Annotated in this window: 74 protein-coding genes and 1 other RNA gene (2 of these 75 running past the window's edge); 12 read left to right on the top strand and 63 right to left on the bottom strand. The window is 35.7% G+C overall.

The features are described 5' to 3' along the window. Positions 1 to 137, top strand: partial view of a hypothetical protein gene (locus ACYSNW_RS04850; RefSeq protein ID WP_461743334.1) — the 3' portion only. 1 nt of this gene lie to the left of the window's left edge; 137 of the gene's 138 nt are visible here — the last part of the coding sequence; its start codon straddles the left edge of the window (only 2 of its three bases are visible, at positions 1 to 2); the stop codon is at positions 135 to 137. Positions 138 to 163: 26 nt separating this feature from the next. Here the strand turns inward: ACYSNW_RS04850 and ACYSNW_RS04845 are convergent, their stop codons facing one another. The 28 genes from ACYSNW_RS04845 to ACYSNW_RS04710 all read right to left on the bottom strand — a co-directional run bounded on the left by ACYSNW_RS04845 (position 164) and on the right by ACYSNW_RS04710 (position 22,574). Beyond that, positions 164 to 949, bottom strand: a complete 786-nt coding sequence (locus ACYSNW_RS04845) for a peptidoglycan amidohydrolase family protein (RefSeq protein ID WP_461743333.1) — start codon at positions 947 to 949, stop codon at positions 164 to 166. Beyond that, entirely contained in the window at positions 949 to 1,215 is a 267-nt protein-coding gene (locus ACYSNW_RS04840) for a phage holin family protein (RefSeq protein WP_461743332.1), read from the bottom strand. Before ACYSNW_RS04840 ends, ACYSNW_RS04845 begins: the two co-directional genes overlap by 1 nt. A 5-nt stretch (positions 1,216 to 1,220) precedes the next feature. Further along, a complete protein-coding gene (locus ACYSNW_RS04835; RefSeq protein WP_461743331.1) occupies positions 1,221 to 1,511 on the bottom strand; it encodes a hypothetical protein in 291 nt (96 codons plus the stop codon). A gap of 111 nt (positions 1,512 to 1,622) precedes the next feature. Next, positions 1,623 to 3,935 carry a hypothetical protein gene (locus tag ACYSNW_RS04830; RefSeq protein ID WP_461743330.1) on the bottom strand — a complete coding sequence of 771 codons (2,313 nt, stop codon included), beginning with the start codon at positions 3,933 to 3,935 and terminating at the stop codon, positions 1,623 to 1,625. Positions 3,936 to 3,938: 3 nt separating this feature from the next. Continuing rightward, positions 3,939 to 4,178 carry a hypothetical protein gene (locus ACYSNW_RS04825; protein WP_461743329.1) on the bottom strand — a complete coding sequence of 80 codons (240 nt, stop codon included), beginning with the start codon at positions 4,176 to 4,178 and terminating at the stop codon, positions 3,939 to 3,941. Then, the gene (locus ACYSNW_RS04820) at positions 4,171 to 4,365 is read right to left on the bottom strand and encodes a hypothetical protein (RefSeq protein WP_461743328.1); all 195 of its coding nucleotides are present in this window, start codon (positions 4,363 to 4,365) and stop codon (positions 4,171 to 4,173) included. Before ACYSNW_RS04820 ends, ACYSNW_RS04825 begins: the two co-directional genes overlap by 8 nt. After that, positions 4,362 to 6,341 (bottom strand): phage tail spike protein, encoded by a 1,980-nt coding sequence (locus ACYSNW_RS04815; protein WP_461743327.1) that lies wholly within the window; start codon positions 6,339 to 6,341, stop codon positions 4,362 to 4,364. The genes ACYSNW_RS04820 and ACYSNW_RS04815 overlap by 4 nt, the downstream gene beginning before the upstream one ends. Before the next feature lie 10 nt (positions 6,342 to 6,351). Continuing rightward, on the bottom strand, positions 6,352 to 7,167 hold the full coding sequence (locus ACYSNW_RS04810; RefSeq protein ID WP_461743326.1) for a phage tail domain-containing protein: 816 nt from the start codon (positions 7,165 to 7,167) through the stop codon (positions 6,352 to 6,354). Beyond that, complete coding sequence (locus ACYSNW_RS04805) at positions 7,167 to 10,421, bottom strand: tape measure protein (protein ID WP_461743325.1); 3,255 nt, start codon at positions 10,419 to 10,421, stop codon at positions 7,167 to 7,169. The genes ACYSNW_RS04810 and ACYSNW_RS04805 overlap by 1 nt, the downstream gene beginning before the upstream one ends. A gap of 1 nt (position 10,422) precedes the next feature. After that, positions 10,423 to 11,070: a Gp15 family bacteriophage protein gene (locus tag ACYSNW_RS04800; protein WP_461743324.1), complete on the bottom strand. Its 648-nt coding sequence runs from the start codon at positions 11,068 to 11,070 to the stop codon at positions 10,423 to 10,425. An 8-nt stretch (positions 11,071 to 11,078) separates the two neighbouring features. Continuing rightward, a complete protein-coding gene (locus tag ACYSNW_RS04795) occupies positions 11,079 to 11,480 on the bottom strand; it encodes a hypothetical protein (RefSeq protein ID WP_461743322.1) in 402 nt (133 codons plus the stop codon). Between the two features lie 62 nt (positions 11,481 to 11,542). Then, positions 11,543 to 11,971: a phage tail tube protein gene (locus ACYSNW_RS04790; protein ID WP_461743321.1), complete on the bottom strand. Its 429-nt coding sequence runs from the start codon at positions 11,969 to 11,971 to the stop codon at positions 11,543 to 11,545. Position 11,972: 1 nt separating this feature from the next. After that, positions 11,973 to 12,377 (bottom strand): phage tail terminator protein, encoded by a 405-nt coding sequence (locus ACYSNW_RS04785; RefSeq protein ID WP_461743320.1) that lies wholly within the window; start codon positions 12,375 to 12,377, stop codon positions 11,973 to 11,975. Further along, positions 12,374 to 12,715, bottom strand: coding sequence for a minor capsid protein (locus ACYSNW_RS04780; RefSeq protein ID WP_461743319.1), 342 nt, complete (start codon positions 12,713 to 12,715; stop codon positions 12,374 to 12,376). The genes ACYSNW_RS04785 and ACYSNW_RS04780 overlap by 4 nt, the downstream gene beginning before the upstream one ends. Next, a complete protein-coding gene (locus ACYSNW_RS04775) occupies positions 12,715 to 13,050 on the bottom strand; it encodes a putative minor capsid protein (RefSeq protein WP_461743318.1) in 336 nt (111 codons plus the stop codon). Before ACYSNW_RS04775 ends, ACYSNW_RS04780 begins: the two co-directional genes overlap by 1 nt. Further along, entirely contained in the window at positions 13,050 to 13,445 is a 396-nt protein-coding gene (locus tag ACYSNW_RS04770) for a hypothetical protein (RefSeq protein WP_461743317.1), read from the bottom strand. Before ACYSNW_RS04770 ends, ACYSNW_RS04775 begins: the two co-directional genes overlap by 1 nt. A gap of 10 nt (positions 13,446 to 13,455) precedes the next feature. Next, positions 13,456 to 13,692: a hypothetical protein gene (locus ACYSNW_RS04765; RefSeq protein ID WP_461743316.1), complete on the bottom strand. Its 237-nt coding sequence runs from the start codon at positions 13,690 to 13,692 to the stop codon at positions 13,456 to 13,458. A gap of 3 nt (positions 13,693 to 13,695) precedes the next feature. Then, a complete protein-coding gene (locus tag ACYSNW_RS04760) occupies positions 13,696 to 14,571 on the bottom strand; it encodes a hypothetical protein (protein WP_461743315.1) in 876 nt (291 codons plus the stop codon). Positions 14,572 to 14,584: 13 nt separating this feature from the next. Then, positions 14,585 to 15,145: a phage scaffolding protein gene (locus ACYSNW_RS04755; protein WP_461743314.1), complete on the bottom strand. Its 561-nt coding sequence runs from the start codon at positions 15,143 to 15,145 to the stop codon at positions 14,585 to 14,587. A gap of 87 nt (positions 15,146 to 15,232) precedes the next feature. Further along, positions 15,233 to 15,445, bottom strand: a complete 213-nt coding sequence (locus tag ACYSNW_RS04750; RefSeq protein ID WP_461743313.1) for a hypothetical protein — start codon at positions 15,443 to 15,445, stop codon at positions 15,233 to 15,235. Then, positions 15,445 to 15,735, bottom strand: a complete 291-nt coding sequence (locus tag ACYSNW_RS04745; RefSeq protein WP_461743312.1) for a hypothetical protein — start codon at positions 15,733 to 15,735, stop codon at positions 15,445 to 15,447. The genes ACYSNW_RS04750 and ACYSNW_RS04745 overlap by 1 nt, the downstream gene beginning before the upstream one ends. After that, positions 15,735 to 16,877 carry a phage minor capsid protein gene (locus ACYSNW_RS04740; protein WP_461743311.1) on the bottom strand — a complete coding sequence of 381 codons (1,143 nt, stop codon included), beginning with the start codon at positions 16,875 to 16,877 and terminating at the stop codon, positions 15,735 to 15,737. Before ACYSNW_RS04740 ends, ACYSNW_RS04745 begins: the two co-directional genes overlap by 1 nt. A gap of 5 nt (positions 16,878 to 16,882) precedes the next feature. Next, positions 16,883 to 18,472: a phage portal protein gene (locus ACYSNW_RS04735; RefSeq protein WP_461743310.1), complete on the bottom strand. Its 1,590-nt coding sequence runs from the start codon at positions 18,470 to 18,472 to the stop codon at positions 16,883 to 16,885. Beyond that, on the bottom strand, positions 18,457 to 18,789 hold the full coding sequence (locus tag ACYSNW_RS04730; RefSeq protein ID WP_461743309.1) for a hypothetical protein: 333 nt from the start codon (positions 18,787 to 18,789) through the stop codon (positions 18,457 to 18,459). Before ACYSNW_RS04730 ends, ACYSNW_RS04735 begins: the two co-directional genes overlap by 16 nt. An 11-nt stretch (positions 18,790 to 18,800) precedes the next feature. Then, positions 18,801 to 20,147 carry a PBSX family phage terminase large subunit gene (locus tag ACYSNW_RS04725; RefSeq protein WP_461743308.1) on the bottom strand — a complete coding sequence of 449 codons (1,347 nt, stop codon included), beginning with the start codon at positions 20,145 to 20,147 and terminating at the stop codon, positions 18,801 to 18,803. Then, the gene (locus ACYSNW_RS04720) at positions 20,140 to 20,889 is read right to left on the bottom strand and encodes a terminase small subunit (RefSeq protein WP_461743307.1); all 750 of its coding nucleotides are present in this window, start codon (positions 20,887 to 20,889) and stop codon (positions 20,140 to 20,142) included. Before ACYSNW_RS04720 ends, ACYSNW_RS04725 begins: the two co-directional genes overlap by 8 nt. A 217-nt stretch (positions 20,890 to 21,106) precedes the next feature. Beyond that, positions 21,107 to 21,343, bottom strand: coding sequence for a hypothetical protein (locus ACYSNW_RS04715; RefSeq protein WP_461743306.1), 237 nt, complete (start codon positions 21,341 to 21,343; stop codon positions 21,107 to 21,109). 811 nt (positions 21,344 to 22,154) lie between these two features. Continuing rightward, on the bottom strand, positions 22,155 to 22,574 hold the full coding sequence (locus ACYSNW_RS04710; protein WP_461743305.1) for a transcriptional regulator: 420 nt from the start codon (positions 22,572 to 22,574) through the stop codon (positions 22,155 to 22,157). Between the two features lie 135 nt (positions 22,575 to 22,709). Here ACYSNW_RS04710 and ACYSNW_RS04705 point away from each other — a divergent pair, with 135 nt between their 5' ends. Further along, a complete protein-coding gene (locus ACYSNW_RS04705) occupies positions 22,710 to 23,207 on the top strand; it encodes a hypothetical protein (RefSeq protein WP_461743303.1) in 498 nt (165 codons plus the stop codon). Between the two features lie 81 nt (positions 23,208 to 23,288). Here the strand turns inward: ACYSNW_RS04705 and ACYSNW_RS04700 are convergent, their stop codons facing one another. Continuing rightward, positions 23,289 to 24,074: a DNA adenine methylase gene (locus ACYSNW_RS04700; protein WP_461743302.1), complete on the bottom strand. Its 786-nt coding sequence runs from the start codon at positions 24,072 to 24,074 to the stop codon at positions 23,289 to 23,291. After that, positions 24,071 to 24,718: a DNA cytosine methyltransferase gene (locus ACYSNW_RS04695; protein WP_461743301.1), complete on the bottom strand. Its 648-nt coding sequence runs from the start codon at positions 24,716 to 24,718 to the stop codon at positions 24,071 to 24,073. The genes ACYSNW_RS04700 and ACYSNW_RS04695 overlap by 4 nt, the downstream gene beginning before the upstream one ends. A gap of 109 nt (positions 24,719 to 24,827) precedes the next feature. Here ACYSNW_RS04695 and ACYSNW_RS04690 point away from each other — a divergent pair, with 109 nt between their 5' ends. Then, positions 24,828 to 25,067, top strand: a complete 240-nt coding sequence (locus tag ACYSNW_RS04690; protein WP_461743300.1) for a hypothetical protein — start codon at positions 24,828 to 24,830, stop codon at positions 25,065 to 25,067. Here the strand turns inward: ACYSNW_RS04690 and ACYSNW_RS04685 are convergent. The 17 genes from ACYSNW_RS04685 to ACYSNW_RS04605 form a co-directional block, all read right to left on the bottom strand. Continuing rightward, entirely contained in the window at positions 25,055 to 25,279 is a 225-nt protein-coding gene (locus tag ACYSNW_RS04685; protein WP_461743299.1) for a hypothetical protein, read from the bottom strand. The genes ACYSNW_RS04690 and ACYSNW_RS04685 overlap by 13 nt on opposite strands. Before the next feature lie 190 nt (positions 25,280 to 25,469). Next, on the bottom strand, positions 25,470 to 26,153 hold the full coding sequence (locus ACYSNW_RS04680; protein ID WP_461743298.1) for a DUF1642 domain-containing protein: 684 nt from the start codon (positions 26,151 to 26,153) through the stop codon (positions 25,470 to 25,472). An 11-nt stretch (positions 26,154 to 26,164) separates the two neighbouring features. Continuing rightward, the gene (locus ACYSNW_RS04675) at positions 26,165 to 26,365 is read right to left on the bottom strand and encodes a hypothetical protein (protein WP_461743297.1); all 201 of its coding nucleotides are present in this window, start codon (positions 26,363 to 26,365) and stop codon (positions 26,165 to 26,167) included. 2 nt (positions 26,366 to 26,367) lie between these two features. Next, complete coding sequence (locus ACYSNW_RS04670) at positions 26,368 to 26,556, bottom strand: SAM--benzoic acid carboxyl methyltransferase (protein WP_461743296.1); 189 nt, start codon at positions 26,554 to 26,556, stop codon at positions 26,368 to 26,370. Next, complete coding sequence (locus ACYSNW_RS04665) at positions 26,557 to 26,919, bottom strand: hypothetical protein (RefSeq protein ID WP_461743295.1); 363 nt, start codon at positions 26,917 to 26,919, stop codon at positions 26,557 to 26,559. Beyond that, the gene (locus ACYSNW_RS04660; RefSeq protein ID WP_461743294.1) at positions 26,920 to 27,348 is read right to left on the bottom strand and encodes a YopX family protein; all 429 of its coding nucleotides are present in this window, start codon (positions 27,346 to 27,348) and stop codon (positions 26,920 to 26,922) included. It lies immediately after the preceding gene. Continuing rightward, positions 27,335 to 27,649, bottom strand: coding sequence for a hypothetical protein (locus ACYSNW_RS04655; RefSeq protein WP_461743293.1), 315 nt, complete (start codon positions 27,647 to 27,649; stop codon positions 27,335 to 27,337). Before ACYSNW_RS04655 ends, ACYSNW_RS04660 begins: the two co-directional genes overlap by 14 nt. 10 nt (positions 27,650 to 27,659) lie before the next feature. Next, the gene (ssb, locus tag ACYSNW_RS04650) at positions 27,660 to 28,181 is read right to left on the bottom strand and encodes a single-stranded DNA-binding protein (protein WP_461743292.1); all 522 of its coding nucleotides are present in this window, start codon (positions 28,179 to 28,181) and stop codon (positions 27,660 to 27,662) included. Beyond that, on the bottom strand, positions 28,178 to 28,522 hold the full coding sequence (locus tag ACYSNW_RS04645; RefSeq protein WP_461743291.1) for a VRR-NUC domain-containing protein: 345 nt from the start codon (positions 28,520 to 28,522) through the stop codon (positions 28,178 to 28,180). The genes ssb and ACYSNW_RS04645 overlap by 4 nt, the downstream gene beginning before the upstream one ends. Beyond that, positions 28,519 to 29,466 carry a phage replisome organizer N-terminal domain-containing protein gene (locus ACYSNW_RS04640; RefSeq protein ID WP_461743290.1) on the bottom strand — a complete coding sequence of 316 codons (948 nt, stop codon included), beginning with the start codon at positions 29,464 to 29,466 and terminating at the stop codon, positions 28,519 to 28,521. Before ACYSNW_RS04640 ends, ACYSNW_RS04645 begins: the two co-directional genes overlap by 4 nt. A gap of 15 nt (positions 29,467 to 29,481) precedes the next feature. After that, positions 29,482 to 29,703 carry a hypothetical protein gene (locus ACYSNW_RS04635; RefSeq protein ID WP_461743289.1) on the bottom strand — a complete coding sequence of 74 codons (222 nt, stop codon included), beginning with the start codon at positions 29,701 to 29,703 and terminating at the stop codon, positions 29,482 to 29,484. 2 nt (positions 29,704 to 29,705) lie between these two features. After that, positions 29,706 to 30,377, bottom strand: a complete 672-nt coding sequence (locus tag ACYSNW_RS04630; RefSeq protein ID WP_461743288.1) for a putative HNHc nuclease — start codon at positions 30,375 to 30,377, stop codon at positions 29,706 to 29,708. Positions 30,378 to 30,382: 5 nt separating this feature from the next. Continuing rightward, positions 30,383 to 31,069, bottom strand: a complete 687-nt coding sequence (locus ACYSNW_RS04625; protein ID WP_461743287.1) for an ERF family protein — start codon at positions 31,067 to 31,069, stop codon at positions 30,383 to 30,385. Further along, complete coding sequence (locus tag ACYSNW_RS04620) at positions 31,062 to 31,376, bottom strand: hypothetical protein (RefSeq protein WP_461743286.1); 315 nt, start codon at positions 31,374 to 31,376, stop codon at positions 31,062 to 31,064. The genes ACYSNW_RS04625 and ACYSNW_RS04620 overlap by 8 nt, the downstream gene beginning before the upstream one ends. Positions 31,377 to 31,429: 53 nt before the next feature. Then, complete coding sequence (locus ACYSNW_RS04615; protein ID WP_461743285.1) at positions 31,430 to 31,816, bottom strand: hypothetical protein; 387 nt, start codon at positions 31,814 to 31,816, stop codon at positions 31,430 to 31,432. A 197-nt stretch (positions 31,817 to 32,013) separates the two neighbouring features. Further along, positions 32,014 to 32,193, bottom strand: a complete 180-nt coding sequence (locus ACYSNW_RS04610) for a hypothetical protein (RefSeq protein ID WP_461743284.1) — start codon at positions 32,191 to 32,193, stop codon at positions 32,014 to 32,016. A 1-nt stretch (position 32,194) separates the two neighbouring features. Continuing rightward, positions 32,195 to 32,356, bottom strand: coding sequence for a hypothetical protein (locus tag ACYSNW_RS04605; protein WP_461743283.1), 162 nt, complete (start codon positions 32,354 to 32,356; stop codon positions 32,195 to 32,197). Positions 32,357 to 32,466: 110 nt separating this feature from the next. Here ACYSNW_RS04605 and ACYSNW_RS04600 point away from each other — a divergent pair, with 110 nt between their 5' ends. Next, complete coding sequence (locus ACYSNW_RS04600) at positions 32,467 to 32,829, top strand: hypothetical protein (RefSeq protein ID WP_461743282.1); 363 nt, start codon at positions 32,467 to 32,469, stop codon at positions 32,827 to 32,829. 134 nt (positions 32,830 to 32,963) lie between these two features. Here ACYSNW_RS04600 and ACYSNW_RS04595 read toward each other — a convergent pair whose 3' ends face one another. The 3 genes from ACYSNW_RS04595 to ACYSNW_RS04585 are packed head-to-tail and all read right to left on the bottom strand — an operon-like array spanning position 32,964 to position 34,122. After that, a complete protein-coding gene (locus ACYSNW_RS04595) occupies positions 32,964 to 33,692 on the bottom strand; it encodes an ORF6N domain-containing protein (RefSeq protein ID WP_461743280.1) in 729 nt (242 codons plus the stop codon). Between the two features lie 11 nt (positions 33,693 to 33,703). After that, on the bottom strand, positions 33,704 to 33,922 hold the full coding sequence (locus tag ACYSNW_RS04590; protein WP_461743279.1) for a hypothetical protein: 219 nt from the start codon (positions 33,920 to 33,922) through the stop codon (positions 33,704 to 33,706). A gap of 2 nt (positions 33,923 to 33,924) precedes the next feature. Beyond that, positions 33,925 to 34,122: a helix-turn-helix domain-containing protein gene (locus tag ACYSNW_RS04585; protein WP_461743278.1), complete on the bottom strand. Its 198-nt coding sequence runs from the start codon at positions 34,120 to 34,122 to the stop codon at positions 33,925 to 33,927. Between the two features lie 234 nt (positions 34,123 to 34,356). Between ACYSNW_RS04585 and ACYSNW_RS04580 the strand changes: the two genes are divergently transcribed. The 4 genes from ACYSNW_RS04580 (at position 34,357) to ACYSNW_RS04565 (ending at position 37,213) form a co-directional block, all read left to right on the top strand. Then, positions 34,357 to 34,680, top strand: a complete 324-nt coding sequence (locus ACYSNW_RS04580; protein WP_461743277.1) for a helix-turn-helix domain-containing protein — start codon at positions 34,357 to 34,359, stop codon at positions 34,678 to 34,680. Between the two features lie 73 nt (positions 34,681 to 34,753). Continuing rightward, positions 34,754 to 35,113, top strand: a complete 360-nt coding sequence (locus ACYSNW_RS04575; RefSeq protein ID WP_461743276.1) for an ImmA/IrrE family metallo-endopeptidase — start codon at positions 34,754 to 34,756, stop codon at positions 35,111 to 35,113. 75 nt (positions 35,114 to 35,188) lie between these two features. Continuing rightward, entirely contained in the window at positions 35,189 to 35,974 is a 786-nt protein-coding gene (locus tag ACYSNW_RS04570; RefSeq protein ID WP_461743275.1) for a hypothetical protein, read from the top strand. Positions 35,975 to 36,082: 108 nt separating this feature from the next. After that, on the top strand, positions 36,083 to 37,213 hold the full coding sequence (locus ACYSNW_RS04565; RefSeq protein ID WP_461743274.1) for a tyrosine-type recombinase/integrase: 1,131 nt from the start codon (positions 36,083 to 36,085) through the stop codon (positions 37,211 to 37,213). Positions 37,214 to 37,346: 133 nt separating this feature from the next. Here ACYSNW_RS04565 and rplS read toward each other — a convergent pair whose 3' ends face one another. From rplS to ACYSNW_RS04540, 5 genes are all read right to left on the bottom strand, one after another. Then, positions 37,347 to 37,694 carry a 50S ribosomal protein L19 gene (rplS, locus tag ACYSNW_RS04560; RefSeq protein ID WP_010761540.1) on the bottom strand — a complete coding sequence of 116 codons (348 nt, stop codon included), beginning with the start codon at positions 37,692 to 37,694 and terminating at the stop codon, positions 37,347 to 37,349. Between the two features lie 134 nt (positions 37,695 to 37,828). Further along, entirely contained in the window at positions 37,829 to 38,485 is a 657-nt protein-coding gene (locus tag ACYSNW_RS04555; RefSeq protein ID WP_461743273.1) for a CatA-like O-acetyltransferase, read from the bottom strand. Between the two features lie 29 nt (positions 38,486 to 38,514). Beyond that, positions 38,515 to 39,252 carry a tRNA (guanosine(37)-N1)-methyltransferase TrmD gene (gene trmD, locus ACYSNW_RS04550; protein WP_461743272.1) on the bottom strand — a complete coding sequence of 246 codons (738 nt, stop codon included), beginning with the start codon at positions 39,250 to 39,252 and terminating at the stop codon, positions 38,515 to 38,517. Beyond that, complete coding sequence (gene rimM / locus ACYSNW_RS04545; RefSeq protein WP_461743271.1) at positions 39,242 to 39,769, bottom strand: ribosome maturation factor RimM; 528 nt, start codon at positions 39,767 to 39,769, stop codon at positions 39,242 to 39,244. The genes trmD and rimM overlap by 11 nt, the downstream gene beginning before the upstream one ends. Before the next feature lie 75 nt (positions 39,770 to 39,844). Beyond that, positions 39,845 to 41,218, bottom strand: coding sequence for an Nramp family divalent metal transporter (locus tag ACYSNW_RS04540; RefSeq protein ID WP_461743270.1), 1,374 nt, complete (start codon positions 41,216 to 41,218; stop codon positions 39,845 to 39,847). 279 nt (positions 41,219 to 41,497) lie between these two features. On the opposite strand from ACYSNW_RS04540, the gene ACYSNW_RS04535 reads away from it, so the two are divergent. After that, positions 41,498 to 42,097 carry a TVP38/TMEM64 family protein gene (locus tag ACYSNW_RS04535; protein WP_461743268.1) on the top strand — a complete coding sequence of 200 codons (600 nt, stop codon included), beginning with the start codon at positions 41,498 to 41,500 and terminating at the stop codon, positions 42,095 to 42,097. 117 nt (positions 42,098 to 42,214) lie between these two features. Beyond that, positions 42,215 to 44,017 carry a glycerophosphoryl diester phosphodiesterase membrane domain-containing protein gene (locus ACYSNW_RS04530; protein WP_461743267.1) on the top strand — a complete coding sequence of 601 codons (1,803 nt, stop codon included), beginning with the start codon at positions 42,215 to 42,217 and terminating at the stop codon, positions 44,015 to 44,017. Between the two features lie 65 nt (positions 44,018 to 44,082). On the opposite strand, the gene nth is transcribed toward ACYSNW_RS04530, so the two are convergent. From nth to ACYSNW_RS04495, 7 genes are all read right to left on the bottom strand, one after another. Then, on the bottom strand, positions 44,083 to 44,730 hold the full coding sequence (gene nth, locus ACYSNW_RS04525; protein WP_461743266.1) for an endonuclease III: 648 nt from the start codon (positions 44,728 to 44,730) through the stop codon (positions 44,083 to 44,085). Positions 44,731 to 44,742: 12 nt separating this feature from the next. Continuing rightward, a complete protein-coding gene (locus tag ACYSNW_RS04520) occupies positions 44,743 to 45,456 on the bottom strand; it encodes a DnaD domain protein (protein WP_461743265.1) in 714 nt (237 codons plus the stop codon). Positions 45,457 to 45,731: 275 nt separating this feature from the next. After that, positions 45,732 to 47,231, bottom strand: a complete 1,500-nt coding sequence (locus tag ACYSNW_RS04515; RefSeq protein ID WP_461743264.1) for a carboxypeptidase M32 — start codon at positions 47,229 to 47,231, stop codon at positions 45,732 to 45,734. Between the two features lie 15 nt (positions 47,232 to 47,246). Then, a complete protein-coding gene (locus ACYSNW_RS04510) occupies positions 47,247 to 48,410 on the bottom strand; it encodes a THUMP domain-containing class I SAM-dependent RNA methyltransferase (RefSeq protein WP_461743263.1) in 1,164 nt (387 codons plus the stop codon). Positions 48,411 to 48,507: 97 nt separating this feature from the next. Continuing rightward, an RNA gene (gene rnpB / locus ACYSNW_RS04505) (RNase P RNA component class B) lies at positions 48,508 to 48,884 on the bottom strand. A gap of 111 nt (positions 48,885 to 48,995) precedes the next feature. Next, complete coding sequence (gpsB, locus tag ACYSNW_RS04500) at positions 48,996 to 49,403, bottom strand: cell division regulator GpsB (protein WP_461743262.1); 408 nt, start codon at positions 49,401 to 49,403, stop codon at positions 48,996 to 48,998. Between the two features lie 88 nt (positions 49,404 to 49,491). After that, entirely contained in the window at positions 49,492 to 50,034 is a 543-nt protein-coding gene (locus tag ACYSNW_RS04495; RefSeq protein WP_461743261.1) for an SLOG family protein, read from the bottom strand. 63 nt (positions 50,035 to 50,097) lie between these two features. Here ACYSNW_RS04495 and recU point away from each other — a divergent pair, with 63 nt between their 5' ends. Further along, a complete protein-coding gene (gene recU, locus ACYSNW_RS04490) occupies positions 50,098 to 50,745 on the top strand; it encodes a Holliday junction resolvase RecU (protein WP_461743259.1) in 648 nt (215 codons plus the stop codon). Then, positions 50,735 to 53,035 carry a PBP1A family penicillin-binding protein gene (locus tag ACYSNW_RS04485; protein ID WP_461743258.1) on the top strand — a complete coding sequence of 767 codons (2,301 nt, stop codon included), beginning with the start codon at positions 50,735 to 50,737 and terminating at the stop codon, positions 53,033 to 53,035. The genes recU and ACYSNW_RS04485 overlap by 11 nt, the downstream gene beginning before the upstream one ends. Positions 53,036 to 53,182: 147 nt before the next feature. On the opposite strand, the gene ACYSNW_RS04480 is transcribed toward ACYSNW_RS04485, so the two are convergent. Next, a protein-coding gene (locus ACYSNW_RS04480) for a CTP synthase (RefSeq protein WP_461743257.1) crosses the window boundary here: on the bottom strand, positions 53,183 to 53,410 show its 3' end. Its footprint extends 1,374 nt past the window's final position; only the last 228 of its 1,602 coding nucleotides appear in the window; the start codon falls outside the window, past its right edge; it ends in the stop codon at positions 53,183 to 53,185.

The raw sequence follows: 53,410 nt of genomic DNA, 5'->3' as shown, positions 1-53,410 counted from the left end.
TGGATTATGTAGTTGTACTGGATGACAATATTATTTACTTAGTATGTGACCACGGATTTGCTCGCTTGGTGTTTAGCAGCACTGAGGTCGCCGAAGGATTTAGCAGATTTATTGAGGACAAAATAAAAAAGCCCTAGAAATTAATCTAAGGCTTTTTGCATTGCTATTTAAATGTACCCCACAACGGACCATTACGCTTACCGTTTGCTGTTGTACCAGTTGGCAAATAGGCATACTTGTTATTTGCTCTTGGTTGCCTAATCCATACCCAGCCATTGGTATCAAGCATATAGGCATCGTATTTTACTTTTTGACCATTCTTTATTTTGCCTAAACTATTTAAATTAATCGGACTATTTGGCGTTTTATCTGCAGTCTCGCCACGGAAGATAATCTCATCAACTGTGCAAGTAAATGTCGCTGATTCCGCAATCCATTTACCTTTAGGCGTAACTACTGTTGATTGACCATTATTTGTATTGGTTTGATTAGAGCTTGACCCATCGCCTGACAATTGCCCAGTATAACGATAAACGGTTACTGGTGGCTTGCCATTATACGCCCAAATAGTATCGTGGTCATTAACCGTAATCCCGTTATATCCATAATTACAATGGATCATTTGGTCATTCTCGTTTAGAAAAATACCCGTATGTCCAAAGCTTCCACCACTCGCTCCACGAGTACCCCAAATAAAAACATCCCCACGTTTTACTTTATATCCTCCGTTTGTTAGCGGTACTTTTGACCACCCGTTAGCTTCGAGGTCGTTAAATAAGGAGTCTGTATTCCCCATCTTGCCTGGTGGTAAAAATCCGCCAGCAATTAACGCAAAATAAACAGCACTTGAACAATCATAACTTGTTGGCCCAAGTCGGCTGCTCATGCTATAAGTTACCTTACCTTGTCTTGCTGTCATCCACTGTATCATTTTATTAATGTCTGGCATTAGTCCTCATCCTTTCTTTTGACAAAACTTGCTCCTAAGTCATAAAAGCCACCTGCTGACAATCCAGCAACAGCTCCGCCCCAAATAAAGTAAATTAAGTTAGGTTGGTCAAACGACCAACTCCAAGCCAAACCAATACCGATACCTAACGCTAAGTTAATAACCGGCAACCATTTATTATCTGCTCCAGTATAAGTTTTTATCAATTGTGTACCAGCCAATACAAAAGCAATAATTGTTGTTGCTGAGATTAAAATTTTATCCATAATATTCATCCTTTCTTGTGTGTTTCTTCCCATTTGTCGTGTTCCTCCAAGATGGTAACACGCTTATCCATTTTATTAATTCTAATATGCAAACCTTCCCTATCTTTTTTGCTCTCGTCTAATTGAGAGGAAAACTGTAAAATAGACCTCTCTAAGTTATCTATCGATTGACCTAATTTATCAACTACAGGATTAATCACAATTGCTTTTAACAAAAACATCAAGCCGCTTACAACGCTAGTGATTAGCGCTATTAAAGTAGCAACCTCTCCTATAGTTATTCCGAAAAATTTCATAACTCACCGCCCTACTAGTTAATTAAAATCCAAATCACCAATAACCAAAAAGGAGCAGCTAATAATAAGCCGTTCCTTAGTCCTTTTATATCTTTTTATTTCTACTTTTTTTTACTCAACACCTCTTTTAACATTATTGCTTTCGTTTACTTTGATAGAGCTGTTGTTAGTTTTAATAGCAAAATTATTTTTTGTTGAAAAAAATCTATTGAACTCGATATTATGAACAGAAGTTTCCGTTGAACTCTTAGTAGAGGTAATATCTATTTCTCCAAAATAGTTTCTATAACTATAATCATCTTCATTTATTGAACTGAACATAACGTCACTTTTTAAAACATCAATAAATTTTAATCTCGCTTTGATATTACTCCTTCTAACTACAGCAGTTGGGCAATTTTCGAAAAAGGCAGTTGCGATATCACAGTTATCTACTACGATATTTTCGCTTGTCAAAACTCTGATCTGACCGACATCTATATTTCCGACAATTGGCGCATCGACTTTTTTAAACGTGCCAGTCCGACTATCAATTAGAATAATAATCGCTGATTTCATTTTTCCAGAGTTTTTGATTTTGATACCATCAATGTTAAAATCATTAACTTTTGAACCATGCAAAAATACAGAAGTATTGTCGGTTGTTCCGTTATCGACTAGACAATCTTTGAAAGTTAATCCATCAATAGTCCATCCAGAGCTAGTATCAACTCTGACCCCAAATTTAAAATTAGAAAATTCACAACTATCGAATAAAACATTTCTACACATTTTGTTTGTCTGCCCTGTTGCAATTCTAACTTGTTGATTTTTAGTTCCTACAAATTGCGTTCTTAAAACTTTAACATTTTTTGTACCTTCTTCAATTGTCAGAGAGGAAAGTTCTCCTCCTCTAAAAACACAATCCTCTAACAAAACACCATCAGTATTATTGTCTAATTTTAACACTTCAGCTAAGTTCAAATCTCCATAGTTCCCTATGGAATCTAAATTGAATGTTGTTCTTTTGAAGTAAAGATTTTTATTAGGTTTTTCAAAATCACCTAATGATATTAACATCATCCCAGCACCATAAAAATCTACTCCTGTAAAATTAAAGTTTTCCGAACCAGGAGCATCCGGATTATAGGGATTATCGTAAATACCAATGCCAATGTGATTGACATTTTTAGCCCTTCCCATGATGAAATCAACATTGTTCGCAGAAAAATTTTTACATGCTCTGAAAATGGAAATTCCATAATCACTTGATTTAAAAGTCAAATTTTCAAAAATAATATCTTGGCTTTCATAAAATGACGTTGATTGTCCATCTACGTAGTACAAGACATTATTACCAAAAATATATGGATCATAAGTACATTTAACATGCTCAAACGAAATAGTTGTATGCTTTCCTAATCCATAAATTTTTATATTTTTTTTATTATTTATTTGAGGCATCTTATCAAAGATATCTAGTCGGGTTCCCTCGAAAAAAAACGTATTATTCAAATTCCCAAAACCCATCAGGGCATCTTTTAAATTGTCAGTATGATCCAAAAGAATCTCCGCTTGATTAACTGTTCTATTAGAATTTTGGGATATTTTAATAGTTTGATTGTTAACTTCTAAAACAGTAGCTGTTAACCAATTATATTTAATAACATTATCTACTACAATTGCTAGCGAAACCGATGTATCAGTAGTCGAATATATTACCTCATGACTTTCCACGCTAGTTGTCTTAAACAAGACTCGGTTTTCATCGATTAGCGAATTGTAATTTGTTATTGTTGATTTAATTTTGGAAGCTATTGTGTTTGCTGAATCTCCTAATGCAAAATTAACCAAATGATTAACATCGTTAATACGCAATGTTAATGATCCTGCTTTAGAAGCTGTTCCAGTTACAACTAATAAAAAATTCACAAAATTTTTAGGTGCACCAACTCCTTCAATTCCAATCTTATCCCCAACTTTTAAAGGGATTTGCACATTATCAAAAACTAACTCATTAGTGTTAATCGTAGACGAACAATATAATTTATCTTCCAAAATTTTGGGTTGCTTTAAGTTATATTGATATAAAACATTTTTAGCATTGGCTTTGGCTTTGAATTCAGCGTTCAATCTTTCATTAGCTACAGCGTATTCTGTACCGTCTTCGCTGAATCTCATTTGAACTACTTCTGCGTCACTTGTGCCTGATTCTAGTATGATGGTATTTAATTGTTTTTCAGTATTATTAGACTTTAGATTGGCTGCATCCGACTTTAGGTTTGCTTGGTTTGCTATTGCTTTAGATTCGTTGCCTAATTTATTAGCGTCTTCTAAAGCTTGACTTGAAGTTTCTTCAGCCTCGTACGATTTATCAATAGCTCTGTTAATTTTCACGCGTCCAGCATTAAGCGTATCCTCTCTATTTATATATTCTCTTGCCAAAAGCTACCCCTCCTCAATTACCTCGATATCCACGACGTCAGCAAAACGGACTAATTTGTTTTTCCCAATCATTCCAGAATAAACTTGGTTTCCGTCCGTATCTTTCTTTTTACCAATCACGTAAGCGTAGTAGTCGTCGAATAAATCGAATGAGCTATCAACAGGTACATTCTCTGTACTGTGATAACTCATTCCTGATTCTTTATCAATTTTCTGTTGTGTTAGTTTAACAATTTTAGCCATTAGGATTCTCCTCTAAATATGAAATTAACGAAATATCAGTTGTATCAATCCGACATCCTTCATTGATTTTATACAACCCTTTTTTCTTTTCTAGATTGTCAGCCAATTCATTAAAATATTCATTGGACTCAACAATAATATCGACTGAAGCGCCACTTTTCATTATAATTTTTGCCTTTTTTATCATAATTTTTCTCCAATTCTTGATTTAATAAACACAATCAACATCAGTTGTATTTCTAGTCTAGCTAGTTCATTCGGTTTTATTTTAAGCGTGTGATTCCCTCGTGTTATTTTTCCGGAACCATCTTTTTTCATCAAGTCTTTTAAGTCAAAGTCAGTTACATTTGTACTATTTATACTTGCTTTATTTCCGTCGATCCAAACTTCTAAAGAATTCGCTCTCTTACTGTATTCGAAAATCCCGTAGACAATATCATGAGTATGTGCCGGAATTGTAATACTTACTTGATGCGTATGGTTAGGTATATTTATACTTACACCATGCGAATGACTCGGTATGCTTATTTGGACGTTATGAGTGTGACCAGGTATGTTTACATTTACAGTGTGGTTATGACTACCACTCGAACCTTCAGTATACAATTCTGATTTTGATGCACTATAACTACTCATATTTAATGAAACAACCGCTTGATTATATGCTGAAAAGACATATTCTTTCCATTCTACCGGACCTGGATCATAACCAACAAACATTCTATGCCTATGATCCCCTCCAGCCGAACTTGTGGTACCAACTTGTGCAGAACCGCCAGCTGAGCTAGTAGAGCCTCCTGCATAGCCACCGCCACTAGCGCTCGTTGTACTCGAAACATAAGCACCACCTGCACTAGAAGTTGAGCTTTGTACTTGTTGTGGCGCTGTTGTATTTGCTTTAGAAGTCGCTCTGAACGCTGTTGTATTGATACTTAAAAAAGCATTATTAACATTTACTGCTTCTTCTGGAACTCTGAAACTAAACTCTACTGGTTTATCTGGATCAGCTTCTCTATCAAACACAAACGGTATAAACGACTGAGCGCCCATCGCTGTCATTTTTGCAATTTCTTGTTGTCTAGCGTAATCAGCTTGGTCAGCTCCTGGCTCTTCGTTCGTCATAGTTAGATTTAACTCTCCTGGATTGCCACCAACATCAGACTTACCACGTTCAGTGATTCTCAACTCAATTTTTCCGTATTTCTTCGTCTCGATTTGAACAACATCCATGTAGTTTAATTCGTTTACTTTGATTTCTCTATTTCTGTTTGCTGCTACGTTACTAGGATGTCTAAGAACCTTAGTTAAATCTGTTGCAGTTACGGTCCATGTAATTTTCGGTTGTTTCCAAGCATTTAATTTTGATAGTGCCGCGGAATAGAGATTTTCTTCTATTGTGTACCGCTCATCTTTCCATATATACCAAGCTGGTCTGTATTTAACCATTGAAGGCTTGTCTTGAATGTAGATAGACCCTTTACTATAGCGTTTAATATCAACGGTATTCACACCTTCGGCATTTCCTTTCGGAATAATGGAATTAACAATATTTTTCCCAACACGCTTGATTTCAAACCCTCTCATGTTATACCCTTGTTTAACTCTGGCATTAACTTTTGAATTAGGTCGCTTCAAACTTATAGTGAATGGATAGCTAGTGGTATTTCTAACAAACTCGTAGTCTTCTCCGAATTCATTAGGAATAGAAAATAGTGGGTTGATTAATCCGTTTTCGTTTTCCCATGAATAAGAAAAACCTCTGGAGAATTCACACGTTCCAAGCTTCCAGTCAGGAACCGCTTGTTGATTTAATACGTAATTAAGTGAACTGACAGTTGTCGGATTAACTAGTTGATGGTAATCATTCATGACACTAAAATTCAACAAATACAACGCATCGAATAAGTCGTAAGTGACTATTGCTACGCCGTTGTTAAACGTTTCTTTACTTTCAACGATGATAAACAGCTCTATCCTTTTAGGTCCATCGTAAACCTCGATAAAATCAAGTTGGTCAAGTTTATCAACCCACGCGTCATCAGCAGGCAAAGAAAAAGAAGCTGTAAACAGCTCCTTAGCTTTCATACTATAACTTGTGTTAAACGCATTTTTTATAGGCACTTTTAAGTTTTTCATGGGATTCTTAAAATATATATTTATCATTTCTAACCCCCTAAATATATTTCCATCTGTAGTGCATAGTTGCTTTTAAATCTAATCCAGTACCAGTTATATAGACTCTTTGATTAGGCACTAAATAAAACTCATCAAACCGTTCTAACATCGTTTCTGTGCCGTTAACATAAGCAATATAGTTTTCGGTATCGATCTCTAATTTTCCGTTGAAAGAACTATGCCTTATTACGCTAGCGCCACTTGTGATTGAGATAGTATCTGCTTTACCTTGTAGAATAATAAACGGTTGTACCGCATAACCATCTAGGGTTGGATAGAAACTAGTCGTACCTATCACTGGTAAATCAACCGCACCACTTCCTTCGTGTCCTAACTTGTAATTAGCTCTAAAGTCAATTACTACGCTTCCCCACTTAACGTCGTTAACTTCTTCAACTGAATATCTATTGTCATCGTTTTGCATAAACGGAATCGAAAATCCATTCATGATACTGGAACGGTCAATAGTAAAACCATTAGCAACTTGCAACCAAACGTACTTGAAAGGGTCGTAATCGAAAATAACTTTCAGAAACCTTGGTTGCTTAAATTCATCGAATAAAAATAAATTCACTCGGTCAACAATTTCGTTTATTTCATATTCCTCTTTTACCATCTTTTTAAAATTGATAACAATCTGTGGTTTCCCTTGGATTTCAGAACCAAAATATAAGTTTTGTGATTGCCCGGGTATTTTTAAAGTCAATGCTTTGTAATCAGATTGAGATGGGTTTTCATGGTCTTTGAGAGGTCGCAAGCCGAAATCTTCCCATGTTTTTTTTACTAATCCGTTATCCATGCTCATCATGCTCATTAAAACGACCTCCTTATACCAGGATCTCTATTCGGATTGAATCTATTCATTTCTTCAACAACTGCTTTAGCTAATTTCGGAATGTCTTCATCAGACCGCACATTTAAATTTGCTCCCTTAAACAACCCTTCATAAGAACTCGAATAATGATTTGTTGTGGAATTTGATGTATTTCCAGCTCCAGCAATATTCAGACTAGGCATATTTCCCATCACTTGCTCTGCTCTAATCACTGGCATTTTTACCATATCAACTGCTTTTTTCATTGCGTTTATCGGCATTTGTCCATATTTTTCTAATCCATCACTCCAACCGACCATCATGTTTTTACCGATAAAGTTTTTCATCCACCGTGAAGGAGAGTTGATATCCATAGCTTTTTGAATCGTATTTTTAACGTTGTCCGCAATCGATTGTGCTGTAGAATATACTGAACTAGCATTTGCACTCAATCCATTCGCAAAGCCTTGCATAGCATATGCGCCTATTTGATACATTTCGTTGTTCAATCCGTCGAAAGGTCTTTTCAAACTTTCTGACAAACTATTAATCGCGCTTTGAACTAAACCTAAAGATTGTGTTACACCGTTAGTTAATCCTTGTACAAGGTTTTCTCCAAACTTATGATAAATCCTTGATGGGCTGTGCGTATCGGTTTTAGAACGATATTCTTGCTCCATATCGTCAGCCATATCACCGACCGCATTAGCAGCAGCGTCGGAATTCCCTTCCACACCACCAGCGATTCCATCAGGAACAGCTTTACCGAGATTCTTAAAATCAGCAGCGTCGATTTTATTCTTTGTTGTTTCTCCAATGTTAGCAACCATTCCCATTACACTTTCATCGACACCAACTTTACCTGTGTCAAAAGCTGTTTTCAATGCGTCGGTAGCTGTTTTACCACCATTATCAAATATTTCGTTCATTCTAGCCAATTGCTCGTCAGAAGAATTCACTAAAGCAGCAACGTGTCCGGCTGATTCAGGACCTGCATCACGTAACTTATTGAGTAACCCCTCATTGATTCCTCTCTCAGATAATATCGCAATATTATTGGCCCAATCTCCTATAACACGTTGGTTCTCTTGCATATTTGCAATCATTTGCTCAGTTGACAACGTTTGTTCATCACTAAGCGTATTAAACATATCTCTAGCTGAATCGGAGTACTCTTGCCATTTGGATTTCATAGCGTCTACCGCTGCTTTTTGAGCTTCTGATAACGATTCGTATGTGACAACTCGCCTTTGAGCACTCTCTTCTTCTGCAGCCGCTACAGCTTCACTGGATTGCTTTAAAGCTTCTTGTGTAGATTGATATTCTTCTTTTAATCCAACTTGAGTTTCTTTTAATATTTTTTCTTGTTCATCTAGTTCTTTAAAAGCTGCTTTTGCTTCTCGCCCTTTAACGGAACCGTCTTCTAGCTTTTGATTCCATTCTTCTCTAAGAGCAGCGTTTTCTTTCAGTTTCGCTTCAACATCATTCTGCTCTTTCATGATTTCCACTAACTGTTCTTGAGTTTCATTTACCTTTTCTTGCCCTCCGTAAGCATCAATCTTCGCTCTGATTGCTTCAGCAGACATCGAAAGTTTCCCAGTCTCTTGATCGTACAAAAGATTTAAACCAGCATAAGCGGTGTTTAATTGTTCTACTTGATCTTTAAGTTGTTTCTTTTCCCCACGAGTTTTGTTTTCTTTGTTAGCCAACTCATCAACACTGGTAGCCATATCTTTATAGGCTTTAGTATTGCTTTCGATACTTTGTACACTTTCTTGACGGTTAGCAGTATTTGTTTTGGTAGTATCTGCTAAAGTTTTAGTTGAATCCGCTAGAGCTTCCTGTTCTTTGTTGAGCTTTTTAGACGCTTCTGTTTCTTTATTAAACCATTTCCACAAAGTTGCTCCTATAGCAACTAAGCCACCTATTGCCGCAGTAGCAATACCTATAGGGCCTGTTAAAAGCGTGACGGCTGCATTAAAAGCAATTGTCGCAGCAGTAGCAATTCCAGTTGCAACACTTAAAGCTCCCGTAGTACCAGCCAAAGCTGTAGTCATAGTAATTTGAGCCCCAATAATAGCGGTTTTCGCTACCATAGCAGCACTACTTAATTTTGATGCTGCCAACGAAGCTAAATCAGCTCTGGCTTGTGCTTGAGTTGCCAATTCCCATAATTTTATCGCTGCAGTGATAGTCTTAGTTACAATTACGGATTGCTTCATCGATTGGTTAATTGATTCTATAATCTTTAAGGTGGCATATGTCGCGACAAAACTAACTATAGCTGGTGTCAAAGGTTCTATCACTTTCATTAATGCAGAAAAAGCTTTTGCAGCTACAATTAAAATAGGTGTTGTGCCCTCAATAACTTTGCCAATTGCAGCAAAAGCACCATTTACTAATACTTTCAAAGAATCTATATTTTGAGCGATATTTTTGCCAGTTACCTTTTGAGTTAACTTATCAAGACTTGTTAAAATATTCGCAATTCCTTTAGCAGCTGCATTTCTTAAGTTACCAAACGACGTTGCTATACCTTCGCTATTTACTTTTGCCATTTCAGCTAACTGTCCTGTGCCAGTTCCTAACTCGATTAACTGGTTTTGGAAATCCTTAAATGTGATTGTCCCTTCTTTCAAAGCAGCGTATAAATCTCTTTGAGCGGTTTCTCCAACGAATCCCATAGCTTCCGCTGTCTTTTGTAAACCAATCGGCATCGTTTCTTGTAACGTTTTCCAACTCTGCAAGTCTACCGTTCCTGTAGAAAGCATTTGGACGTATTGGTCTAACCCACGACTTGCATCACTTGTTGAAGCTCCACTGGCTAACATCGCATTATTGAGGGCAATTGTGGCATCTGTTGATTTGTTTAGGTTACCAGTTATAGCAGTCATACGTTGTGATGTTGAAACAACTTCATCCAAAGTTGTAGGGAGTCCGTCAATTCCATCTGCTAACTTTTTGACACTTGCCGTTGATTCGTCTGTTGAGTATCCTAATGACTTCATAACTTTCGGATAACGATTCATCGTATCGAAACGACTGATAGCAGCATCCATTGATTGTTTGAGCAAGTCAAAACCTGCACTAGCTAATTTAACTAATCCTAATGCAGTCACCATATCTTTTACGCTTCGAGTTGCTTTTTGAGCCGAGGGATCAATGCCTTGCAGTTGTTTATCAACATTGGCCACACCTTTTATAACTTGACCATCATTTAACTCTATTTCTATAACTACTCTTCCGTCTGCCATGTTATCCCCCTTCCTCAAAGCGTTTTTTCGCATACTCTCTGCGTTCTTCTGGTGACATTAAAGCCATTTTTTTACGTTCTAATTCGATAAGCTCTAATTCTTTTTGCGTAGTCTTTAAAGCGTATATACGTTGTAATTTCTTCATATCAGCTATACGTTCTTTAGAATCCTCTTTGGATTCCGTCCAGCTTCTTATTTGCATAATTTCGACTATCCTAGTATCTTTGCTAAGACTTAGAAACAACGCTTTAAACTCATTCCAGTGCATGTTATTACGCTTCTCAATTAAATTGATTCCGTAATCTTTCATAAACGATGCAAAAATAAAATCAGCATCTTCCGAAAAGGAGTATGCTGATTTGTCATCTGTTGTATTTGACTGTTCGTTTGTGTTAGATCCTGAATTAAAAAGTTTGAGACTTATTTCAGTGTATATCGCTACTTGTTTTTCGAAACTCCAGTCAGCTAATTGTTCATCGGTTACGTTTAGATAGTTCTTTAAAGCTATTTTTATCTTTACTATTTCGCTGATATTGTCTACCTGTGAAAGCTCTAAGTTAGCTAAAACAACATTGAAATTGCAATCAATAGGATAACTCACACCATCAATTTCTATCGAATCGTTACTATCTCTATATAAAGAAAGCATTTAAACACCTACTTTTCTACAAGATAGAAAGCCGCTTCTTTTTCACTTTGTTTAATACTAAGTTCTTCCACCGCTGTTCCAATCATTTCAGACGTTTCAATAATTAAGTTACGTCTGTAAATTTGAACAGGTTGTACTTTTTTAATCTTTTCGTAGTCACCTTTTTGGAATACATTTTCAAAATATTCTTCTAAAATTGCTTCAGTAGCATCAAATTGATCTGATTCCTTTTCAGCTTCTTTAGCAATGTCTTCCAGCTTTTTATTCAAACTTTCGAACTCGTTTCTAAAGTTCTTCAACCGCTCATCATCATAATAAAATCTGAGAGCTGTTTTAGACTCATTTGTATCTTCATCTGTCAAATTAATGACAAAGTAACTTTTTTTAATCGGTATATTAAGTTCATTCATCTTCAACTATGCCCTCGCCTTCTTTTTCTGTTTCATCCCCGATATCTTCAGTATCGGGATCACTAGGGTTTAGGTGTATCTGTCGGAGTGCCTTTAAATTTAACCGAGAAATTGAACTGTTGTCGTTGACCAGCTTCGCCACCAAAAGGAACGATATTTAAAATTGTTGCTTCGCCTTCCAAAATCCGTCCATCGGGTTCTGTAATTTGTAGATATCCGTCACGATCTTCTTTTTTTACTAATAAATCACGGACAAAGTTTTGACTAGCGTCAGAATACAATCTGTGTCCTTCCACATCAATTTGATAGTTTAATGCTGTTACGTATGTTTCTTTGCCTGTTGCGTAATAGTTCACATCCTCTGTTTCTTCTTCAAACGTGGGTGTAATGTTAGTAACACCACCACCAAGATCAAACAATTTATCTTTTGTTGCTCCTAACTTAAAAATCGTTGATTCGGCTAAAAAGAAATTTAATAATGTATTTGCCATTTTATTTGCTCCTATCTATTATTATTTGTGCTCCAGTATCAAAAACAAAAATCCAGTTGCCTTTATCATCATTACTTTGATGGAACGGCTCACTGGAATTAACTATTTTCACAAACTGGAAACTATTATTTTCTGATTCTAAACTTGATAATTCTTCGACAAACTCTGATATTTTATTGAGATTATCAATTGCTTCTTTTTGGTTCTTCGTTTTCAATGCAACTTGAATATTAATTGCTTTCTCTTGCATTCCGTTGTAGTAGGTAGTAATCGTTTTTCCACCTGGTAACAAAGTAACTGCAATACTTTTTTCGTCCTTCAAACTACCTGGAATAACTTTAGTCATTAACGCTAAGGTATTGAGCTTGTCTATAAATCGATAAATAAAATCTAATTCTTTGTTCATAGATTAAGCCCCCTTAAGAAAACCTTTTGCCAATCATTCATGTAAAGTCCTTTTGCTCTTAAATCCCAATAAGGACCAGTACCAGGTGTTGTATACTTTCTAAAAACTACTTTACCGTTAGTTCCGTAATATTGAGCCTTAGCATATGGAGTAGACCAAACTAATGAACTTTTATCAGCACTAATCGTTCCTGTGGATTGCAATGTTCCTTGGTCATTTGGTACAAAAGGCTGCATATCCATTAACATTTGATTCATCATGCCGTATTTTGCTGATTGCATATTACCAGCGCTCAATTTCTTGTTTACACCACTCAAATCGACTTTAACTCTCACCATTAGATCACCTCTAATTCGTAGGACCAAATAGCATCTCTAAAAGGTTCTTTAATCGGAATAGCTTTTTTTATGATGCATTGCTTACCGTCAAACGTCACTCTTGATTGCTCCTTAAACTCCTTGAAAGGCGTTGTAGCACTGGCATAACAAAATATCACACTATCAGCGACTATTTGAGTCTGAGTCTTATCTCTACTGTAAACAGTTGAGCGATCGATTCTTACTTTTTCAATATTTACAGGTAGTTCGTAATTGTTCTCTCCCCATTCATCATCGCCACTGTATTCTTCATAGATAAAACTATCTACCAACATTTTAGAGTCAATTTTAAGCATTACCTCACGCTCCTGTTCAATAGTCCTGTGCCTTCCAATACAACGGATAAATCGGGACATTCTAGCGTGACCTCGCTACCTTCTACAGTTTGAGCTTTGCCACCTCTAGAAATTGTTGTTCGACCGATAGTGACGTTCATCGGTCTGTCATTCATTTGTGACGTAGAGGTTGCTTCGTTTTGGATAAAGTATTCAATTTGCATACCGATAGCCTTTTTAAACTTATTCACGCGCCACTCAAAATCATCCTCAAACTTAGTGAAGTTGTAAAAATGTCGTGTCTTGTTATCTAAAATAAGGCTTGCTCTCATGAGTAAATTGGCAAATTTAAAGGACTCACCAATTTCGGTGAATCCTAATTTTTCATATTCTTCTTCTGTAAGATAGTCTTGCATGATTTACCTCCTATTTAGAAGGATTTTCTCCCTGCTCACCCTTCAGACTTTTATTTTCTTTTTTCAAAGATTTATTTTCTTTTTCTAGCTTCTCAATTTTCTCATTTAATTCAGAGATTGCAGCTTCATTTTCAGTCAACTCAGGTTCTTCACCTTCTGCCACAAAACCTTTTTCTTTCAGCTCGGTGTACAATGAAGAGTCTTTAGCAGCTTGATATTCTTGGTTATCTTTAAATAGTTTAATCATTAATTAGGCCTCCTTCGTGTGAACATAAAGAGCATCTTTGCGACTTTTTAAAACAAACAAATCATGGTATAAACGGTTTTGGTATAACCATCCATCGCCTTCCGTGTGTGTGCCTGGAGCGAATAAGTAGATAGAGTTAAATTTCGCTTTAGCAATAACTGCTTGTTTAACAACTAATAAGAAATCAATGTCAAGACCATCCGCAGCTTTAACAAAGCCTTCTGTAAAGTTAAATTTAGTAGCAAAACGATCTGTATCCCAAACTTCTACTAAAATTACGCCATCTAAAGACGTGATACGTGATTCTAGTGCGGTCATGCCAACGTTTTGATTTGTAATATTACGTGTAAATTCTTTTGAACGTTCTAACAAGTCCATTGTTTCGCTAGATAGGTAGCCAACGATATTGCCAGCTCCATATTTACGTAATGGTAAGATAGCTGCTTTCAATACAGAGTAAACATTATCTACGGTCAATTTAGTATTCGCTGTTTTTCCTTCTGCAATTGCAGCTGTAGCCATTTTAGAGAAGCGATAAGCATCTACTTCTGGACCAGCGTTCTCGGTAACAAAAGTTCCTGATACTCTAGCAGCTGCCAAATCTTGGTTTGTTTCATCCTCATCGGCAATGTCAACGTAAAATTCAATGTCACGATCAAATTCTAAAGTGTAAACTTGCTTTTTATTTTCCATTTTCCCGGAGTTAAACCCTTTATCACGAGTGTGTGATTTGTAACCGGATGTTTCAATGGTTGTTGTTTCGAATGATTGTGCATTCAACCAGTTTACTTCTGGTGTTTCAATTAATGATGTCAACGTTTCTTGTGTTAATTTTTGTTCATACAATCCTGTATTCTTTTTTGCATAATTATAAGCCATGTTTTTTTCTCCTTTATTTGAGACCTAAAGCCTCTTTTATTTTGTCTTCTTCCGACAACACGCTAGACCCTTTCGGATTTCCACCAGTAACGATTTGTGGCGTTGGTGTTGCTGTTTGTTCTGGTTGCTGAAACAAGAATGACTTGCTTTCTTGCAACGCTTCTACTTGCTCTTTTAAGCCTTGTAGTCCATTGTCAGTAACTTGAATCGTATCAGTATTTAATTGACCCAATACAATATCTTCGTCCAATGGATTTACATCTTTAAGCGCTAGTCTGATTGCAAAGTCTTTCTGTTGTTGAGCTAGTTTTGTTTCAGACTCACTTTTAGTCGTGTCATACTTCGCTTGTAGCTCTTCTAATTGCTTAGATAACTCTTCATTGCCCTTTGATGCTTCTTTCAAGGTGTCAAGTTCTGTTTGATTACTAGTCAACTGTTCCTTGAATTGGTCACGTTCCCCCTCTAAAGCATTAATTTGAGTATTTAATCCAGTGACAGTTTTACCATGCAAAGCCATGACTGATCCTAATTGTTCATCTGTTAAACCTAACTCTTTTAATTCTTCTCTTTTCATTATGATTCTCCTTCGTTTTTATTCGGTGTTACGACACCGTGGATTTGATAGTTTAACGACATTCCGGTCGAGGTAAAATAAAAAAGCCTAGTGATTAGACTTTACTTCTAAATCTTCTATTTCTAATTCGGAAACACGATAGTTGATTGTTAATTTCGGTAATTCATTAGCTGTCATCACCAATTCAAAACCGAGAATACCTTTACCCTTTACTTCCTCACCGTCAATAAATATATCGTAATTATTAGAAGTCATTGCGTTACCTGTTGCGTTATTCTTCTTTCTAATTGATAACTTCATCACTTTTCACCTTTTTCAAACTTATTTTTCAGCAATTCCATTTCGCTATTGATTTTCTCTGTTAACAATTGCTTTTTAGAGATATCAGTTTCCTTTTGTTGCTTAGTTAATAGTTTTCTTAACTTCTTATTGGTATAGTAGACTGTCTTTTGATAATCGCAATTCTGACACTCAGCATAGATTCGTTCAAATTCTCCAAATAGCTTCTGTTTCTTAACTACATAAGGTGTCAGTTTGTCACAACTATTACAAGTGACTTGTTGTTTCTTTTTGATTAGAGTATGAGCCATTACAAACTTCCTTTCATCAACGTATCTTTTGGAGTTATCACTTTCTCACGACCGTAGTTCCTTCTTAACCAATCAGCATCTTTTAAAAGCTCTCTCATGTCGCTCTGTTGCTTTCTTAGCAACGCTTGATACTTTTCAAGGTTAGGACTTTTAAGCTCGTTAGATACAATGATATTCTTTTTAGTTTTTCGAATACGTCGTTCAATCTCACGTTGTTTTTCCCGAATCCTCGACTTTCTGATTGCTTCTTCTGGTTTAACATTTGGTTCACGGTCGATGTTTACGCCTGGAATAAATGGGTAAATAGAATGACGGCAATTAATTCCTAACGTTCCGCCAGCAAGTCCATAGCCAAACTCATAGATTGACGGATACTCACTATCGTTTTGATTGATTGGTCGCATATCCAACACTCTACCTTGACAATGTGCACAACGTGGAGCAGCATCTAAAAGCACGCTCATTTTAACTGTGGTAATACCGTATTCTTCCATTCTTGACGTTCTAACCTCGTTATATAGTCGATTAAGTGTAGAACGCATGACAGTATCAACGTAACGTTCAAGACTCCAAGTGTTGCCACCTTTATCAATAAATGAACTTGGTATTCCTTTGTCCGCCCAACTAATGATTGCTTTTTCAATTGCTTGCTGCAAGGTAATGTTCCCAGCTCCAAAGCTAGCCATTGTATTGTTCAAAATATTCTCGTACATTTTCATGATTGGCCCGTCACCAAACATTGTGCTAACTAACGTTTGATTAACATAGTTATCCAAATTAACAAATACTTGTTTTTGGTAAGCTTGCATTATCTGGTCTAAGTCATTCATGTTTGTATCTATCGACATTACTTGTTTAAGGTAAGAGTCGATATCCGATTGAGAACTTTTAGCTGTTTCTTCAATAGCTTTGCCGATTAATTCGCTTGAAACACCAGAGTTGCGCTCCAATTCTTTATAAAACTTGCTGTTTAATAATCTTGACTGGTTCATCCGATCGATATACCACTCATTTATGCCTTCAGTTCCTTTTGCTTTCAAACGTTTTGTAATTTGCTTGAGTAGTTCTAGCTCAATTGCTTCGTAACGGTTTATTAACTCGCTAGAAAAGCTGTTTAAATGGTCTGGATTAGCTCGTGACATTTACATCACTCCTGTTGTCCAAATAAAAGACGTTCATTAAGCACTCGGCTTATTTCTTCGTCGTCGCTAAACGTTTTTCTTAGTGTTTCTTGATTGATCCTAGCCAATTCCTCTTGTGCTTCGACTTCTGACATACCGTATTGTTTCATCATAAACGTTACTTTTGACATTACGCCGTTTTCAACAGCTTTCAGGTTGTAATCAATTTGAGAGTTCTTATCGATAAACACTCCGTCATCAAAATCAACGTTGATATCTTCAAACGATGGCAATTCGCCTTCGTAAAGATGCTTGCCGTCTTTTCCGACCGTCAGCCTTGCTAAATCTAACACCGATACGACTAGCTCTTTGATAAACTTCTCAATTTCTACGATGTGGCTGTTTCTAGTTCGGTAGGTCATTGAGTTTTCGCTCACTACTTCTGTAGCTGTCTTCATTCCTTTACTACCATCGAAACTAAACGTGCCACTTGAAAAACCTATCTGAGTTTCTAAAGTTCTCAAAAAATGATTAATTGATTCGATATATTGACTAGATCGAATGTCATGAGTAATATCAATGTTCTTCATGTCATCTTGGTCTGCTGATAAACCTAGAAATACATTAGTTTCATCGTCGAATACCTGAGTAATTCCGTTTCCTTGTTCATCAGGTATGGTATTAATAAAGTGATCCGAGACAATAATCTTTCGTTGCCCCATTTTAATTTCCCAATGGTATTGGTCGTAAGCTTCATTTACTTGTTTTAGAGTTGGTTTAGCATTATCGCATAAGCTTAACCCTAAAGAACTGTAAGGATTGATATTATTAAATCCATTAGGTTTAAGGTAGCAAAAGTTAGGTCTTTTAAGGTCTAATTGCACGCTCTCCGGTAGGTCTTTGTACACTTCTTTTAAATTAACTCTGCTACCAACTTGATTAGGATTGTCAGACTTATAAAGCTCGTTCGTGATTTGATATTTTCCGTCATTAAGCCACTCATGGAATTCAAGTAACGTGTAGTAATACGTTTTATTTCCTTGTGTATCTTGAGATTTACTAGTAATAACTCCCTCACTTATTGAGTTAGTGTTATTTCTTAACGGAAAGAATGAATCTGCTAATGCCCAAGAAAACTCAATCTCTCCTGTGCCTGTATCGTAATACGGTCTAACAGCTAACCCACCTAAAGCGAACATAGGCTCTAAATATTTAGCGAAGTTCTTTTTGAAATCATTATGCTCAAATACATGTTGAATGAGCTGGTTTGCGTCGTTATCAAGAGCTTTCTTTCGTTCATCATCTGTTTTCGCTTGTTTGTATTCAGGCGCTACAGTTATCTCGCACTGCTCATTAAAAACAAGACTAGCCATAGTTTTAGCTGATTGTTCCATCATGTTTAGATAAAAGAAATCACGCTCTTGCTTCTTTTGATTTGAATTGATGTATTTCACTTTTGGGTAGTCTCCCTTATACATCGCTAGGTTATCGTAGATTCTACTTAATTCGCTTTTATCTACATTTATTCTAGGGTGATCTGTAATATTGCTTAAAGTTTCAACCATTCCTAACGTTTGTCCTCCTTTCCTAAATAGATTTTTTAATCGTTCGAACATTCAACCACCTCTTTGCCTATTACTTGATACGAAACATCATCCTCTTCAGGCAAATCATCATAGTATTTCTTCAAAATGAAAAAATCTTTTCTAGATATCGATTCATAATCAAGCATTTCAAATCTAGCAATAGTATCAACCGATACTCCTGTTTCAATTGATACGTCCTCTATTGTTTTTTCTAAAGACTTTCTGTAGGCAGTACGAAAATTGCGTACTCTGGTATTGAAATAACATTCTCGAACAATTCTTTTCAATTCACCTAATGACATTTGCTCTATCTTTTCATCTATTGAATCACGTATATTTACAGACATTGTTTTCCCTCCTACACTTTTAACTTAAGGTCTCTAGCGTTATCAACTGCAAAATATTGGAAAGCATCACATGTATGATCGTCATCTTTTATTACTTCCGGATTATCTTTTTTTAATGTTTTTTCATTCCATCGGTACATTCTATGTTCTTCAATGAATATTTTGTTTTCTGGTATATCGAGATAATAAAAACGACCCTGTGCTAAAAGGTCGTGTACATAATCTATCATTACTGTTTTCTTTTCCTTCGTAACTGCTGCTAAACGTTGTCTGTAATCTTTAAAATATTGGTTACGAATACCACCCTCAGCACTATCAATTGTTCTTCTTCTGATTGTTGCACTACTCCAACGATCGTCCCTAGATGTTCGCTTGATAAAATCATTGATATCTTTTGCTAATTCATCAGGCGCTTTTTTTACTGTTTTACCTGCTGGACTGTAGTAGTATGTACCCAAAAGAATTACTCTACCTTTAGCAGTTAATCCAAAGCACAAACAAGTGGTAGCCGACACCATGTGACCTCCATCTATTGAGTAATAGAGGTAAATGATACGATCATCACTAAAAGGCTCTTGAATCGCTTTAAATAAGTTCATATTATAAACATTGTCGCCCATTCCTATAACTTCACCTAGAAACATCCAACGATAATAGTCGTAATCGTTAACCTTATAGTTCTCTATCTCGTCTAAATACTGTTGAGATAAAAACCCTTGTGTATCATCTAAATAGGTTGAATGGTGGACTAAGAAGTCTTTTCTACCTATTCTCTCGTCTACCCATTCATTAACCCATTCATATGGATTTTTTGGAGGGTTCCACGAGTAAATAGTTTGTACTTTTTTGCCATATGGTATTTTGGTACGAGTGTAACTAAAACGTACTGTGTCAATTTCTTCTTTATTTTTGAACTCAGCTAATTCCTCGAACCACACCCAACGAACGTAACCTTTGGCAATCTTCTGAGACTTCAATTTCATCGGATCGTCTAAACCGTAAAAATAGAAAGCCGTATCTGTTTCTTTATGGATAATTCGGTAAGGACTGGTACGAAACTTAAACTCATTTTCTAAGTGTAGCTCGTAAATGGCCCATTTGATTTGCTCGTAAACACTAGTTTCTAGCGTGTTGGCAACTTTACGAAGTATAACCGCATTAGCGTTGTCATCCTCTATAAATTCAGTAACAAGTTTTAGGCTGACCACCGAACTTTTTGTTGAAGCTCGGCCACCTTTCAAAGCGATATTCTCAACTTCGCTGTCAAATACATCGTCAAACGAAGGGTTAATAAGATCATTTATATTAATCACTAAGTCGTCTTCAGTTATTTCGGATTCATCGATGTATCTAGTCAACAGGATCACCACGCTTCGGACGTGTTATAACTACTCTTCTTGGTTGCTGACCTTCTTCTTTCGATTTCTCGTAATACTTCATCAGTTCGCTCATAGCTTTCTGCTTGTCATAGAGCTTAACAGAAACGCCGTCTTTGCCAGACTTGATTTCTTTGATAAGGCTTCCGTCAACTGCCGAGCTTTCTTTAAAGTCAACAAAGTTTATTTCTTTCATGAGTTCGTTTCCGTCTTCGTCAGTTAATGGTCCAAACATTCCCATTACAGGAACTTCCTTTTTGCCAAACTCCGTAAAATCAGTAATATCAGCAAAGGCTTGTTTAACATACTCTTGTATCAAGTCTTTCACATCAACGAAGGTATCTTGTTGCAGCTCCGCTTTGAGTCTGTGCAACTCTTTTTTTATACCATCATTTACCAACAATCTATATCCAATCGCATTAGCCGTTTGATAATCAACTTGATAGGCTTGTTGATAAGCCTTAGTCGCATTAAAGTGTTGCAAATAGAATAGACAAAACATTTTTTGCGCTTCCGTCAAATCGTCATTCTCTATTACAGGTTGCGCCTTTTCTTTGTGTGCAACCTTTTTAGTTTTGTGTGCAACCTCTTTTTCAGGTGGCGCACCCCATTTGCGTGACTTCCACGACTTAACTGTATTGATTGATACATCATACTTCTCGGCTATATCCTTGTATTTCATTTTGTTTAGGTAATCTTGATAGGCTAACTCCCATTTTTCCACACTAGCGCCACCTCCTTTCAATCACACAATAAAAAGCCACCGCATAAGCGATGACCTGTTAAATATCAAAATTTCTTTTTTATATAAAACAGCAAACCTAATAAAGTAATCAACCATACAGAACTGAATATAATTCCGATTACTAAAAAATCATTTATATCCATTACTATCCCCTCCAATAAAAATAGACCAGCCAATGACTGATCTAGTGATTTTTTTACGCTTGGTTCGTACCTTCCACTCCACGAGCTTCACGGTCTGTTGTACGTTTGTTTTGCCACATAATAGCTTCATCAAGCTTTGTAATAGTCATTGCGTTTTCTCTGCAAGGGAAATGTAAATTCAAACTCTCTAATCGTTCTTTAGCTACTTGTAATACATCGACAATTTGTGCGCCGTTTACTCCTGCATCTTTTACAGTTCCTTCTTGCCACTTAATATTGATGTTTTCCAATTAAATCACTCCTTAGTTTATTTTATGTATAACGACCACAGCGTATCGGCATTGTTAAGAGGCTCCTGTGGTTTAGTTCGAATTTATAAAGCCGCTCTCCTAGGGAACGACTTATATGAATCACCCAAGACGATTTGCACGTCCTCCAAGGTCACCTAGACTACGGATTCGAACCGCTCGCATGTGGCATTACCGGCCTACGCTTTACCATGGGTGCGTTTTAGCTAAATTTAAACTGGAGTCAAGCTCCTTGTGTTTAAGCAACCTACACATAGGATTTTACGCTACTCGCTACCTACCCTCTTTCCCATCCACCTCGGTTGCAATTGACTCCCTTAGTTTCTGGTGACATAAATGTCCCAACTTAGGTATGCCAATGTCACTGGCAAGGATTCGAACCTTGCAACACCATTTTCCGATATTTTCAACTTGTTCTACCTAGCGCTAACCAGTCACAAGTTGATCTTTACGGGACTATAAGATAGCATGCCTACTATCTAGTACCCTCGACGGTCTCTTGCCTAAGTACATTGCTTAAGCTCAGGTGTACATTACCACTGATGTAAGTTATTAGCGTTACCTTTCCGCCACAGTGACGATATTAGCAATCACAGAAAAGGAATAAGCAACTTAAGGAGCCGTCTCACTTCCTTCTCATTTATTTTTGATTATCTGTGACTGCTATATAAAACAACCATAGCGACTAACTGGTCGTCATTTGTGTAGTGTCTTTTTCGCTATGATCGCTTAATTCCTGATAATACTATTTTAAGCTATTGACAACCTCAATCGGCGCCATTTTTGCGCCAAACTATATAGTTAAATCTAATTCATGTGCTATTTCTTCAAAGAATTCCGTACGCAATCTTTGTGCATTTCTTTTGCTACAAAAAATCTTTCCGCTTTGGATTAACCCTTCTAGAGTGTATGTTGGTCTTTTTAACATATACAATTCATGGATAATAGTTCTTGTATCTTTATTAGCATTGTCTAACACATCAGACACGACTCTCTTATTCCGTTCTAGACTCGCAAGTCTTTTGTCTTGAGCTATCGTAATCATTATATTGTCTTGATTATCATAACTTCCTCTGGTCCCTTTAATATCAGCATTTAAATCTGACTCTCGATGAGGTATGCGAAGTTCTTCTTCTCGCTTCTTGATATAATCATCTATTTTGTAGTAATCCGCTAGGATATCTTTGATGTAATTGAATGTTGATGTTTTCAAACTTTATCCTCCTATTTTATTTAAATAATTTCCATAATGATTTATGATTTATCTTTTTTATAACAAATAATCTATTTTTATCATATAATTTTTGTTATAATATAATCCTAATATAATAAAAAGGTGGTTATTATTTTGAAGAAAAAGAAAATTGTTAGTCTTATTGTTGTTTTGAGTACTTTGGTTGTTTTACTTGCTGGTACAACGGTTGCATTTGCGACTGGAGCTTTAGATTTTAATGATTTTTTCTACGTTAAAAATGAGGATAAAGCTACTCTAGAGGTCGCTTCAAGAAGCCAACTTCGTAGAAGAGTATACAATCCATGGACACTTATAACTAAGGTCACTGATGCGGATGGGAATTCAGTTGATCCAACTAATGTAGAAATTGTCGCTGTTGAGGGTTTTTATTGTGATTATGATAATAATACATATTGGGTAGAATTACCGATAAACGACGTAATCTCTCCTGATGACAACACTGTAAATTTTAATGAACAAGTAAACGGCGAATATTATAATATACGTAGATATACTTTTAGATATACCTACGAAACAGATGATTATTATTCCGACGGAAAAATCAAGAATTCTATTGAGAAAACTGTGACCGTAACTCCACCGGGATACTAACTCCCAGAGCCTTTAACTAGGCTCTTTTTTTATTTCCCTCCTCTAGCTTTCTGCCATACTCACGCATAAACAATCCCCCTCTCACAACAAACTCATTTGTCCGTTCGGCTCGTAGTTGAGCCATAGTACTTCTGTGCGTTTAGCTCCTGACTCAGCTGTAGCGTCAAAATTTATTTTATGCCAACCAGACAGAATTGTATCGTATAAATCAGATTGATACCCACTAAGAATCACGTTCCCTTTAAATTCTGATAGTTGGTTCAACAGTTTTTCGTGATCTTGTAATGTGTATTCATGTTTGTACAATCTTTTTGATCTTGTTTCTAACAAGTACGGCGGATCTACATAAGTTAATACATTTTTACGATTATACCTTTCAAGCAATTTCGAAGCGTCTTGGTGTTCTATTTGCACGCCTTTGAGTCGGTATGCAACTTCTTCAATTCTCTCCCATACTGATGCCCATTCACCGCTAGTATCAGGTCCGTTATAATTTATAATCGATCGCCAACCAGTCTTATCACTCGTCTTGGCTCCAATCGCTTGCCAACATCTGACCATCAAACGTCTCGCATCTTCAACAGGTTCATCAGAAATTTCATAGCTCTTGTAATACTCTTCACGGCTATGAGGTGTCATTATTATTTTATTTACCAGCTGTTCCGGATTATCTCGGCAAACCTCAAAAAAATTAACAATGCGACTGTCCATATCATTTATAGTTTCAACTTTGCATTTATCCTTGTTGAAAAACACTGCTCCGGACCCAAAGAAATGTTCGACGTATGTTTCATGTTCTGGCATTTGATTTATAATTGTTTGGGCCATTGTCCATTTGCTACCTGGGTAGTTTAATATTCGTTTCATGGCGCTACCTCGCAAATATCAACGATATGTTCGCAAAGTTGTTTTGGTATCCTCGATCGCTCAATGCTGCCTTTTAATCCTTGAGTCCCTGTTTTGCTACCTCTTGGCGCTGCAACGTGACAAGGCGCCCCGTTTTTACACATCGGTTTAAATCTCGGATTAGGATGGTTGGTCCATATGTCTGTTGGTTTCATGCGACTGTCTCCGTATTGACAATATGTGACCGTATATCTTGGTATACCTTGCATAAATCGCATTTTGCGCATCCCACCACGAGGATTTTCGATAAAGTAATATCTAGGATTTAGCTCTCTAATTAATTTTAATACGTGTTGATTTACTACATCACAAAATTTTGCATAATCTGATTTTGGCGCAAGATTACCGTCACCCTCTTTTGTCCGATGATGCGATATAGCTGCTATGCTATACGACGTACAGTCAGGACTTGCCCAAATTACATCAGGTTGACCAAATTTATCAAGTATGTCCTGAGCAGTAATTTTGCTGATATCTGCGTACCAATCTATATCTTTATGCATTTTGTCCCACTCTACGCTAAATACTTGATGCCCTCTTGACTCAAAAGCCTTACCGATGGATCGAGTACCTGCAAATAATTCTAGTATTTTCATTTTTATCATAAAGGAGTAAGATATCTTTGGTAGGCGCCTAACCTCCGTCTCCTTTCGTTAAAATATTGTTCAATTCTTTCACTCCTAGTGATATAATCAAAAAAAGGAGTGATTTAAAATGATAAATTGGATTGGTATATTTTTTTCTATTCTTTTCCTTGCATATCCGCTATGCAGCTTGCCTTCAATTGTAAAATCTAAACAAGAAAAAGGAGTATTCTTTTCTGATCCAAGATTTTTTATATCGAAAGCTGAAGGTAACGGTATGGGAATTAACACCAAAAATCGATTTGGCTTCTTCGTGCTTTTACTAATAGGTTTAATAATTTTGTTTTTCAGTTTTGTTTATCCGTCTTGACACGCTCCATCCCTACTCATCCCCTTCTCGGCATATAACCTGGTGGTGCTGCCACTTGAATTCTTTGTTCTTTTTTTTGATGACAGTTCAAACAATTCATCAAATTTCTTAATTTCATCGTCAATATTGACAAACTTTGAACCTGATTCTTTCAGACTGTATAAATAGCTGCCGTGTTTGTATATTTCATGTTTCAATGTTTTATCGCTCATTGTCAGTCCTCCCATTCTAAAACAATGTCGTTTTTTTGCTCATAAGTATCCAACCAAGCTTGATCCCCGTCACTCATGATGCAGAGTCTTAGAGGATATCCCATCTCATCAAATTGGATGACGTTAGATCGTTTAACAATGTACCGTGACGCTTTTGTTGGAGCAAAAAGCCTTTGCATCATTAGCCTAATCATTCCGCTTCCTCCTCTACAGGTACAGCCAAATCCTTAATCTCAGGAAAATACTCTTTTATTTGATCCTTATTAAATTTATAAGCATTACCCTGTCTAAAACTAATCTCACCGTCATCTTTTAAGCAATAGTGTAGTGTACCGTTGTGAGTACATGGTACTGGCATAATATACAACGGCTCTTTAGTCACTGTGTAGCCATCTAAAACAGCTTTGACAAACAGCTCAACGTTGTCACTACCTTGCATCCAATTATAAAATTCTCCACCTGTCCAAAATTTTGTCCCCCTAGAAATACGACCACTACTGTGCAAATCTCTAAAAACATTTTTAAGTAATAATCCATCTGATTGCATACATGATCCCACCATATAGCGTTGATGATTAATTTCATCTGCCACAAACTCTGGCACCTCTACAGGCTCATGATTAACGCCTGCTTGCGCCATCTCCAACGTTGATACAATCTGGTCAGTAGTCATCGGGAAACGCTCTGCTAGTTTGTTTAGTGCTTGTTGCTCGGTGATATCTGTATTATTTAAACCGAGTATTGCAATATGCTGTAGCGCTTCTTGGACGCCTTTATTGCATATACTTTTAAACTTTTGATCCAATCGATCATATTCATTCGCTTTAGTAATGATTAAATCCAAGTCTTTTTTCAATTTCTCAATCTCGTTCATTTTATGCCTCCTTAATAAATCTCGTTCTTAACAGATTTCAAAATGGTCACAGCATTCTCAATCATTTCATAAATTTCGGAACGCTCCTTGTCGTCGTCAATAGCTTCTAAATTATCAATTACATTGTCCAATCTTCCGTATAATTCCATTGCGTTTTCGTCAGTTGTTTCTAGTTGCTCTTGTAGTTTTTCTATATCTTTTCTAATTGACATATCTACTCCACCTCTCCAAACATTTCCGGATTAATCTTTTTCATAAACGCTATATAAGATTCACATTCTTTTTCCATATGTTCGTCTAATTCTTCTTGGGACCAAGTTCTATCACATTGATCACAATAATCATCCCAATCTAACTCTTCTCCGCATTCTGGACATTCTGGAAAATCGTCATCACCCATCATCTACTCCACCTCTTCCGCACTAATCACTTCACTAACAAATGGCCATTCATGGGCTACTTCAATCGCATTTTCCTTGCTAACGGCAAACAATTCTCGTGAGTCGACTTTGTCTTCAAAATTTAGATAAGTCACTAAATGTTTTTTCTCTTCTAAATATTCTCCATCGTATAAAATATTAGAAACCCAACTCTTATCATCTGGATCAAAATTTCCTAAAAATCCATCTTCGTAATCTCCTGGAACATAAGCACAAAACTTAACTGGAATTATTTCAATACATTTTTCGTGATAAATTTTACCGTTTACTTCCACTACATCTTGAAACGACGTGAATACTTTTTCGCATATAGGACAAGTTTTCATCTACTCCACCTCTTTCAGCAGTTCAGGGTTCTGGTAAATGTTACCTTGAATTTCATATTCGTAATCTTCTAGCCAGTCCTTAAAAGGTCTATAAAATCCTTGTTTACGATGCAACCCAAACGCAGCAACTTTAAACTCCACGTATCCTACTTCATAAAGATACTCAACAAAATTACCGCCAACGTACTGCTTACACTGTATATAATCTCCCTCAAATATCTCCACACCATTCTTATCTTTCAGCCCTGTGGATTGCATGAGGATTACTTCATCCAGTTGTTTGGTCACTTGGTGCCACGTATGCATTGATCCGTCTCTAAATTTGCTTTCAGGAACTGAACACATATAAACTTCTTTATCAATTTCGTTCCATCCGAAAACTTCATACATTTCTTTTTTCTCTGAATCCCACGCCCTATATTTGTTCATTCGGTTTCACCTTCTCATATAAATTTCCCTTATAATCTCGGGACCCTTTTTTAAGATTAGAAAATACAGTTGACTGAGATACTTTCGCAAACTCAACAGCTTCTTTTATGGAGCCAACTATAAATTCTTGATCGTATTTATTTGTTATTTTAATTGGTATCTTTCTGTTATTGTTCTTGTTATTTTTTTCTTTCCTAAACAGCTCTTTATGCAATGCTTTTTTCGCTTCTTCGTCTCCAAGTTCAGCATCCCAAATTAGTTTGCGTATTACTCTCTTTTCGATTCTTCGTTTTTCATCCATTTTCATCACCTCAGAACGGCAGCCCATCTGATTGATCACTCTGATACCCACTACCACCAAACGGGTCACTATCTCGCTTAAACCCTGACATGTCATTTTGACCGCCTGACGTTCGATTTGAGCCGTTTTGATTGCCGTATGAAGAATTATCCTCGAAATTGTTTTGACCGCCTGTATTTCGATTATGTGAGCTTTGAGAGCTATTCAGACTATTGTTCCCTCCTGGGAAACTAAATGATTGGCAAACAATCTCCGTGATGTATTTTCTTTCCCCTTGTTGGTTCTCGTAATTTCTAGATTGTATCGACCCTGTTACAAGAATCTCATTGCCTTTCATAAAATGATTTGCTACTGTTTCAGCTTGTTTCCCCCAAAAAACAATATTGATCCAATCAACTCCGTAATTCCCTTGACTATCTGCAAAGTTCTTTTTCACTGCGATACTTGTAGTCGCTACTGCTTTACCTGACTGCGTATATTTCAGATCAAAGTCTTGACCTAATTTTCCTTGCAGTACAACATTGTTTATCATTTCGATCCCTCCGTAATTTCGTCTAAAATTGTTCTCTCGCCTTGTATAATTTGTATTGCTTCCGCTACATTCCTTGCTACACCGTTTAAAATTCCGTTTTGCTGAGCGGTTAGCAAAAAGTTCTTTTGATCATCGCTAAGGACTCCATCAGGTTTCTTGACCTCGATAAAAAATAGTTTGTTATCGCCTTGCCTAGCACCAAATAGGTCAGGGAATCCCTTTTCAAGTCCGAATCCTCTTGTCTTGTAAGTTACTTTTTTACCGCTATCCACTTGCCAACAACGATGGCCGATGACAAGTAGCGAATTTCTAATTGATTTCTGTATGTCTAGCTCTTTCATCCGCTACCTCCGCTTAACAGTTCTTCCATTTCTCGTTTAAGCTCTGCTTGCCTTTCTGCAGAGAGTTTCTTTTCCTCAACTGGGTTATCTACCCAATCAGGCAACGCCTCTTGCCTTACTGGTTGACGTTGATAGCTTGTTTGTTTGTATTGACTATTAGCTTGTTTGGCCATCGTGTCGTATTTTTCACGGAGTTTCTTAGCCGACAAGATGTTACCGCTCCAGAAGCCATCAGCTTGGCACCACTCGATCATTTTCTCTACTTGGTCTTTGGTTCGTTTATCAATCTCAATCATTTTGCGTATATCGTCAGCCCAGGAATCAAAGTTGGGTTTCTTGGTCATTTCAGACTCGTTGGTTGCATCACTATTGATTTTCTCGTAAAGTAAATTTGCTAAAATTTTATAAACTGAGGTATCCTCGTAAACTCGCTTGCGAGGTTTGCGATTATCTTTATTATCTTTTTCTTTATCTAGTTCTAGTTCTTTATCTAGTTCTAGTTCTGTTCCGTTACTCGGCGTTATTTCAGCGTTATCCATAACGTTACTTAACGTTAGTTGCTTCTGTTTATCCCTATATTTAGCCTGTCTAAGCCTGTTTTGTTCCCTTACTTTTTCAAGTCCTTCTACCGCTTGATACTCTTCCCAGTTCTTAATAAAGATGATTTCATCGTACCTAGTGATCATTCCGTATTTTTCAAGGGTTATTAATGCAAACTCGACAAATTCTGTTGTAAAGTCAAAGTCTGCCGATAAGTCCTCAACGCTGTACGGTAATGTGTCAGTCATGTACAAACCGCCAGAGTGATTACTCTCGCCAGCTCTTGCCAACAAGAAAACCCAAAATAAGATAATGTTGTTACCGTCTGGCATTTTACGGATTCTCTTTATTTTTCTGTGGTCAGGAATATCCGTGGCGAGCTTCACCCACTTTATATCAGCCACTTGTCAACCTCCTAACTAATCCTCATTCACTGTCATTTTATAAATAATGCTTGTATTTAGTTCATTTCCTAAAGTTATGTTTTTCGTTATTTTTTCTACTTCTATTCCACTTTTTGAAGAATGAGCAGCTATAAAAGCAAATGTCAGTATTTCAAGTATTATTTTGTTTTTGCTAGATAATGTTTTTCTAACTTGCAACCATTTCTGTTCGATTTTTAAAGCTTTGTTGCTGATCATAGTCACCCTCCTATTCGTAGTTTTTTTCTATCTATATCATTCAGTTTGATTGGTGTTATTTTATATTTATTTAAAAAGTTATTTATTCCCAAATTATGTTCTTCTTGATGGTGAGATCTGCATCCTGCATAAAACCTCAATTCACTGTGATCGATCGCTTTCCTGTTTCTTCCGCTACCGACTACATCAACGTGACATACCTCCGCATGCTTACCGCATATACAACACTTACGATGCTTAAGGCATAGATAGTAAAAGTAACTTTCATCACGAGGTAACAGCTCATAACCTTTTTTAAACGGAACACCCCATTCAAGCATAAAATCAATGACTAGTTCTATTAAGTTATTCATTTCTTCAACGCTTGTGTCTGCACTATTTTTAGTACTAATTAATTTACCGAATTCACTTAAATATTTTTCTTTGAACCATTCATGCGTGCTATTACTCTCGTTGCCGTATTTATCGTAAATATCATTCAGTAAAGCTCGATATAACGCTCTCTGCTTGTGAGAAAAGGCTCGTGGGTCTGATAGATTCAAATTGCCTACTACATTGCTCAAATCGTTGTTGTAGTATGTGTTAAGACGCTCTAAATTTAAAGTTTCATCTAGTTTTACCTTGACGATATTCGACTCTGAATCATACCCCACGACCTTTAGTGAGTAGTCCATTTAGATCACTTCTCTTTAGCTTCTTTTGTCTGAGCTTTTTTCTCAACTTCTTTTACTTTTTCGTAATGATTTTTTAATTCATTTGAGTATCTCAATAAAGTTTGGTACTGCTCTTCAGTAACATCATCAACAAACGTTTCAATTCCCTTTTTATATAGAATATTCGCCGTTTCTTCTTCTTCTGTGTGACCTCTCAATTTAGCAACTACACCGATTAATACTTTTAGAGTTTTTATTTGATCTTCAGTTGCTTTTTTTGGTGGTTGTAAATGAACTCCTTCGGTTTCTGGATCTGCGCCAGTAGGGACTTGGAATAAATTAGTAAGGGCATATTTCAAGGCGCCAGTTTGAGCTTTATAAACTCCTTTGTCTCCAGCATCTTGTCCAGTACCGACTCCTTTAAACATCCTTGTTTCGCTTGTTTCGGCATCTTCTAGCGTATAGATAACTTCTATAGTTGTTCTGTATTCCGTTTTCCCTTTTGCAGTTAACACTTCATCCACTTTATGTGAAACGATATCTGAAAATAGCACTAAATCTCTTTTTGCTAGTTCTTCCCTTATTACTTGTTTTATATCACTCTCAGTTGCATAGGCATACTTATGAAAATCGTTCCATCCTGTTTTTGGAATTCGTTTTACTTCTTGAGTAATTTCAGCAATTTTATGAATTAATTTTTTCCCATCAGACATTAGCTAACCAATCCTTCCCGCTAATAATTTCTAGTTTGCTTGTATCGAGCTTTGCGATTCCTTTACGTTCTAACAAATCTAAAAAGTTATCCTGGACCAATACATATCTCCGATATGACTCAGAATAAGAATGATCAGCAATAAATTTGCTTTCTAGGTAGTAAGCGATAAACACAAAGTCTTTCTTATCTATTTCGGTCCCTTCGTCATCGGTAGTTGATGGTTCATCGTCAGCGTATTCTTTGTAAAATTCTTCTGGAGGAGTGGTTAAATAGTTATCAATTGCTTTCTGTTCTCTTTCGTTCATTGCCAAATCCTCACTTTCTTGGTATACTTATCTAAATTATTTTGTGTAACTGACTAACTAGGACGGCCATCCTTGTTGGTCTTTTTTTGTTCAACTAATTCATTGACATTGGAAAATTTTAAAGCTAAATACTGGTGATTCCAACCGCAATCTACACGATCAATTTTTACGTTAAACCCATTCTTTGTGTATTTATCTAAAATTTTGTTATGCACGATTGATTGGTTATTCTTGCTCAATGTCTCGTCGTACCACAAATCATAAAACTCTGTTTTTTCACTGCTTCGTTCTCCCCAAGTTCCAGTCGTAACAAAAAATGTGTATTTTCCTTCTAATACGTTTGCTTTTATAACTTTATCGATATACTTTTCTAATTTCTCAATACTTTTTTGACGTTCCGATTCTTTCATCCAGTCTTTTAAATCTTCTCTATCAATCATTTTTTCTCCTCCTAATTTACATTCTTACGCTTACGACCATTTATCCAGGTAACTGTCGGGCAATTTAGCGCCTTATTTACTACATACACAGCGATTATTAACAGCCCAGCCCAAATTGACATTGCTGACACAACGGCTAGTAGTATTGCGAATGGTGTGTCTTTTAGTGCGTCGATTAATTTGTTTTTCAATTTTATTCACCTTCCCTTCCTGTCCATTTGGAATTCTTCAATGGTCCAATTTGATATTTTTTCGTTAACGCTTATTTTGAAAGCTATTCTGTACAGGAGAGTATCGCCTATACCTAGAGAGTGTAAGATGTTCAAAAATTTTTCTTGCTCTAGTAGTTCTTCGTAACGTTCCTTATCAATATTCATTCTATTCCTCCTCCAATATTCGCCACACAACGCTTATCACTTGCAGTATCACCGCAAACGCTACAGCCATTACATATTCGCCAACCTTGATACACGTTACTGCAGTTACTACTAGGATGACTAGTGCTAGTGTGGGTAGTAGTTTATGCTTTATTCTGTGCATTTTATCTCCTTTAATTTGGTATAATATTTCTATCAGTAAGTGGTCTGCTGAAATTTACTAATAAGGTGGTGAAAACTATTAAACTAGATTCTACTTTGAGTTTAACGGTCGTGCTTGCTATCATTGCTTTAATTGCCCCAATCATTACTACAGTTATAAACAACAAACACACTTACAAAATGGAGAAATTACAAATTAAGCAAAACAGTCTAGATTTTAGTAATAAGCATATTCGTCAGTGTTTTGAAGAATTTTTATCTGCATACGGTTCATTTATTGGTAAAACCACTTATGAGAACGAAGCGATTTTAAAAAGTTCTTTTTATAAATGTCTTCCATACGTACCGCCTAAAAAAATGGATGCCTTTTTTGAATTTTATGAAAATTTGGCAAATGATGATTTGAAAAGTTGCAAACAAAATATGCAAACGAAACTTATCTATTCAATTCGCGATATATTAGAAAAACTGTAGTAATTAAGCAAATTAAGGTAGCATAGATATAGTACGCTTTTGGTGAGTGGTAATATTTTTTCATTAATCTACAACAAATTATTGCCACTAACCAAATAATCGTTATTCCCAAAAACACCATTCCTATATTCCTCCTATGCTATGTCGTCTAGATTTAATGACATTTGACGGACAATTGTTTTAGTTGCTGTTGATGGTTCCCAATCTAAGATGAACTTGACTACAGCATCATAATGTTTTTGTCTCAACTGAGTTCTAGCATTTACTCCAGTAATTTTCTTAATACCGCCGTTGATATCCCTGTATAGCTCGCCACGTTGTTTATTTGTGATTTTCCCGAAACTTTTGGCTACTTCGCTAACTCGTTTATTTACTCGACTGCCAATGTAGTTGTAATCACCTGTGCAGATAACTGTATTCTCTTTTAGATCAGTGATATCTTTTTCGATTTGGTCTACACGTTGGTTTGTTTCTTCTGTAACTGCTAATGCTAGTTGTGCTAGTTCTCTGTGAGTGGTTGGGATTAGTGGAATAGGATTAAAGTAGTTCTCTTCTAATTCGTCAAACATATCCCAAGCCTTATCGGTCCCCAACATTTTCGAATGACGGCTTGCTCCTTGTTTTGTGTATAGAATTAAAGCTCTTGCATTTTTCCCTACAGACTCGAAATTTTCTAGTCTGTTCTTAAACTCTCTAAGCTCTTTCCCTTCCAACAAATAAAAGTGTTTTCCTTCAACGAATTTTTCACGATTATTTCTAATGTTTTGCTGAATTTGAATAGTTGTAGCTCCGTAAAACTCAGCTAACTGTTCTGTTGTTAATAAACGTTGATTGTTAAACTCAATAATTTCTGGTGTATTCATCTTTATCCTCCTTAATCAATCGCATGTTTGTTATCCGACATCCAAATTAAAAATTGTTTATAGATTTCTTCTACAATCCAAATCTCACCTTCTGTTGGTGATACGTAAGCTTTTCGGAATTCTTCATGAGCTCTAAGCTTTTTCATCCTTCTCCAGTAAGTCGTGTCGGAATAACCGTATCGTTTCATAAACTCTTCTTTCGTTAACCATGTCATATTTGCTAAATCCATAATCACACCTCTTCTTCACTTAATAAATCTTGAATATCAACATCAAAATAACTCGCAACTAAATTAAGTTTTTTTGCACTTGGAACTGATACATTCCATTTTGAAATTGAAGCGCTAGACAACTCGCAATCCCGCTCTACTTGTGCAATAGACACTCCTTTTTCAATAGCAAGCTTTTTTACTTTTTCGTAGATTTTCAAAATGACACCCCTTTCTATAAGAAAATTAGAGAAACCTATTGACTTATCTCGGAAAATATTCTATATTTATTGCAGAGCAAAAAAAAGATAGTTCTAATAGGTTACGCTAGTATTGTGGAAAACTTACGCCAATAAGTTTTTTCCGTGTTTATTTGTTGATTACGAATATAATATATCACGGAATATTTTCCACGTCAAGTGAAAAACAAAGAAAATTTTCGAAGAGGTGGAATTGTGTCAATATTACAAAGAATCAAGGATTTATCTAACTTAAAACAAGTCAGCCTGGCTGAAGTCGAAAGGAAAGCTGGATTATCTAGTGGATCTATTACTAAGTGGGATAAAAGTTCTCCATCGGTTGATAAATTAGAGTCCGTTGCTAAATATTTTAATGTATCAATTGACTATCTGTTAGGAAATGAAAGTAAAGGCTCACCAAGTGAAGTAGATTTAGCAAAAATGATTGATAATGCCATGAGTTTTGACGGGAAACCTCTATCGGACCATGACAAAGAAATTGCAAAGGCATATTTAGAAGGGAAATTTAGCAAGGACTAAGAATAGTTTTTAAGCTACTCTATAATTTTTAATAGTTGTTTGTAGGTAAAATACTTATTAAAGAGGTAGTCTATTGGAAGAAATAAAGAAATTACTCAGTAAATACAATGTAGATTTGGTTTTTGTTGAGTCGGAATGCGAAGGGTTTGTTCTACCAGATGCCAGAGCAATAATGGTCAATATAAATTTAGACGAAGAAAAAGTGCTTGAATTAGTTTTACATGAATTAAAACATTTGATTAGTCATAAAGAATACGTCGAGCTTTACAAGAGGTCTTCTGTCTATCGTTCTAAGATGGAATTAGAAGCAAATGAATTCGCGATAGATACTATGATTGATATGAACAACGGAGAATATAACTACTCTAGCTTAATCGAAAATTTTAATATAGGGATTGGTTATGAGTATCTGTACAAAAAATCCTTAAATTAAAACATCGCCCTCCCCTACCAAGTTTGAGCGATGTTATGCAAACTCATAAATATTATATCATATTGGGGGATAATTATGAGAAAGAAAGTTTTTCTAGCGTCTTTAATTTTGTGTTTTGTGTTGATTGTTGGAGCGTGTTCTAGTAAAAAAGAAGCTGATTACTCTGTTGTGGAAGCTGAAAAATTACTTAACGAAGGTGAAGACTTAGATGGTAAAACAGTTGAAATAACTGTAGATAAGCTCGCACCAAATAGCGCTTTCGGATATAATATTCAAACTGGTGAACATTTAAATTTTGTTTCAGATGAAAACCCAAATGTAAAAGAATCAGAAATACTTATCGTTAAAATTAAGTCAGTAAAAAGCGTTATGGGATCATTTATAGTTAAGTATGAACTAGTTGATAGATTAGACTCGCCGACGAAAACAAAAAATGAATCAAATAACACGTCAGAAAGCTCTTCTAGTGAATTATCAGAAGAAAATTATTTTAAAAAGTTAATAAAAAATGTGCCTTCAGTTAATAAAGACAATTATAATCAAGATGATTATCAACTTCCGATTTACAAGGACCTATTAAGAAATCCTAATGAGTTCATTGGCTCTAAAATAAATTTAATCAACGCTGAAATTATTCAAGTAACAGAGGAAGGGGATTTTATGCAATACCTTTTGATGCCCCCTACAAATGATATTTATATTGCGATTATAGAAAAGAGTCGTCTTGAAACTAAATTGTTAGAAGATGATACCATTCACTTAAATGGTCAATTTTTAGGCACATACAAATACATTAATAAAGCTAATGATGAAAAAGAAGTTCCTTTGATTTATACAAACGCTTATACTTTGTTAGAATAATAAAAACACGCCCCTCTTACTTGGCGGTAGAAGGCGTGCGCAAAAAAATAACCTAGAATAGGCTTATTTAATTATGTCTATTTTATCACAAATAGGAGGAAATTATCAATGTGGGTTAAGAAAATGGACAAAGGAAAATACAAATACATAGAAAGATACAACGATCCGTATACCGAAAAGGAAAAGCGTGTTTCTGTTACATTATCCAGCAAGTCAATATCTGCCCAAAATGAAGCGAGAGCTATTCTTGAAGATAAAATAAAGAAAGCTGTTAACACTACAACTAATGTAAATACTTCTATAACGTTTGGAGAGGTATTGGATAAATGGTTTGATAGATACAAGCAACAAGTTAAAAATAGCACTTCTTACTCAGCTAACCAATCGCTTACTACCTTCTGCAAATACTTAGACAGAAATATTAAAATTGCTAAAATCGACTATATCTTATTAAACAAAGTTTTTGATAAACTTCTTTATGAAGAAAATTTGTCAAATGATTATGTAAAAATTATGAAGAGTCGTGTTACTCAAATTTTTAAATTTGCTGAAAAAAATGGATATATCCCTTTCTCACCTATGTCTAGAGTAGAAATTTCTTATAGACGCAAAGAGTATGACAATGTAAAAGAAACGTTTTTGGAAGACGATGAGTATAAGGAAGTAATAAAGATAACTAAAGATAAAAACGAAATGTATGCCCTTTTGTTTGAGTGGTTATATTTAAACGGCTTAAGAGCTGGCGAAGCGATTGCGATGCAGAAAACAGATGTATTGATAGATTATGATAAAAAAGTTTTTGTAACTACTGTTGATGGAACTATGGACTATCATGGTAAGAAAATCGAGGATCAAAACAAGTCAAGCAGCACTAAAACAAAAGCTGGAATGCGAAATATTGATTTGTCTCAAAAAGCAGTTAAGGTTTACGAGAGAGCTTGTGAGCTTAGTGAAAATAGCTCCTATGTATTTTGCACCACCAAAGGAACACCTATACAATTAACAGCAATCAATACTTTTTTAAGAGATTATGTTAAGCCTAAGACATCAATAGATAAAAAGTTAAGCAGTCATATTTTTAGGCACACTCACATATCAAAACTTGCAGAATTAAACGTCCCTCTCTATGCGATTCAAGATAGAGTCGGTCACGAGAATAGTCGAATAACAGAAACAATCTACCTACATGTAACCAAGAACGTTCGGGAAAAGCTCAAACAAGAAATTGAACTACTTTAGCATTATTTGAACTTTTGTGCGTACCTGACTAAAAATGAAGACTAGTAATTATTCGGACGAGTTTATAGAATAACACGGCATAAAAAAAGAACCCTTGATATACAAGGATTCTTCACCGTTTATAAAACGAATATTAACGACGGATTTCTTTAATACGAGCTGCTTTACCATGTAATGCACGTAAGTAATAAAGTTTCGCACGGCGAACTTTACCATAACGAACAACTTCGATTTGAGCAACACGTGGTGTGTGTAATGGGAATGTACGTTCCACACCTACACCGTTAGAAATTTTACGTACTGTATAAGTTTCGCTGATACCAGCGCCGCGGCGTCCGATAACAACTCCTTCAAATAACTGGATACGTTCGCGTGTACCTTCAACAACTTTCGCATGAACGCGAACAGTGTCCCCAGGACGAAACGCAGGAATATCCGTACGTAATTGTTCTTGTGTTAATTCTTGAATTAATGGATTCATTCTTTTTTCTCCTCATTCCAAACATTCTTATGGCCCTGCCACAGCGGAATATCGTAATAGTTGAGCGCTTTGCACTCACCAAAATATTTTAACACAGCGATTCATTACTGTAAAGAGATTTTTCTTGATAGCCTTTAGTAACTTGGTTCAATCACTAGCTCGTCTAAGTAGCTTTGTAGCTGATTAATCAATTGTCCAAGGTGATAACCATCTACCAATCGATGATTGACTTGAACAGAATACGGTAACCACAGACGATCATCTTTTTGCTCAAATTTTCCCCATGTAACTTTTGGGATTGAATCATCTCGATCTAAACTCAACTCATTACCGAGATTGGTAAAAGAAAACCAAGGTAAACAAGAAAATTGAATCATCGTATCTTGCGGAAAATTCGTCTTACAAAAATAAACCGTTTGATTCTCGCTAATTTTTTTAGCTTCATCAGAAAATTCTTTCATGCTTCCTTTAAAATCAAACGTAACAATATGAAATAGTTCACTTTGCGCTTTTAAGTCCGTAAAACTTGGTAGTAAATGGTCAAGTATTACCACTTCATTTTCCCGAATCTTATAGCGAAAGTTTTCGATTCGGTTCATGATTTTCGTTGTCGCATAAATCAATCCATAGTAAAAAGAAATATCCATATGTTTTACGTATTGATAAAAATGAGTCACATCTATTTGAGTTGTAATATCGTATAATGGTAACCCAGTACCTTCAGAGAAAAAATCAAAGTGCTCTTTACGATTCCAAGTTTCTTGGTCAATTCTTTTTGCTGGTATAACCACCGATATCCCCCTCTTTTTAGCTGGAAATTTTAATCTTTTCCGTCTTTAATTTCTGCCAACCATTTTGATTGTAGTTCGGTTAGTTCCACTTTTTCTAACATATCTGGTCTTCGTTCCAATGTTCGTCTCAATGATTCTTTTTGCTGCCATTCATCAATTAATTTATGATTCCCATTCGTTAATACCTCAGGAACCTTCATTCCATTAAATTCTGCAGGTCGTGTATATTGTGGATGTTCGAGTAACCCAGTCGAATGTGAATCCGTTTGAGCCGATAAATTGTTTCCTAAAACCTCAGGTAAAAGTCGGACAGTGGCATCAATCATCACCATTGCACCTAACTCGCCACCGGTTAAAACGTAATCACCTAGCGAAACCTCATCAGTCACTAAACTACGAATTCGTTCATCGTATCCTTCATAGTGACCACAAATAAAAACTAAATGCTCTTCTTTTGAAAAATCCTCTGCCATTTTCTGATCAAATTGTTTCCCAGCTGGATCTAATAGAATAATCCTTTGTTTAGTATGAGGATTTTGCTCAGCAATACTTTCAAGATTATCATAGATTGGTTGAACTTTTAGTAACATCCCTGCGCCGCCACCATAAGGATAGTCATCTACCGATTGATGTTTATTTGCAGAATAATCCCGAAAATTAGAGACCTTGATTTCAAGTAACTTTCTTTCAACCGCTTTTCCTATAATTGATTCACCTAATGGACCTGTAAACATTCTTGGAAAAAGAGTCAGAACATCAATTTTCATCGTCAATCAACCCTTCAGGAATTTCAACTTCGATGATACCTTTTTCTTTATCAACTAACTTGACTACAGAATCAATGTAAGGTAGCAAAACATCTTTTTTCTTCACTCGTTGAACAACCCAGACATCGTTTGCTCCTGGTGAAAGAATTTCTTTAATTTTCCCAACTTCCTCTTTAGTTTCTTCATCTATAACTGTTAAACCAATAATTTCATGATAATAAAATTCATCTTGCGGTAATTCAGTTAACGTATCTTTTGCTACTTTTAAAATACCCTCACGATATTTTTCAACATCATTAATATTGGGATGCTCCTCAAAACTAACGATATCAAAATTTTTATGTTTACGATGAGATTTGATTACTAATTCGATGGGTTCTTTTTTATCTTGGAAAAGTGTTAGTGTTGTTCCCTTTTTATAACGTAATTCAGGAAAATCCGTTTGAGAAATCACACGAACTTCACCTTTTAATCCTTGAGTATTGACTATTTTACCTACATTTAAATATTCAGTCACTTTATTAGCCTCATTTCATTTTTAGTCCTTTATATTCTACCATATTACCGAAATAAAAATCGATTCTTATTCCATTTAACTATTCATACCTGTCAATGTTCCATAAATCAAGAATAAATTTAATAAAGTTAAGACAATCGCGATAATCCACGCTAAGTATTTGACCCACTTCGCATTTGCAAAGTTACCCATGATTTTCTTATCACTCGTATAAATGGTTAGTGGGATGATCGAAACTGGTAAGGCAATACTAAGAAATACTTGTGTATACAATAATAAATCTTCGACTGCAGACTCTTGTCCACCATATAAAATCACACAAATAATTACAGGAACAATCGCAATCAATCGAGTCACAACTCGACGCATCCATAATGGCATTTTCAAATGAATAAAGCCTTCCATCACAATTTGGCCTGAAAGAGTTCCCGTAATCGTCGAATTTTGACCTGAAGCTAATAAAGCGACAGCAAACAAAATACTTAAGACTGGACTAGCAATATCACCAACAATATTGGGATTTTTTAAGGCATCATAAAGATCAACAAATTTACCTAAATCACTATTTGTACCATAGAATAACGCACCACCTAAAATCAAAAGTAAACAATTAACAATAAAAGCTACCGTCAATTGAATATTTGAATCCCAAATTGTAAAACGAATCGCTTTCGCTTTTTCAGCATCATCATTACGATCAAATTTTCTCACTTGAGCAATCGAAGAATGCAAATATAAATTATGCGGCATAACTGTTGCTCCAACGATTCCCAAGGCTAAAAACAACATAGACTTATTAGTCGCAATACGAGTATCAGGAATAAAGCCTTTTAAAATCTCACTGATTGCTGGGTCTGCAAGCGCTACTTCATAAGCAAAAACGAAAAAAATTACGGCAATCAAGCAACTTACGATTGCTTCAATTTTTCTAAAACCTAATTTCGTTAACAATAAAAGCAGTAACACATCAAATGTCGTAATTATAACTCCAAGCAATAAAGGAAAACCAAATAGTAGTTGTAACGCAACTGCACCACCGATTACTTCAGCGATATCTGTTGCCATAATCGCTAATTCAGTGATAATCCATAAGAAGAACCCCATTCGCTTGCTCGTGTGCTCTCTTGTTGCCTGCGCTAAATCACGTCCTGTTACAATTCCCAGCTTTGCGGCCATACTTTGCAGCAACATCGCAATTAGACTAGAGAGTAAAATCACACTTAGTAAAGCATATTTAAAATCAGCACCACCTGCAATCGAGGTAATCCAATTTCCGGGATCCATATACCCCACAGCAACTAAAGCCCCTGGCCCACTATACGCTAAAAGGGTTTTGAAAAAAGAAGCATTCTTTGGTACTTCCACTGTATCATTAATTTCTTCTAAACTAGGTCCGTTCGCATAATGCAATAATTTTTCGGTTTCATTTTCGATTTTCTTTTCTTTCATAACAATTCCTCATTCTATACTATCATTTAAAGATAATTTAATTTTTTAGGTGCGCCTTAATATCTACTAATTATTATATTCCTATCATTATAGAAAGTAAACTGATAGCTATCATCCAAAATAAGCTCATAAGTCAGTCCAAAGATGGATGTCAAAAGAAAAAATTTTTTATATACTTTATCTAAACTTACAACTTTGTTAGTGATTTTCTATTCTTAAAAATGGTAAAATAAGATAAGTCAATCAAGCAAAGCCCCTTAGTAAAAGGAGATGAATGGAATGAGTATTGCGCTTTCTAGAAAAATTATTAATATAGTCTCAATTGCCGGAATCATTGCGACAATTATTGCAACAATTTATTTTATGCGTTTGGGCGTTTTTAAAGATATTGATGCCTTGAGAGGTTTAGTTGGAGACTCTGTTGTTTTAGGACCAATCCTTTTTATGCTTCTCCAAATTATTCAAGTCGTCATTCCTATCATTCCTGGCGGGATTAGCTGTGCTGCTGGTGTTTTGATTTTTGGTCCCATGGCTGGCTTTATTTATAATTATGTCGGAATCTGCCTTGGCTCAGTCATTATCTTTTTATTAGGACGTCATTATGGTAAACCGTTTATTTTACGGCTAGTTAGTGACAAAACATATAACAAATATATCGGTTGGCTAGATAACGAAAAACGTTTTGAACGCTTGTTTACATTGGCTATCTTCTTTCCAGTCGCTCCTGATGATGCACTTTGTTTAATGGCAGGTCTAACAAAGATGTCCGTCAAAAAATTTACCTTAATTATCCTTTTAGCTAAACCAGCCTCCATCTTTTTATATAGTTTAGCGTTGATTTATGGGAGTACTTTTTTATCTAATTTATTAGGTTTTTAATTAAATACGTTATATAATAATACAGAAGAAAGCATGAGAACGAAATTGGTTTTTAATTTTGCCTCATGCTTTAGATTTGAAGAAAATATAGATTTTATCGTTTTGGGAGTGGTTGAAGTGAATTTTATAAAAAATAGTTGGAAAAATATGGTGAATTTTTTTAGGGGAACCATTGCTTATTTTCGTGATGTACTTCTGATGCATGGCTTTATGCTGTTTATCTTACTCCCTTTTTTAGCGAGTTGTACTCGTTATATTTTGAAAAGAGGACAAATTGATTATCTTTCTTATGAAACAATCCCAATGATTTTTTCAAAACATCCAGCCATTTTGATTGCCTTAGTTTTAATTATTATTTTGCTTTTAACGGCTGTCTTTTTCGAGTTTACCTTTCTTTTACTAAGTGTTTATTTCATCAAAAAGAAACGTACTATTTCGTTAGCCTTACTGCTGAAAGGAACGTTATTGCAACTTAAGAAAATCCGACTTAGCACGGTACTTTTTTTCTTATTTTATTTTTTCTTAATCTTACCAATTAGTGGTTTAGGATTCAACTCAGATATTTTAGCTAAAATAAAAATCCCGGCTTTTATTATGGACTTTATTTTTGAGAATCGAGTAGCAATTATTGCTTTAGTTGTTGCGCTTTATCTACTCTTCTTCTATTTAGCGATTCGAATGATTTTTGTATTACCTGAAATGATTTTGAAAGATTTTTCATTAAGAGTAGCGGTAAAAAATAGCTGGATCAAAACGAAAAAGATTTTCTTTAAATTTATTGGTCAATTTGCCGTAATCAGCGGTAGCATTCTTTTGTTTTCAGCAGTAGGATTTTCTGTCATCTTCGGTGCGCAATATATCGTTGAGCAACAGCTCCCAGAATATTCTCTAGTTGGTGCAGTTATCTCAATGACTCTGCTTCAATTTACATTGTTATTAAATATTATCTTTTCAACTGTAACTATCTTCTATATTACAATTAATTTTATGGATAGCGAAAACTTACTTCCAAGTGTTCCTAGTTGGTATGAAGAAAAGAAAACTACTTCTAAAAAAGAATGGACTGTGTTTAAAGTTGGCTTGTTTGTTTTTGCTGCTGTTGTGTTTGGAATTGGTGTCGGTGCCTATAATATCAATTATTTAAGTACACCCTCTCTTAGACGTCCTCTAACTATTTCTCATCGCGGAGTGGATAATAGTAATGGCGTTCAAAACACCTTAAATGCCTTAGAAAAAACCAATCAAGAACATCCTAATTATGTTGAGATGGACATTCAAGAGACCAAAGATAAACAATTTGTGGTTATGCATGATTTTAAACTAAAGAAACTAACTGGTACGAAAAAAAGACCCAATGAATTGACTTTAGAAGAATTAAAAGAACTCACTGTTAAGGAAAATGGCAAAGAAGAACCTATCTGCTCTTTTGATGAGTATTTAGCTAAAGCAAAAGAACTGAACCAAAAATTATTAATTGAAATTAAAGCGACGTCAAAAGATAGTCCAGATATGATTGATCGGTTTATTAGCCAATATCGTGATATTATTTTAGAAGAAGGACACATTATCCATACATTGACCTTTGATATTGCACAAGAACTAAAAGAGAAAGAACCTGAATTCTATGTAGGCTATATTTTGCCCTTCAATATTGTAGGAACTCCCATTTCTAAAGTCGACTTTTTCACAATGGAATATAGCACTTTAAATCGAAGCTTTATCAATACGGCTCATGCAGATGGTAAAAAGGTTTATGCTTGGACCGTCAATGATGAAGACGCCATGACACGCATGATGTTTTACGGAGTCGATGGCATCATTACTGACCAGCTAAAATTGTTGAATGAAACAATAACTGAAGACAGCAATGAAATAACATATTCTGATAAGTTGCTTCATTTTGTCATTGGAATCGGCTAATTTTTTGAAATAGTAAAATAACGTATCGAACATTTAGAAAAAGTGTTCAATACGTTATTTTTATTTCATTTTTGGCTCATTCGAGCTTTCCCATCTTGGCACAAATAAAGCAAGGGACAAATATCACATTTAGGATTTCTCGCTAAACAATGATATCGACCAAAGAAAATCATTGTATGATGGGTTTTTACCCATAAATTCTTCGGTATTTTTCGCATTAAAGTTGTCTCAACTTCTGATACATTTGCACTTAGTTTACAAAAGCGTAACCGTTTAGAAACCCGTTCAACATGTGTATCCACAGCTATTGCAGGTTCACCAAAAGCATCTCCCATGACAACATTTGCCGTTTTTCGACCAACACCAGGTAAACTTACCAATTCATCTCTAGTTTTTGGCACCTTGCCATTGAAACGTTCTAATAATTGTTCAGAACAGGCTTTAATATTTTTAGCCTTATTCCTATACAAACCAATTGTTTTAATTTTTGCTATGATAGCTTCAATCGGAGCTTGAGCAAGTGCTTCAGGAGTTGGATACGCAGCAAATAGGGCTGGTGTTGCTTTGTTAACAGAAACATCTGTTGCTTGTGCACTCAGTACCACCGCAATCAACAATTGAAAAGGGTCATCATGATGAAGCTCACATGCCGCATTTGGAAACATTTCATACATAATTTCGATGGCTTCCATCGTTTTCTCTTTCGAAAGCATACCACAACACCTCTATTCGTTGTCTTCAGAATTCAACCAATTATGCAATGTTACTTTTGGTTTGGTTGCTTCATTCTGATAGTTTGTTGTCTCATTTTGAATCAAACTTTGTTTTCTTTTTTGCTGATCTTCGGCCACTTGTTCTTTTGTAGTAATATTTTTTCGTTCCCAGGCTAATAAAATTCGATCAATATATTTTAAGCTATAGGCTTGATTCAAGACTGCTTCTCTTAACGCTAAATAAATCAATTCTGGTGAGTAATGATCTGTTTCTAACCATTGTCCAATCATCTCTAGTTCAATTGGGGATAACGGACGACCGAATTCTTTTTCAAACGATTGATACAAGTGTTTAACCATTTTTTCTTCAGAAATCTCTTGTTGCTTTACTTGTTGTTTGGTTTTTAGTTGCGCAATTTTTTGAAAAATTGGCAGTAAGTTATATGTATCACTCATTTGTCCTTGGTTATTTTGCTTTGTTTCAATTAAAATAAAACCTCGGGAAACTAACTGATTCAGTAGTCGATAAAGCGTGTCTAAAGGTTTTCCCATGGTTAGACTTATAGCAGATAGGTCTGGAAACAAGTCTCCTTTCACTTGGAAACGAAATAGTTGCAACCAAAACAAAAATTCCTCATCATTCAAACCAAGATAATGATAGTTTTCTAAAACTAAATTGGAGACAGTTGTTTCACCAGCCTTTAAATATTCATCAATCGATAGCATAACTGCTCCTTCTTTCTTTTTCAGTGAAAATATTGTGGGTGGGACAAAAGCAACTCTTACGGAAATGAGCTAATGTTGCACAATATCTACTCGGTTACCAAAAATTTGATAAACACCAAGTAGAAATCATTAAACATCGAAAGAAAGACTTTCGTGTTTCTAGTCATTTTCGGAAATTTCTTCTTAATGCGATAAATCACGAAGAACGTAGTGATTCGATGAAGCATCGTACCTACTTGGTTCTCGAAGCTAACTGCTTTTGTCCCAACCTCTAGTTATTCATTGATTTGATAGGCATCAAAATAAATTTTTCTCATATAATCAATCAAATACTTAGGATTTAACGGTTCGCCTGTTGCATCCATTATCAATTGATTTGGCTTTCTAGAAGCACCGTACTGGTGGATATTCTCAGTTAGCCATTCTCTAATCGGTGAATAATCATCTGTCGCTAAGATTGCATCAAAATCTAACTCTTTTTTCATTGCATGATGTAACTGTGCCGCATACATATAGCCTAAAGCGTAAGAAGGAAAATAACCGAAACTGCCAGCTGACCAATGAACATCCTGTAAAATACCCTCTAGATCATTTTCTGGTCGAATCCCTAAGTATTCTTCATATTTATCATTCCAAATTTGCGGTAAATCTTCAATAGACACTTCATCATTGAAAATCATTTTCTCAATCTCATAACGAATAATAATATGCAATGGATAGGTCAAACTATCTGATTCAATACGGATAAAACTAGCTTTCGTTTCTTTCAACGCTTTATAGAACGTCTCAAAATCAATATCGTCAAATGTTCCTTCAGTACATTCTTGAAAAAAAGGATATTGCTTTTGCCAAAATTGCTTATTGCTCCCGATGATTATTTCGTTAAATAGTGACTGAGATTCATGAATGCCCATTGATGCGCCTGTAGAAAGTGGCGTGTAGTCATATTTAGAATCAATGTTTTGTTCATAAATGCCATGTCCTGCTTCATGAATACCTCCAAAAACAGCCATTGAAAAATCTTGTTCATTCCAACGAACAGTAATTCTCGCATCGTTGCGATTCAAATCCAGCATGAAAGGATGGATGGTCTCATCCAATCGACCTTTAGCAAAATCATAACCTATTTGCTCAGTTACCCCTACAACAAATCGATGTTGTTGTTCTTTAGTAACCGTTCGATGGAGAAAATCTGTTTTAGGTGCCGTTCCTTTTTCGTCAATCGTAGCTCGAATCGCCATAATCCCTGATTTTAATTCATCGAAAATAGCATCAAGTTTTTCAACCGTTAATCCTGGTTCATATTGATCCAATAAAACATCATAAGGTGTTTTTTCATCTTTTTGCCAATACTCGATAAACTCTTTTAAAAAACCAATGATTTCTGCAGTTGACTCTTGCATATCAGCAAATGATTTTGTTTGACGTGCATTCGCCCAAGAAGTATGAGCATTTGCTAATAGGGTCATATAAGCCTGCATTCTTTCAGGTGGAATACTATGATTCAACTCATAATTTTCTTTGATATTAGCTAAAACTTGTTCACCTACTTCAGATAATTCTTCTGGATGATTTTCAAAATAAGCTAAGGCTTCTTGAATTTTGAGACCTACACTACGTTCAAAATGCATAGCAGATAAATATCCTGTAACATCTCCACGAAAAGAAGTACTTGATTCAGGCATACCTGTTTTTGAATCCCAATCTAGTAAACCAATTGCTTGATTCAATAAATCAATTTCTTTCACTTCATTTAAGAATTCTTGCTCCTTCACAAAAAAAGCCTCCCCTTATTCTTCGCGTTTTTTTCTTGGCGGTCTTTCACCCCAGTATTGGAATAAATCCGTACGCAAAGCACCGTTGTAAAGCTTTCTTTTCTTGGTCGCTTTGGCGCCGTAAAATTGTTCAAACGCTAAATCACTTGTTAAAACATAGGTACTCCAAGTTTTTAGTGGACGAAAAACTTGACCCATTTCTTTATATAACTTTCGAACCGTTTCCTCTTCGCCTAAACGTTCACCATAAGGTGGATTGGCAACAATTACACCATATTCCTTATCCGTTGTAAAGTCCTTAAGCGCCAGTTGTTTAAATTGAATCGAATCGCCCAAACCGATTTCTTCAGCATTCGCTTTAGCGATTTCGATCATCTTTCCATTGATATCTGATCCCATGATATCCAATTTAATATCATAATCTGCTTTTTCATCCGCTTCAGCACGTACTTTATCAAAAATCGTCTTATCAAACCAATCCCATGTTTCACAGACAAATTCACGATTAAAACCTGGTGCAATATTATGACCAATCAATGCCGCTTCAATACAAATCGTTCCTGATCCACAAACCGGATCATAGAATGGACGATCTTTACGCCAGTTAGTCAAGGTCACTAAAGCAGCAGCCATATTTTCTTTAAGTGGTGCCCCACCTTTTTCAATTCGGTAACCACGTTTAAATAAACTTGGTCCTGTTGTATCAAGAGTGATTGTTACATGATCTTTCAAAAGAGCCACTTCTAGCTGGAAAAAAGCACCTGTTTCAGCTAAAGGAACAGAAGCAGGACGGTGGTAAACTTCTCTCAGACGGTTTACGATTGCTTTTTTGGTAATTGATTGGCAATCTGGCGTACTATATAGCTTTGATTTAATCGATTTACCTGCTACTGGAAATTCAGCATCCATAGGTAAGTAATCCTCCCAAGGTAAAGCTTTTACCTTTTCAAATAATTCGTCAAAACTAAAGGCATCAAATTCACCTACAATAATCTTGATTCTATCTGCTGTCCGGAGCCATAAGTTTGCAGTCGCAATTGTTTCCATTGTTCCATCGAATAACGCTTTTCCGTTTTCTACCTGACAAGGGATATCAAGATCTCTTAATTCTTTTCCAACTAAAGCTTCTAGTCCACTTGCTGCAGTTGCAACTAATTTAAATCGTTTTTCTTCTGCCATATTGTCTCCTCATAATACTTATCTATTTTTAAATCTTATTTTTTCTTTAAAAAAAGCCTTCACAACAATGTTGGAAGGTCATCCTGATACTGTAATTTTCTATAAGCCATGTTCTGTATTGATTTTCTCTCAGGCGAAAAAATCAATGGTCATCATCTATCTGCAGACAGTCTTACTATCTACCTCTTCTACTCGTTCATTTCCTTTAGAAGAGTGCCCCTACCATTGTTTGGGTTGCTCGCTCGAGGGGTTTACCGCGTTCCACCAATCTCGTTTCCCAGATTGCTTCGTCACTGTGGCACTTTCAAGGGTACTTTGACATAGCCGAGACCTTAGTCATTTTTCCTGCCGTTACTCTATAAATAGAGTACCTTAGCTTATGTTTTCGCTAAGCACGAACACTACAGACATCTCAGTCTGTGCGAGCATGGACTTTCCTCAGCTTGATTTAACAAGCCGCGATCACCCGAAAATTACAATTTACTATTAATCATTCAAAAGTGTTTAAATAGGGCTCTGTAAAAAAACACAACACAAGCCTAATCTATTCAAATTTGTTCTACACAATTTAATTAAATTTGAGAATTAAAACTGACGTGTTTCAGAAAAATCAGTTGAAGAATCATAATGATTAGATTCATAATGATTGTTTTGCATTGAATTTGATACAGGAGTGTCTTCTAATTTTTTACCAAACACTTCACGTTCTAAATTAGATAGACGTTTCAAAATATCAAAGTTTGTCACTGCAGCGCTTTTCGGAGCTTCTTGGCTACTACGCGGCATTGCTTGTTGTACTTTTGATACTTGATCTACTTTTGCTAATAAACGATTATTTTCTTCTTTTAGCATTAAAATTTCTTTATTATACGCTTCATAGTCTTTAATAACGTTATCTAAAAATTCATCAACTTCAACGGGATCATACCCACGCATTTTTGTTTTAAATTCTTTCTGTAAAATATCTTTTGGACTGTATACTAAATTCGCCATATTTACACCTCGTTATTTTCTTTGGTTATCAAAACATAGTTCAACAGAATAATTGTATCCGAAAATCGATAGAAAATCAATGATATTCTCACTCTTCTGTCGAGTTTTGTAAATCAAGCATCGTTATCAAACGGATTTCATAGAGATTTTTTTCACTAAAACTCTCACAATCTTTTAAAAAATAAGCAGTCTTTCCGGGATATTCTTGATCGTAAATCAACAGACTAGCCCCTGTATGATTCAAAAGAAAATTCGTATGCATTTTCAACTGCGCTGGTGATTGATAAGGCTGATGACTAACAGCATTTACGTAATCCGATAAACTTTCAACTTTTTTTAATAATAACTGATTTTTTTCGTTCCAATTCTCGCCAAAACCTTGAAAAGGATAAATCAATCCTAATTTTAATTCTGGATAATCATTCTTCAATTCTCCCACTACTTCAGCTGCCCACATCTCTACTCCAAGATTTCCTGAAACTAATATCCATTCCAAACCATTCTCAAGATAGGAAATAATTTCATTTTTTAAAACATTTTTAATAACTGTGATTTTTGGATCGTTTTCTTGAAATACCGCTATTTCAAAGCTTCGATAACCTGTAATATAGAGCGTTTTAACCAATTCCATAGACATTCCTTTTCTTTCACTTCGTTTTTTTGCTATAATGGGTTAGCTAGGAGTGTGATACATATGGCTTTTCATTACCCCAATGGTACTCCTTACTTTAATGATGACGTACCAAAGAAAAGAAAGCAAGTAAAAAAGCAACAAGCCATTCAATTTGGTAAAAGAGGCATGGATTTTGAAGAAGAAATCAACCAATCGAATACATACTACTTAAATAATCAACTGGCTGTTATTCATAAAAAACCAACGCCTGTGCAAATTGTTAAAGTAGATTATCCTAGACGGAGTGCAGCGGTCATTAAGGAAGCTTATTTTAGACAAGCATCGACCACAGACTATAATGGTGTTTACCGTGGTTATTATCTTGATTTTGAAGCAAAAGAAACGAAAAATAAAACTTCGTTTCCATTAAAAAATTTTCATCAGCATCAAATCGACCACTTCTCTCATTGTTTGAAACAAAATGGTCTGTGCTTTGTGCTTATGTGGTTCTCTTCATTAAATAGATGCTTTTATTTAGATGGACAATTGTTGATTGATCATTGGTCTAACCAAGCAGTCTCTGGCAAAAAATCACTACCCCTCTCAACCCTTGAAAAGGATGGGATAGAAATAAAAATAGGAATTGCGCCTAGAATTCCTTATTTAGATGCAGTAGAAAAACAAATTGAAATACTGGTAAATAAAGGAGTTGCTATACATGACAACTGAAGCTGTAGGATCTAGATCTTCTAAATATCAACAGCAGGAAACCCCTTCAACTAACGGAGGCTCCGCGAATCAGAAAAAGCCTAGAAAGAAAAAAAGAATTTTTTTACGAATTCTCCTTATCTTATTTGCACTTGGTTGCCTAGCTTTTCTATCTGGTGTGGCTCTTTTCTGGTCTTATGCTAAAAATGCCCCAAAATTAAGTGATGCAGAATTGAGTGCAACCTCCTCTTCTAAACTTTATGACATCAATAATGTCGTATTTGAAGATTTAGGTTCTGAAAAACGAGAATTAATCAAACCAACAGAAGTCCCACAGTTATTAAAAGATGCTGTCGTTTCTGTCGAAGACAAACGTTTTTACAAACATGTTGGGGTCGATCCTATACGAATCGTAGGCTCTGCACTATCGAACCTAAAAAGTGGTGGACGTCAAGGTGGGAGTACGCTTACCCAGCAACTAATCAAATTGTCGTATTTCTCTACGGATGAAAAGGATCAAACGTTAAAAAGAAAATCTCAAGAAGCTTGGATGGCGTTACAATTAGAAAAAGAAAAATCAAAAGAAGAGATTTTGACTTACTATATTAACAAAGTCTATATGGCCAATGGAATCTACGGTATGGAAACAGCTGCCGAAACTTATTTTGATAAAACATTAGGAGAATTGAATTTAGCTCAAACCGCTTTGCTGGCTGGAATGCCTCAAGCACCAAATGACTACGACCCTTATACTCATCCTGACTATGCGAAAGAAAGACGGGATGTTGTCTTACTGACAATGTATGAAAACAAGAAAATTTCAAAAACAGAATATGATGAAGCAAAAGCAACACCTGTTGAAGACGGACTAAAACCACTTGAACAATCTAATGAAAATCGAAAATTAGTGGACAATTATGTAACAGAAGTAATTGCAGAAGTTGAAGCAAAAACCGGTAAAAATGTTTATACTGATGGCCTTGATATTTATACTAATTTAGATATGGATGCTCAAAAACATTTATACGACGTTGTTAATACAGATGATTATGTTCAATACCCTGATGATGATTTCCAAGTGGCTTCGACTGTGATTGATGTCAAAAGTGGTCGTGTAGCTGCCCAAATTGGTGGTCGAAAAATCCCAGATGATGTCCAATTAGGAGAAAATTTAGCAATCAATACAGGACGTGACGTTGGTTCAACAATGAAACCAATCGCTGATTACGGTCCTGCTATCGAAAATTTAGATTACTCTACTGGAACGATTTTACATGACCGACCAACAAATTATCCTGGAACAAATACTGGCGTCACCAATTCTGATTTGCAGTATTATGGCGATATTACTATGCGTAGAGCTATTATGGGCTCTCGAAATACAACTGCTGTTCAAACATTAGATGCGGTTGGAAAAGATAATTCATTAGCCTTCTTAAATAATTTAGGTATCAATTTTAAATCAATGGAATACGCAAATGCGATTTCAAGTAATACAGCACAAGATGGAACTAAATATGGCGTTTCAACCTTAAAATTGGCGGGAGCGTATGCTGCCTTTGCTAATGATGGTGTTTATAATAAACCCTACTACGTTAATAAGATTGTCTATCAAGATGGAACCGAAGAAAATTATGAATCAGACAGTAAACGTGCGATGAAAGATTCAACCGCCTATATGATGACAGATATGTTAAAGGATGTAATTAATGGCGGTACTGCATTTAACGCTGCGGTCCCTGGTCTGGTTCAAGCCGGAAAAACCGGAACTTCAAACTATGATGATGCTGACTTAGCTGCAATCAACTCTCCGACAGCTGAAATTGCACCCGATAGTACATTTGTTGGCTATACTCCTAACTATGCGGTCGCAGTTTGGACAGGATATAAAGATCAAAAAACTCCGATTACTTCTGAATTTTGGAGTACCGCTTCTGAAATCTATCGAGAAATGATTACCTATCTTTCTTTAGGTCGTTACACCGATGATTGGACTATGCCTGAAAATGTCGTTAGAATCGGAAACGAATTGTATGTTAAAGGTGCTTATGAAGTAACGACACCTGTTCCTAGTGTCTCTGCCGAAGTACCTGAGTCGACAACGCCTAGTTCAACTCAGCCGTCTTCAAGCCAATCAGTGGAACAACCTAGCAGTGTGGCACCTGAACAACCAACATCGTCTAGTTCCTCTGAACCGATTCAGTCTTCAAGCAATACTGAACCGAATACGTCTAATTCTAATAACGGAACGGTCAATTCGGCTGCAACTGACGCCCAAAACCGAAACAACAACCAAAGTCCTTCTGGTTGATTAATAATGAACAAGCTGTTCGCTTAAAAATAAAAACACAAAACGCGTGAGTGAAAAACTTTCGCGTTTTGTGTTTTTTTATAAAGCTAAAACAAAATTATTATCATTCTTACTTAAATTTTTGGCTAAACTCTTAGACAAGTTCAATTATTGATTCGCTAAAGCTGCACCAACAAAACCTTTAATTAGTCTTTGCGGACGATTTGGTCTAGAGATTAATTCTGGATGGAATTGACAACCGACAAAGAATTTTTTCTCTGGAAGTTCAACAATCTCGACTAAACGATTATCTGGTGAAACACCTGAAAAGACTAGACCATTATCTTCAAATAATTGACGGTATTTGTTATTGAACTCATAGCGATGACGATGACG

It is taken from the genome of Enterococcus sp. LJL99 (assembly GCF_054871725.1).
This window is presented reverse-complemented; position numbering and strand designations above follow the sequence as displayed.

Excerpts from the sequence above, each read along its gene's own strand:
- ACYSNW_RS04845 (WP_461743333.1), bottom strand. The coding sequence starts at position 949 with ATGCCAGACATTAATAAAATGATACAGTGGATGACAGCAAGACAAGGT.
- ACYSNW_RS04840 (WP_461743332.1), bottom strand. The coding sequence starts at position 1,215 with ATGGATAAAATTTTAATCTCAGCAACAACAATTATTGCTTTTGTATTG.
- ACYSNW_RS04835 (WP_461743331.1), bottom strand. The coding sequence starts at position 1,511 with ATGAAATTTTTCGGAATAACTATAGGAGAGGTTGCTACTTTAATAGCG.
- ACYSNW_RS04825 (WP_461743329.1), bottom strand. The coding sequence starts at position 4,178 with ATGGCTAAAATTGTTAAACTAACACAACAGAAAATTGATAAAGAATCA.
- ACYSNW_RS04820 (WP_461743328.1), bottom strand. The coding sequence starts at position 4,365 with ATGATAAAAAAGGCAAAAATTATAATGAAAAGTGGCGCTTCAGTCGAT.
- ACYSNW_RS04815 (WP_461743327.1), bottom strand. The coding sequence starts at position 6,341 with ATGATAAATATATATTTTAAGAATCCCATGAAAAACTTAAAAGTGCCT.
- ACYSNW_RS04810 (WP_461743326.1), bottom strand. The coding sequence starts at position 7,167 with ATGAGCATGATGAGCATGGATAACGGATTAGTAAAAAAAACATGGGAA.
- ACYSNW_RS04805 (WP_461743325.1), bottom strand. The coding sequence starts at position 10,421 with ATGGCAGACGGAAGAGTAGTTATAGAAATAGAGTTAAATGATGGTCAA.
- ACYSNW_RS04800 (WP_461743324.1), bottom strand. The coding sequence starts at position 11,070 with ATGCTTTCTTTATATAGAGATAGTAACGATTCGATAGAAATTGATGGT.
- ACYSNW_RS04795 (WP_461743322.1), bottom strand. The coding sequence starts at position 11,480 with ATGAATGAACTTAATATACCGATTAAAAAAAGTTACTTTGTCATTAAT.
- ACYSNW_RS04790 (WP_461743321.1), bottom strand. The coding sequence starts at position 11,971 with ATGGCAAATACATTATTAAATTTCTTTTTAGCCGAATCAACGATTTTT.
- ACYSNW_RS04785 (WP_461743320.1), bottom strand. The coding sequence starts at position 12,377 with ATGAACAAAGAATTAGATTTTATTTATCGATTTATAGACAAGCTCAAT.
- ACYSNW_RS04780 (WP_461743319.1), bottom strand. The coding sequence starts at position 12,715 with ATGGTGAGAGTTAAAGTCGATTTGAGTGGTGTAAACAAGAAATTGAGC.
- ACYSNW_RS04775 (WP_461743318.1), bottom strand. The coding sequence starts at position 13,050 with ATGCTTAAAATTGACTCTAAAATGTTGGTAGATAGTTTTATCTATGAA.
- ACYSNW_RS04770 (WP_461743317.1), bottom strand. The coding sequence starts at position 13,445 with ATGCAAGACTATCTTACAGAAGAAGAATATGAAAAATTAGGATTCACC.
- ACYSNW_RS04765 (WP_461743316.1), bottom strand. The coding sequence starts at position 13,692 with ATGATTAAACTATTTAAAGATAACCAAGAATATCAAGCTGCTAAAGAC.
- ACYSNW_RS04760 (WP_461743315.1), bottom strand. The coding sequence starts at position 14,571 with ATGGCTTATAATTATGCAAAAAAGAATACAGGATTGTATGAACAAAAA.
- ACYSNW_RS04755 (WP_461743314.1), bottom strand. The coding sequence starts at position 15,145 with ATGAAAAGAGAAGAATTAAAAGAGTTAGGTTTAACAGATGAACAATTA.
- ACYSNW_RS04750 (WP_461743313.1), bottom strand. The coding sequence starts at position 15,445 with ATGAAGTTATCAATTAGAAAGAAGAATAACGCAACAGGTAACGCAATG.
- ACYSNW_RS04745 (WP_461743312.1), bottom strand. The coding sequence starts at position 15,735 with ATGGCTCATACTCTAATCAAAAAGAAACAACAAGTCACTTGTAATAGT.
- ACYSNW_RS04740 (WP_461743311.1), bottom strand. The coding sequence starts at position 16,877 with ATGTCACGAGCTAATCCAGACCATTTAAACAGCTTTTCTAGCGAGTTA.
- ACYSNW_RS04735 (WP_461743310.1), bottom strand. The coding sequence starts at position 18,472 with ATGTTCGAACGATTAAAAAATCTATTTAGGAAAGGAGGACAAACGTTA.
- ACYSNW_RS04730 (WP_461743309.1), bottom strand. The coding sequence starts at position 18,789 with ATGTCTGTAAATATACGTGATTCAATAGATGAAAAGATAGAGCAAATG.
- ACYSNW_RS04700 (WP_461743302.1), bottom strand. The coding sequence starts at position 24,074 with ATGAAACGAATATTAAACTACCCAGGTAGCAAATGGACAATGGCCCAA.
- ACYSNW_RS04695 (WP_461743301.1), bottom strand. The coding sequence starts at position 24,718 with ATGATAAAAATGAAAATACTAGAATTATTTGCAGGTACTCGATCCATC.
- ACYSNW_RS04690 (WP_461743300.1), top strand. The coding sequence starts at position 24,828 with ATGATAAATTGGATTGGTATATTTTTTTCTATTCTTTTCCTTGCATAT.
- ACYSNW_RS04685 (WP_461743299.1), bottom strand. The coding sequence starts at position 25,279 with ATGAGCGATAAAACATTGAAACATGAAATATACAAACACGGCAGCTAT.
- ACYSNW_RS04680 (WP_461743298.1), bottom strand. The coding sequence starts at position 26,153 with ATGAACGAGATTGAGAAATTGAAAAAAGACTTGGATTTAATCATTACT.
- ACYSNW_RS04675 (WP_461743297.1), bottom strand. The coding sequence starts at position 26,365 with ATGTCAATTAGAAAAGATATAGAAAAACTACAAGAGCAACTAGAAACA.
- ACYSNW_RS04670 (WP_461743296.1), bottom strand. The coding sequence starts at position 26,556 with ATGATGGGTGATGACGATTTTCCAGAATGTCCAGAATGCGGAGAAGAG.
- ACYSNW_RS04665 (WP_461743295.1), bottom strand. The coding sequence starts at position 26,919 with ATGAAAACTTGTCCTATATGCGAAAAAGTATTCACGTCGTTTCAAGAT.
- ACYSNW_RS04660 (WP_461743294.1), bottom strand. The coding sequence starts at position 27,348 with ATGAACAAATATAGGGCGTGGGATTCAGAGAAAAAAGAAATGTATGAA.
- ACYSNW_RS04655 (WP_461743293.1), bottom strand. The coding sequence starts at position 27,649 with ATGGATGAAAAACGAAGAATCGAAAAGAGAGTAATACGCAAACTAATT.
- ssb (WP_461743292.1), bottom strand. The coding sequence starts at position 28,181 with ATGATAAACAATGTTGTACTGCAAGGAAAATTAGGTCAAGACTTTGAT.
- ACYSNW_RS04645 (WP_461743291.1), bottom strand. The coding sequence starts at position 28,522 with ATGAAAGAGCTAGACATACAGAAATCAATTAGAAATTCGCTACTTGTC.
- ACYSNW_RS04635 (WP_461743289.1), bottom strand. The coding sequence starts at position 29,703 with ATGATCAGCAACAAAGCTTTAAAAATCGAACAGAAATGGTTGCAAGTT.
- ACYSNW_RS04630 (WP_461743288.1), bottom strand. The coding sequence starts at position 30,377 with ATGGACTACTCACTAAAGGTCGTGGGGTATGATTCAGAGTCGAATATC.
- ACYSNW_RS04625 (WP_461743287.1), bottom strand. The coding sequence starts at position 31,069 with ATGTCTGATGGGAAAAAATTAATTCATAAAATTGCTGAAATTACTCAA.
- ACYSNW_RS04620 (WP_461743286.1), bottom strand. The coding sequence starts at position 31,376 with ATGAACGAAAGAGAACAGAAAGCAATTGATAACTATTTAACCACTCCT.
- ACYSNW_RS04615 (WP_461743285.1), bottom strand. The coding sequence starts at position 31,816 with ATGATTGATAGAGAAGATTTAAAAGACTGGATGAAAGAATCGGAACGT.
- ACYSNW_RS04610 (WP_461743284.1), bottom strand. The coding sequence starts at position 32,193 with ATGAATATTGATAAGGAACGTTACGAAGAACTACTAGAGCAAGAAAAA.
- ACYSNW_RS04605 (WP_461743283.1), bottom strand. The coding sequence starts at position 32,356 with ATGCACAGAATAAAGCATAAACTACTACCCACACTAGCACTAGTCATC.
- ACYSNW_RS04595 (WP_461743280.1), bottom strand. The coding sequence starts at position 33,692 with ATGAATACACCAGAAATTATTGAGTTTAACAATCAACGTTTATTAACA.
- ACYSNW_RS04590 (WP_461743279.1), bottom strand. The coding sequence starts at position 33,922 with ATGGATTTAGCAAATATGACATGGTTAACGAAAGAAGAGTTTATGAAA.
- ACYSNW_RS04570 (WP_461743275.1), top strand. The coding sequence starts at position 35,189 with ATGAGAAAGAAAGTTTTTCTAGCGTCTTTAATTTTGTGTTTTGTGTTG.
- ACYSNW_RS04565 (WP_461743274.1), top strand. The coding sequence starts at position 36,083 with ATGTGGGTTAAGAAAATGGACAAAGGAAAATACAAATACATAGAAAGA.
- rplS (WP_010761540.1), bottom strand. The coding sequence starts at position 37,694 with ATGAATCCATTAATTCAAGAATTAACACAAGAACAATTACGTACGGAT.
- trmD (WP_461743272.1), bottom strand. The coding sequence starts at position 39,252 with ATGAAAATTGATGTTCTGACTCTTTTTCCAAGAATGTTTACAGGTCCA.
- ACYSNW_RS04540 (WP_461743270.1), bottom strand. The coding sequence starts at position 41,218 with ATGAAAGAAAAGAAAATCGAAAATGAAACCGAAAAATTATTGCATTAT.
- ACYSNW_RS04535 (WP_461743268.1), top strand. The coding sequence starts at position 41,498 with ATGAGTATTGCGCTTTCTAGAAAAATTATTAATATAGTCTCAATTGCC.
- nth (WP_461743266.1), bottom strand. The coding sequence starts at position 44,730 with ATGCTTTCGAAAGAGAAAACGATGGAAGCCATCGAAATTATGTATGAA.
- ACYSNW_RS04520 (WP_461743265.1), bottom strand. The coding sequence starts at position 45,456 with ATGCTATCGATTGATGAATATTTAAAGGCTGGTGAAACAACTGTCTCC.
- ACYSNW_RS04510 (WP_461743263.1), bottom strand. The coding sequence starts at position 48,410 with ATGGCAGAAGAAAAACGATTTAAATTAGTTGCAACTGCAGCAAGTGGA.
- gpsB (WP_461743262.1), bottom strand. The coding sequence starts at position 49,403 with ATGGCGAATTTAGTATACAGTCCAAAAGATATTTTACAGAAAGAATTT.
- ACYSNW_RS04495 (WP_461743261.1), bottom strand. The coding sequence starts at position 50,034 with ATGGAATTGGTTAAAACGCTCTATATTACAGGTTATCGAAGCTTTGAA.
- recU (WP_461743259.1), top strand. The coding sequence starts at position 50,098 with ATGGCTTTTCATTACCCCAATGGTACTCCTTACTTTAATGATGACGTA.
- ACYSNW_RS04485 (WP_461743258.1), top strand. The coding sequence starts at position 50,735 with ATGACAACTGAAGCTGTAGGATCTAGATCTTCTAAATATCAACAGCAG.